Genomic DNA, 57,671 nt, shown 5'->3' with positions numbered 1-57,671 from the left:
ACCGAATCAAATCGCTAAGATGTTGTTCCAAAAAATAAACGATTTGTATTTTGCCAATAAAATTTCTGGTGATCAATTGATTGTTTTAAATAATGAAATTCAGTCTTTTACCGATATTTGTGGCGCTTGTGAACGAATAAAAAACACCCCAATCCCCTATTCGTACAGTACTTTTATAAAAAAAATAATCTTCATTTTTATTTTAACATTGCCTTTTCCTCATGCTTTTACATTAGGATATTATGTAATTCCCGTAGTATCTTTTGTTTTTTATGTATTGGCGAGTATTGAATTAATTTCAGAAGAAATTGAAGAGCCTTTTGGTTACGATGATAACGACTTACCTACTACAAAAATAGCCGAAAACATTAAAAAGCACATTGAGGAACTTTTATAAAAAGAGTATCAAAAATTGTTACAATTGAATTGATTTTTGCAGCTCACTAACTTTGACCCTCACGAAACATTGATTATATTTGCACCCGAGACCGTAGGCCGAACGGACGAAGTAATCTTAAAAAAACGAAACATGAATCGCTATGATTCCAAAATATAAATTGGAATTTTGAATGTGATACCATTTTCTAATTAAAAACATATAATAATTTCGCATGAAAATATCTTACAACTGGTTAAAACAATTTATAAAAATTGATTGGAAATCGGATGAAACAGCTGCATTACTTACTGATTTAGGACTTGAAGTTGAAATCGTTGAGAAATACCAATCGGTAAAAGGCGGATTAGAAGGAATAGTTGTAGGACATGTTCTTACTTGTGTGCCTCATCCTGATGCTGATCGCTTAAAAATCACGACTGTTGATTTGGGTGATGGTGTTCCTTTGCAAATTGTCTGTGGTGCCAGTAATGTAGATGCAGGTCAAAAAGTCCCAGTAGCTACTATTGGAACCGTTTTATTTGATAAAGAAGGAAATTCTTTTACCATTAAAAAGGGAAAAATCAGAGGGCAGGAAAGTCATGGAATGATTTGTGCAGAGGATGAATTGGGTCTTGGCGAAAGTCATGACGGAATCATGATACTTGATGATTCTATTCCAGCAGGAACATTGGCGTCAAAAGTTTTTAAAATAGAAAATGACGAAGTTTATGAGATTGGCTTAACGCCAAATCGTGCCGATGCGATGAGTCACTTAGGTACTGCACGTGACTTAAGAGCAGGATTGATTCAAACGGGAATTAATGTAGAATTAATCACACCATCAGTAAGTAATTTTAGAGTTGATAAAAGAACTTTAAAAATTGATGTTGATGTTAAGGATATTCATCTTGCACCAAGATATTGTGGTGTTACTATTTCTGGTATCTCAGTAAAAGAATCTCCGGAATGGTTAAAAAACAGATTGAAAGCTATTGGAATCAATCCAAAAAATAATATTGTGGATGTTACCAATTATGTATTGCATGATTTGGGACAACCCTTGCATGCTTTTGATGCTGCGAAAATTAAAGGAAAGATTGTTGTTCAAACACTTCCCGCTGGTACAAAATTCGTTACTCTGGACGATGTTGAAAGAACTTTGCATGAAGAAGATTTAATGATTTGTGACGAAAAAGGACCGTTGTGCATTGCTGGAGTTTTTGGAGGAAAGAAATCAGGAGTGACTGAAACAACCAATTCTATTTTCTTAGAAAGTGCTTATTTTAATCCAGTTAGTATCCGTAAATCTGCCAAAAGGCATCAATTGAATACCGATGCTTCTTTTAGATTTGAAAGAGGAATTGATCCAACAATTACAGAATATGCTTTGAAAAGAGCAGCTTTATTGATACAAGAAGTGGCAGGTGGAGAAATTACCTCTGACATTGTAGATATTTATCAAAAGAAAATTGAAGACTTTACAGTATTTCTAAATTTCAAAAATGTTGCACGCATTATTGGGCAAGAATTACCAAAAGATAATATTAAACAAATTTTAGCTTCTTTGGAAATTAAAATAAACAGTGTTTCGGATGCTGGTTTGGGATTGGTTATTCCTGCTTATCGTGTGGATGTACAAAGAGAAATTGATGTGATCGAGGAAATTTTAAGGGTTTATGGTTACAACAATATTGTATTCTCTAAAAAATTAAATGCAACAGTTTCGAATTCTCCAAGAAATGAGGATTACAAAGTGCAAAATACAGTAGCAAATCAATTGAATTCCCAAGGTTTTCATGAAATGATGGCCAATTCATTGACTACAGCTTCTTATATACAACTTTCAGAAATGCTTAAAGAGGAACACAATGTTACGATGTTAAATCCGTTAAGCAGTGATTTGGCAACAATGCGTCAGTCTTTATTATTTTCAGGATTGGAAGCTATATCGTACAACATTAACCGTAAAAATTCCGATTTAAAATTATTTGAATTTGGAAAATCATACCATAAATTTTTATCGGGTTACGAAGAAATTAAGCATTTAACTTTATTTCAAACAGGCAATAGAAACCAAGAAAATTGGACAAATGCTCCAAAAGTTTCAGATTTCTTTTTATTCAAAGGATATGTTGAAGCTATACTTTCAAGATTAGGAATTGCTAACGCAAAAAGTGTTGCAGTTACCTCGGATGTATTTTCAGAAGGAATTGCTTTAGGTTTGGGAAATGATGTTTTGGTTGAATTCGGTGTAGTTAAGAAATCAGTTTTGAAACATTTTGGAATCAAACAAGAAGTTTTCTATGCTGACTTCAATTGGGCTAACGTTTTAAAAGTAATGTCGAGCAAAATAAAATATACTGAAATTCCAAAATATCCGGAAGTCCGTCGAGATTTGGCCCTATTGGTTGATCAAAATGTCACTTATGACGCTATTTATGCTATTGCCAGACAAACAGAAAAATCATTATTGAAAAATGTCAATTTGTTTGATGTATATGAAGGACAAAATTTACCTGAAGGTAAAAAATCGTATGCATTGAGTTTTACAATTCAAGATACTGCCAAAACACTTGAAGATGCTCAAATAGATAAAATCATGAATAAACTGATAAAGAATTTTGAAACAGAGCTTGGAGCAAGTTTGAGATAAATCCTTTATAATAAATGTAAAATCCCAATACTAATTTTTATAGTATTGGGATTTTTTTTAAGTTCTGATAATCAGTCAGAACTCAGCAATAAACTAATTAACATCAAACAAATAATTATTGTTTAGGTAAAACAACTGTGTCGATTACATGAATTACTCCGTTAGATTGATTTACGTCGGCAATTGTCACTTTAGCTTTAGTTCCATTTTCATCGGTAATATATAAATCTTTTCCTTGCATCCAGGCCGTTAATGTTCCGCCACTCACTGTTTTCAACATTGCCTTACCATTTCCTTCTTTAATTGCATTTGCTATATCAGCAGCATTCATTCTTCCAGCAACTACATGGTAAGTTAAAATGGTTTGCAATGTTTTTAAACTTTCTGGTTTAAGCAAGTTCTCAACAGTTCCTTTTGGCAATTTGTCAAACGCGGCATTTGTTGGGGCAAAAACGGTGAATGGTCCAGTACTTTGTAAAGTTTCAACTAGGCCAGCTGCTTTTACAGCGGCAACTAATGTGGTGTGATCTTTTGAGTTTACTGCATTTTCAATAATATTTTTGGTAGGATACATGGCGGCTCCTCCAACCATAACACTTTTTTGCGCATAAGAGGTTACTCCTAACATTAATCCAAAAAATGCAATCGATAAAAATTTTCTAGTTTTCATAAAAATCTATTTTTAAAAGTTATATAAAGACATTTACGCAAACAGATTGTTTTTGGTTTTATAAAAATGATTTTTTTTTAAATTTTATTTCTTAAGAATATGAAAAAACGTTCTTTTTTGTTGATTTTTAATCCATTATGCTAATTTTAATAGAATAAAAAAAGGCAATAGATTTTAAAAACCAATTGCCTTTTTTTTAATGACACAGACCTGTGCAAGTATTTATTACAAGTTTTTTATAACAAACTCACTTCTTCTGTTTAATTCGTGTTGTTCTTCATCACAAGAATTATCAGGAATACATTTTACAATCGGAACTGATTCTCCATAACCTTTGGAAAGAATTCTATTTTTAGGAATTCCTTGTTCCAAAATATAATCTCGTGTTGCATCGGCTCTTTTTTGTGAAAGATCAGCATTGAATTTTGCATTTCCGCGATTGTCGGTGTGTGAACCAATTTCAATAACCATATCTGGATATTTGTTCATCAATTCAACAACACGATTCAATATTCTTTTTGATTCTTTTCGAATATACCACATGTTATAATCAAAATAGATTGGATCTGTCTTGATAATTAATCGGTCTTTATCCTTTACAACATCTTTTTCGGCAGCAACAATAGCAGCCGCTTTTTCTTTTTTCTTGGCGGCAGCGATTTCTTTATTTTTTTTGTCAGCAGCTATTTTTTCTTTTTTCAATTGTTGAGCGGCTTCCAAGTCTGCCAATCTTTTGGATTCAAGAGCAATTGCTTCGTCTTTTTTCTTTTGTTTGAGTGCATTGACATCGGCGATTTTCTTTTCTTTAAGAGCACTAGCTTCAGCGATTTTCTTTTCCTGAAGAGCAATTGCATCAGCTTTCTTTTTTTGTTCAAGTGCAACTAATTCAGCAGCTTTTAGTTGCTGAGCCACAATTAAATCGGCCGCTATTTTTTTCTCCAAAGCTACTTGTTCTTCCTTTTTGATAATTTCGATAGATCGAATTTCCATAGAACCATCATTCGATTTATTTCTTTCCTCCGAAATATGGAACGATTTAGAATTCTCTGTATAATTTTCTTTGGTAGCCAATAATGAATAATTAGTGTCACATGCAATTGTAAAACTAAATTTACCATCTGATCCAGTTGTCGCTTTTTCAAGCTCTTGATTGGCAGAGTTTTTTAAGATTACAAAAGCATTTTCCAATACAAGATGCGAATCGACATCAGTTATTACACCGGCAATATATTGTTTGCAATCTTCGATGAGCAATTCTGTGGTTTCTTTTAAAGAATAAATATCATCTTTCCCTTTTCCTCCTGGTCTATCAGAAGAAAAATAACCCTCCTTTGTGTCAGAATCTATATAATAGGCAAAATCATCATAACCCGAGTTCACAGGAAGCCCCACATTCAAAGCTTTAGAATAGGAATTATCTTGAATGTCTGAAACAAAAATATCCAAAGCACCATAGCCTTCATGGCCATTTGAAGAAAAATATAATTTATTGTCTTTGGAAACAAATGGGAATTGCTCTCTTTTGGGAGTGTTTATTTTTTCTCCCAAATTCATTGGTTTGCCATAAATAGAGCCCGCTATTGAAACACTAAAAATATCAAAAGAGCCTAATGTTCCCGGCATGTCAGATGCAAAATAGAGTGTCTTTTCATCCACACTCAAAGCGGGATGCTCTACCGAATAATCAGGGCCATTGAATGGCAATGACACAATATTAGTCCATTTATCTTTCACAAACTCAGCTCTGAAAATTTGAATGTTCGATATTTTGTCCGTATTCTTTCCTCTCCTGCCGTTGTTTGAATTGTTTCGGGTAAAATACATGAATTTGCCATCCTTTGTAAAAACAGCATTCGATTCGTGCATTGGCGATTTCAAATCTTTTGAAAAATAAGCCACAATGGAATCATTTGCATTTACATTTTTTAATGGAATGCTAACTAAATTGAGATAGGATTCATTATTCCATTTATAGGTTTTATCGAATAAATTAGGTTTCTTTTTTACAGCTGCAAAAACTAAGTTATCTCCAAAAATTACAGCGCCAAACTCTGAATTCACAGTATTTATTGCTAAATTTTGAATATCAAATCGTTGTCCAATAGCGCTGACATTTTTCAGGGTTTTGATATCCTTTTCCAATTTTTCGATGGCTACATTATTATTTGAAGCTAAATAAAACTTTCGCATGATGTCATTTGCTTCATTATATTTTCCTTTGGCTTTCAATGTTTGGACATAACGAAAATAATAGTCTTCATTAAGTTCTTTGCCTTTACTTTTGAGTAATAGAGAATATAGTTCTTGGGCTTTATCATAATTATTGGTAAAATAATAACAATCCCCTAAATTCTGGATTACTTCTTCAGTTTGGATTTTGTCGCTAATTTTTTCATACAAAGGAATTGCGGCACTATAGTAGGTTTTAGTAAACAAAAGGTTTGCTCGTTGCAAATCCTGTTGTTGAGCTTGTATGAATTGGATTGAAAATACGATGAGGATTATATATATTCTTTTCATGTTTACTTTTTTAGAAAAATCTTGGTGATTTGTCATACCCTTTGCCTAATAAATCCAAGTTATACAATAGTACAATTTCATGTGAACCTGAACTGAATTGGCTTAGATTTGAAGTCACATAGTCATAGGAATAACCAACTCTTAGATTTGGAGTGACATTGATATTCATCAATAAACTTGCGGAATCCCCAAATCGATAAGCAGCTCCAAGTTCGAATTTTTCATTATACAATACATTAGCCGTTAAATCCACAGAAACCGGGGCACCTTTTACAAATATTGCCATAACAGCAGGTTTGAATTTAAAAGCCTCATTAATATCAAAAACATATCCTCCGGTTAAATAAGTATGAATTTCTCGAGGACCAAAGGAATTAATATCAGGTCTGGATTTTATGTGTTCTGCCGAAAGTAAGTTTGGTGCAGAAAGTCCAATATAATAATTGTCCGTAAAATAATAGGCTCCTACTCCAATATTAGGTACAGTTTCATTTATATTTTCAGCAAATGCTTTGTCTGTGGAGATATCACCGCTATTTAATTGAAATCCATTAAAGTTGGTACTTATTGATGAAAAACCAGCTTTTACACCAAATGAAAGTTTTTGCTTTTCATTCAATTGAAGAACATAGGCAAAATCAGCAAAGAAATTTGTTTCCTTTTTGGCTCCATCACCAATATTGTCTGAAACCAAAGAGAAACCACCTTCTATCTTTTCATTTATAGGTGTGTGGGCAAATAAGGTTAGGGTTTTTGGCGCTCCTTCGATTCCAGCCCATTGGTAACGATACAAACTTCCTAAATTTAAGATTGCTGGAGTTGCCGTTGCATAAGCAGGATTTACAACACTCATATTGTTCATGTATTGCGTGAAATGAGGATCTTGCTGAGCGGTTGCCTTTAGTATAGAAAGGAAAAAAAACACAAAAAGTATTATTTTTTTCATTAGAATAAATTTAATAGGTAAGAAATGAATTATCGGTTCAAATAAAGTTGGCCTTGTTTTGGAGGCAAATTGTCTTTATTATAATGGATAATATAAAAGTAGACTCCTGCAGGTGCGTCACCATCTATAAAGCTTGAATTAGAATTTTTTCCGTTCCAATCCGGTTTGTTTATGTCGCCTTTGAATAACACATTTCCGTATCTATTAAAAATTTCTAACGTATAATTCGGAAAAGAAAATTCGATATCTACAATTTGAAAAGTATCATTTACGCCATCACCATTTGGTGAAAATCCATCAGGGATCTTCAATTTGTCAGGAGTTAAAGAGCATTTAGTTAATGAAACGGTTACCGACAATGCACTAGAATAACATTGAGTTGTTGCATCGTAATCAAAACCATAATAAGTTGCTCCTTCTGAAAGCAAATCAGTATTAGGAATTATTGTTCCATTTGTTATAGCGTCATACCAAGCTAAATTTGTTGATGCAATGGTATTATTTGATAAATTTTGGATACTAGGTTTGTCAATTCCGCAAAATTCTTCTCCATTAGCCTTTAAATCGGGTCTTTGAACAGTATTTATCAGCACACTTATTGGGGTTGATATTGATTCACAACCCGTGCTTGCATTCATTTCTTTAACGTAATAATTTCCTGTTACCAAAAGTTTATTTGATGCTAAAGGAGTTGTACTTGTTGGAGTATCATACCATTTGTATTGGTTTCCGTTAGGAGCTAAATTTGCTACTGTTGCTAAATTAGTTTCGCAAAATTTTTGATTGCTTGCGGTTGGGCTATCTGGGATAGCATTAATGGCAAAACTTTTGGAAACAGTATTGATTGTTATTGAACAGCCATTTCCAGTATTGGTTAAATCGGTTATGACCAAAGTATTGTTTCCTGTGTTTAAAAGAGTACCGGCAGGAATTAAAAAAAGTGTTTTTCCTTCGCTTACCGCTAGAGGAATTGTTTGCGAACCTATTGCATTTGCTCCAGATACAGCATAACTCAAAGTGATATTCGATAAGGTTCCCAATCCCGTTATATCAACATTTACGGCTTGACCTAAACAACCGTCTTTTACGGTTACAACCATATTTGCAATATCAGGTAATCCGTTTACAATAAATACTTTTGATAAGGTTGATGTGTTCGTACAATTGGTTAATACATTGGTAATATTAGTTATTACTATAGTTGTATTTCCTGAATTCGGAATTAAATTGGAGGCTATACTAAAAGTGGCTAACCCAGAATTAATACTTAAAGTTGCGGGAATTGCAGTTGCTATATTACTTCCTGATAAGTTATAAAGAATATTGTAATTTCCATCTGTAAGATTGGAATTTCCAGAGAAATTTACATTTGCTGAATAACCTTGGCAAATTGGAGCAATTGTTAATGTTGCACTATTTATTTGCGGAGTTGTATTAATTTGTACAATAATAGATTTTATGCTTGATTCGCAACCAGTCAACACATTTACCTCTTTTACAAAATAATTCCCGGAGACTAAAGGTTTGGAACTAATTAAAGGTACGGAGCTTGTTGCTGAATCAAACCATTGATATTGGCTTCCTTGCGGAATTAAATTAGCAACTGTTGCATTATCTGAAGTACAAAAAATCTGGTCATTTGCAACAGGGATTGCTGGAATCGAATTTACTGTAAAATCCGTTTTATTATTTATTGCCAAAGTACAACCAGTTACGGCATTGGTTAAATTAGTTATGGTGAAAGAGGTCAGTCCAACATTTGGTATGTCAGTTGTGGGAATGACAAAATTGGTTTCACCGGCTACAACTGTCAAAGTAATACTTTGAGAACTACTAATATTCACTCCAGAAAGATTGTAATTAATAGAAATTGAAGTCAAAGTTCCTAAACCCGATAATTTGACGTTTGTCGCTTGACCTTGACATATGTCTTTAATTGTTGCTGTCAGATTTGTTGCATCAGGCAATGGATTTACAGTAAAGGATTTGTTAAGTGTAGATGTATTGGTACAGCCAGTAATAGAATTGGTAATTTTGGTAATGGTAATTGTACTTGTACCTGCATTTGGAATCAAAGCTTTTGGAATGGTAAAAGTGCCTAATCCTCCAGTAATATTGATAACAGTACTTATTGCAGTTGCAGTATTATTGCCGCTTATATTGTAAACAATGTCATAATTTCCATCGGTAAGATTTGATGTTCCCGAAAAATCAACTAATGCGTCAAAGGCTGGACAAACCGGAACAATAGTAAGTGTAACGTTATTGATTTGAGGTGTTGTATTAATGATTACATCAATAGATTTTAAGCTAGATTCACATCCTGTTGTTAAATTCACTTCTTTTACAAAATAATCGTCAGTAATCAAAGGTGTTGTAGTAGTCAAAGGAACTGTACTTACAGCTGAATCAAACCATTGGTATTGGTTTCCTTGGGGATTTAAATTTACTACTGTTGCATTATCAGCAGTACAAAATGATTGAATATCATTTGTTACAGGTATAGCAGGAATCGAATTTACTGTAAAATCAGTTTTATTATTAATCGACAAAGTACAACCAGTTACTGTATTGGTTAAATTTGTTATGGTAAAAGAGGTTAAACCAATATTTGGAATATCAGTTGCAGGAATTACAAAACTAGTTTCCCCGGCAACAACTGTTAATGGAATATTTTTGGTACCTACTGAATTTACTCCAAAAAGATTGTAATTTATTGTTATATCAGTCAAAGTTCCTAAACCTGATAATTTTATGCTTGCATCTTGTCCTTGACATAAATTTTTAATAGTTGCAACTAAATTACTAGCATTAGGTAACGGATTTATTGTAAACGATTTGTTTAATGTGGATGTATTAGTACAACCAGTAGTAGTATTCGTAATTTTCGTAATTGTAATTGTATTTGTACCTGCATTTGGAATTAAAGCTTTTGGAATGATAAAAGTAGATAATCCTCCTACTACATTAAGACTGGCAGGTATTCCGTTGAGAGAATTACTACCACTCAAATTGTAAATAATATCATAATTTCCATCAGTAAGATTTGATGTCCCTGAAAAATTAACTGAAGCATCAAAGGTTTGACAAACTGGAACAATAGTAAGTGTAGCATTATTGATTTTAGGAATTGGATGTATATGTAAAACGTCTTCAATTGTACCAATAATATTGTTGCAAATACCCAGACTAGTTGCATCTTTTATATTAATAATGTTAACGGTATAATTATTAACTTGTTGAAAATATGCTGACAGAATTGGAAAAGTCAATACACCGCCTGAAAAATTTTGTGTAGTTTGTATTGGTGTAGCTACTCCCGAAATAGTATAGGTAACGACATAAGAACCATTTGTGATAGCTTGAGCTCCTTGGGTTAAAACTGCACTATAGGACGCAGTTGGTATTTCATTTTCACATATGTCAGGGTTTACCACTAACGTTGCCCCAGTAAAATCAAGTTGCTTTTCTATAGTTATATCTACAAATGATGATTTATCAGAACAAACCAAATAATTTGATAGTACAGTATAAGTAAATCTATAAACACCAGGTCCTCTAGTATTGTAAATATTTTGAATATTAATATTAGAATCTGTAGCACTAGTTATTTCTCCTAGTCCAGCATCTGTCCATACTCCACCTATATCTTCCCCGGATAATTGTCCAAATAAGTCAAAATTCGTGTAGGTGCCTAATACATCAGAACATAATTGCAAATTTGTTGGAGTTCCTGATTCTGGGCCTCTGAATATTGAAACATTTACGGTAGACGAAACAGATGAATTACAAGTCGATCCTAATGGAGATGAAACTGTATAAGTATAAGGATATGTATTTCCTGAAGGAGGAGCAGCAGTATTAAGTGTATTGCCTGACAAACCACCTGAACCAGAGTCATCATTCCAAGTACCATTTGTTTGTGGTGAAGGTGTTGGGACACCTTTAAAAAGCATAAATAAATTCAAACTTTGATTGTTGCAAACAGAAAAATCAGGTCCAGCAATTCCAGAATATCCTCCAATAGTCACAGTTATAACAGCTGAATCTGTACAGCCTAACCCGTCTGAAACAGTATAGGTATAATTATAAATACCACTTTTCTTGATTTGCTGTGCATTTAAAATACCAGTTGTTGTATTTAATCCTAAAGATTTATCATCATCAGACCAAGTTCCTCCAAGTGTATGTGGACCTAATTGAGCATTTAAATCTACAGAAATACTTGATGAATTTGCAATGTCGCAAACATTTAAAGTATTATTATCACTTCCTGCGATTCCTGCACATTGAGCATTAACATCAATAGAACAGAAAAAGAGAATCAAAAATGTAAAAAAAGAATAAAATGTAAAACAAGTAGGTAAACGTAGTTTTGGAACCATAAAAATTATTTGATTTTACCAAAAATAAGCATTTTCATATAACTTAACATACTTTTAACTTTTTATTTAATATAAACGATCAAAATAGTTTTGATTTTTAATAATTATAAGTTTGAATGGTTTTTAAAATAAAAGAAGCCCCCGTAATTAAGGGGCTTTTTATTATTAAATATCAAGAAATTATTTTTCCTCTGATTTTCTCAAAACTTAGTTTTTTATAAATTTAATGCTAGAACTGCCTTTGTCTGATTTTATTTTTAAAAAATAATTACCCGTTCTTAAATTTGAAACATCAATTTTTGAGGAATCTTTTATATTAGGAAGTGCAATCACCAATTGTCCTAAAATATCATAAACTGCAATAGATTGTACTTCAATCTCCTTTGTTTCCAAAATATTTAAAACTTCACTAGCAGGATTTGGATACACTTTGAAATAATTAGAAAACTCAAAATCTTGAGTTCCCAAAGATGTTCCAAATTTAGATGTCGCTTTATTGGTCAATACAGGAAAGTTATAATCAAAGTAGATGTTTGCTTCATTATCAAATGAATCTCCTACTACCAAAGTTGGCTTCGTTTTGATTTTAAAAGCAATATAGCCATCATTATTGGCGTCGTCAAAAGGGAGGTTAACATTTTCGAAAATAAACTCCACTTTATTGCCCTCAGAAATTTTAGTAATATAGGAATGGCTGGCATCTGTCGGAACCAATGTCGAGATATCAAACTTTGTCAAGTCAATCATATCTTTTACAACAATATTCTGTACAGCATAATTTCCAGTATTTTCAAAACGAATTAAATAATGTACATATTCACCAATCAAACCTGAAGTAATAACATCACCTTCTAAACACGTTTTGTCATTTGGATCTAAAGAACCTACAACTGTATGATTCAAAACAAACATATTGTCAATTGGGTATTCATCAGAATCAACTGAGTTTACTGTTGCTGTATAATGCAAAACAGTGCCACTATTTACTGCTGGAGTTTCCATCGGACTATTTACATTTAACGTAAAGGTAATTTCACGAGTTTCAAATGGCTTTAAATCGGAGAAATTCCAAGATAAACTATTTGTGTTTTGACTAGAAACTATAGGATTCGAAACCACTACATCCAAAACAGCATCATCAAAAGCCAAATTTACAGTTCCTGATTGAGCTACATTTCCTTTGTTTTTGTAAACTAGTTTATACTTTGAATCAAAACCAGGTCTAGCCACTTCCATTGGAATTAAAGTAATTTCTAAATCTTTATGTGAAGCACTTGGTGTTAAACAAAATTCTTGAATAAAAGGACTTGCATCAGTTGGGAAATTAACATTTACTGAGGTTGGCGAAATTGTAAAATAGTCAGCATTTTCTAAAATTGGAGTAACGGTATAAGTTCCTTCCTTAACTTTAATAGAATAATTACCAGATTCATTAGTAATTACTGTTCCTGTTTCCGTTCCATCTGAAATAGTAAACTTTATATGTGAGGCTGGCAAATCTGAAGCATCACATCCATTTTTATTGCTATCCATTCTATTGTTTCCTTGAATAGTATAATTTGCGCCTCCTTCATCAAAAGAACAATATCCTCCGACAATACAGTTCTCGTAATTATAGCTGGTAATTTTTTGAGAAATTGATTCTAATTCCTCTTCATCTCCACAAATGTATTTTAGTTTTGGACAATTGGAAAAATTACTGCAATCTGCTTTATAATAGTCTTGTAGTTCAGTTTCTAAATATTCTAAATCTTCTCTACTGCCATTTTTCAGGTTTATAGATTCTAAATTCGGACAACTAGACACATTAATCCCTTTGAGTTTATTAGAATTGCTTAAGTCAAGAGTATTTATTGAAGTAAAACCTAGCCATAAAACCTCAAGATTTGGCAATTGAGAAAGATCAATTGCTTCAATTGGATTTTTCCCACCATCAATATCGGTCAATTTAGGGGAGCTTGAAAAATCTATTGTAGCAATGTTATTTTCAAAAAAACTGATAATTTCAAGATCGAATAGTCCTGTTAGGTCAATTGTAGTTATTTTATTTTGAAATAAAATTAAAAACCAGAGTTGTGACAAACTATTTAAATCTAGACTTGTCAATAAGTTATTAGAACAATCTAATTCTCTTAAATATAGATTTTCTTTTACATCTAAACTAGTTAATTTGTTATTATTACATTCAATTATTGATAAGCCATTTAATCCAGAAATATTGAGACTTGAAAGAGTATTTTGACTACAAAATAAACCACTAAGTTGGGATAATCCAACTAAATCTAAGTTTGAAATACTATTTTTACTACAATCTAATGATTCGAGTTGATTTTGTCCAAGGACATTTAATTCGGTTAGTATATTATTGCTACAATTTATATCAGTCAGGTTATTAAGTCCTATTAAATTTAAACTAGGTAATTGATTAAAAGAACAGTTTAAGGTTTGAAGGAAGTTTAAACCTGTTAAGTTCAAACTGGTTAATTGGTTATTCCCACAATCTAAAATCTTAAGATTTAAAAAAGGGTTAATATTTAAAGTAGTAATTTGATTATTTTCACACCCTAAATATTGAAGGTTCGTAGAAGTATTAAAATCTATTGAAGCAAGTTTATTATTACCACAATAAAAATGGGTGAGCATATTTAGGTTAGTAATATTTAACGAGGTAAGTTGATTATTCCTGCAAAATAGATTTTGAATAGTATTTACATTACTTACATCTAATGTTGTAAGTTGATTGTCATCACAAAACAAATAAATAAGATTCTTTAAACCTTTCAAATCTAAAAAAGTAAGCTTGTTGCCTGGGCAATATAAATGATACAGGTTGCTAAAATTTAAGATTCCTGTTAGATCATCAATACTTGAAGATTCAATACTTAAAAAATAAACAGATAGCGCTTCAGTAACTTCTATTTCATTATTATTATTAATATCAATTTTTATGCTATTTCCATTTATATCCTTTGCAATCGTATTGCTATAATCCGATTCCAATAACTTTGCCTTGAAAATAGCATCAGGAAAGTTTATAATTTGGGCATTCAAACTATTAAGAAACCAAAAAGCCAATAACAAAAAGTAGATTTTTTTCATAAGTAAATATTTAGAAAAGCAAATATATGCTTTTGAATTTGTTTGGTGCTTTTTCTTATTAAAATAATCAAAAAAAGAGCAAAAAAAAGCCCCGCAATTTGCGGGGCTTCCTATTATTCTAAAAATCTAAGAATTATTTTTTCTCTGATTTTTCCATTTTAGCTTTTAATGCAGCTAATACATCATTGTTATCTCCTAAAGTTGCAGCTGGTGCGTTTGTAGTAGATGCAGATGAAGTGTTTTCAGTTGCAGCTTTCACGTTTTTCTCTTCTTCTTCACGGAAGATAGCAGTGTGAGATGCAACTACTCTTTTGAATTCTTTGTTGAATTCAATTACTTTGAAATCAGCAGTATCACCTTTTTTCAATTTCTTACCGTCTTCTTTTTCAAGGTGACGAGTAGGAATGAAAGCAACGATATCATCTCCAAATTCTACAGTAGCTCCTTTGTCAACGATTTCAGAAATTTCACCTGTGTGGATAGTTCCAACTGCGAAAGAATCTTCGTATTGATCCCAAGGATTAGCAGTAGTTTGTTTGTGACCTAAAGATAATTTACGTCCGTCAACATCTAATTCTAATACTACTACATCTAATTTTTCACCAACATTTACAAATTCAGATGGGTGTTTGATTTTCTTAGTCCAAGATAAGTCAGAGATGTAAATTAATCCATCAATTCCTTCTTCCAATTCTACGAAAATTCCAAAGTTTGTAAAGTTTCTAACGATACCTGTATGTTTAGAACCTACTGGGTATTTAGAAGTAATGTCAGTCCAAGGATCTTGAGTTAATTGTTTGATACCTAATGACATTTTACGGTCATCTCTATCTAATGTTAAGATAACAGCCTCAACAACATCTCCAACTTTTACGAAATCTTGAGCAGAACGTAAATGAGTTGACCATGACATTTCAGAAACGTGGATTAAACCTTCAACACCTTCTGCAACTTCGATAAATGCACCGTAATCAGCGATTACAACTACTTTACCGTTTACTTTGTCACCAATTTTCAAATCAGCATTCAAAGCATCCCATGGGTGAGCGTTTAATTGTTTCAAACCTAATTGAATTCTTGTTTTCTCATCATCGAAATCAAGGATTACAACGTTTAATTTTTGGTCTAATTCAAGAACTTCACTTGGGTGGTTGATTCTACTCCAAGAAAGGTCAGTAATGTGAATTAATCCATCAACACCACCTAAGTCAATGAAGACACCATAAGAAGTAATGTTTTTAACAACACCTTCTAATACTTGTCCTTTTTGTAATTGACCGATGATTTCTTTTTTCTGTACTTCAATATCCGCTTCAATAAGCGCTTTGTGAGAAACAACAACATTTTTGAATTCGTGGTTGATTTTTACCACTTTGAATTCCATCATTTTGTTTACATATACATCGTAGTCTCTAATTGGTTTAACGTCAATTTGAGATCCTGGTAAGAAAGCTTCAATTCCGAAAACGTCAACGATCATACCTCCTTTAGTTCTGCATTTTACAAAACCATTAACGATTTCTCCTGTTTCGTTAGCTGAAATAACTCTATCCCAAGATTTGATAGTACGTGCTTTTCTGTGAGACAATACCAATTGACCTGTTTTATCCTCACGGATGTCAATTAATACTTCTACTTTGTCACCTACTTTTAAAGCTGGGTTGTAACGGAATTCGTTTAATGAAATAACACCTTCCGATTTTGCGTTGATATCAACGATAACGTCTCTATCTGTGATTCTTACAACTACTCCTTCAACAACTTCTTCTTGGTCAGTTGCAATAAAAGTTTTTGATACTAGTTCTTCGAATTCCAATAAGTTTTTCTCATCTACTGCATCGATACCTTCTTCGAAGTTATGCCAGTTAAAATTTGCTAAAAACTCTTCTTGTGATTTTAATTGTTCAGACATGCTGATAAAAAATTTGTATTCTGTTTTTCTTGAGTTTCTCAAAGCGATAGAAAAAACAGAAGTTGTTTTACTTAAATTGTTGATACCTAAAGGAAACTCCTATCCACCAAAAGGTGTGCAAAAGTAATTCATTTATTTAATATGGCAAAATATTTAAAGCGAGATATTTAGAACTAAACCAAAAAGAAGTATAAAAAGGCCTAGGAGCGAATAATTGGGCATTTTTAAAGGCATGGTTCCCGCTATTCGTTACAATCTCCTGTGCCGAACCCCTGTACAGGAGGATTTTCACTGCTATCGGGGCTAGTTGGGTCACATTGTGATTTGTCAGGAACAAAAAATCCCAACAGGTTTCAAAAACGAGTTAGGATTGATCTTGTGTTTTTCAATAAATCTACTAATGATTCACGTTCTCCACTTCATTAGGATTATGCTCATGTTTGAACAAAATAGCAAATGCAATGGCGATAACCAGCGAATAAATAGCAAAAGCCAACCAAATGCTGTGCCAATCCTTCATCATAATTACATTTTGTAATAAGCCATCAGTAGTAATAGAATTCCCTTGGTTTTTTACAAAATCCAACATCTTTGGATTCGCAATATCGGTTTGCAAAAAAGAAGCTAATTCTGTTGTGTTATTAAACGATTTTGTGAAAAAACGATCAATAGCCCAACCCGAAGTAAAACTACCTAATATTGCTCCTACTCCATTAGTCATCATCATAAACATTCCTTGAGCCGAAGAACGGTTTTTGGCATCGGTATGTGTTTCCACAAATAAAGATCCAGAAATATTAAAGAAATCAAAAGCCATACCATAAACAATACAGGATAAAATAATCATCCATAATCCTTGGATAGGGTCTCCAAATGCAAATAAACCAAAACGCAATACCCATGCAAACATACTAATAAGCATAACTTGTTTTATGCCAAATCGTTTTAAGAAAAATGGAATGGCCAATATAAACAAAGTCTCTGAAATTTGAGAAATCGACATAATAATAGTAGAATATTTCACCACAAACGAATCCGCATATTTTGGAAAATGTTTGAATTCATCCAAAAAAACATCTCCATAAGCATTAGTCAGCTGTAAAGCGCCTCCCAAAAACATAGAGAAAATAAAAAACAAAGCCATTTTATAATTAGCAAATAATTTGAAGGACTCCAATCCTAAAATCTCCATCAATGAAGCATTTTCTTTTGTTAATCGTTGAGGCTTACATTTAGGCAAAGTAAATGAATAGATACCTAATGCAATAGCAGCAATTCCAGCAATATAAAATTGATAAGCAGTTGCTTTATTTCCTGTTAAATTGGTAATCCACATGGCTACTATAAATCCAATAGTACCAAAAACACGAATTGGTGGAAAGCTCTTAACCACATCCAAACCATTTATTTTTAAAGCATTATACGAAATAGAGTTACTCAAAGCAATAGTTGGCATATAGAAACACATTGCCAAAAGCATGATGTAAATAAAAGTCGTTGGAGTAGTAACTTCGGGCAAGTAAAATAAAACAAAGCCATATAAAATATGAAGTCCTCCGTATAATTTTTCAGCATTAATCCATCTATCGGCAATAATACCTGCAAGTGTTGGCATAAAAAGCGAAGCAATTCCCATTGTTCCAAAGACCAAACCAAATTGTGTTCCTTCCCAGTTTTTGGTACCAAACCAATAATTTGCTATTGTAATTAACCACGCTCCCCAAACAAAAAATTGAAGAAAGCTCATTAATATCAATCTATTTTTAATTCCCATAAGATGAAGTATGTTTTAATGTTTGTTAGAATTTTGAGGCGCGTAAATCTACTATTAAAATTGAGATTACCAAAAAAATTATAAAGTATTAATTACCTCATTAGCCAATTCCAAAACAACATCAAATTGTTCCTTACGATTCAAATAAGAATTATCCACTTCAATTGCATCATCAGCCATTACTAAAGGAGAATCATCTCTGTGAGTATCAACATAATCACGGTCTACCACATTTTTCAAAACCTCTTCGTAGGAAACTGAATCTCCTTTGGCTTGTAATTCATCAAAACGTCTTTGTGCACGGGTATCTGCTCCAGCTGTCATGAATATTTTAAGTTCAGCATTTGGAAAAACAACTGTTCCTATATCTCTACCGTCCATTACAACTCCTTTTTCTTTGCCCATTTCCTGTTGTTGTTCAACCAATTTAGAACGTACTTCCGAAATAGCGGCTATTGTGCTGACAAAATTGGAAACTTCCAAAGTTCGGATCTCCGTCTCAACATTGACATCGTTCAAGTACATTTCGGCAAAACCCAATTCAGGGTTAAATTTAAAACTCAATTTTATAGAAGGTAAGCTTTTTACCAATTTCTCTTTATCCAAAAAATCAGCTCCGATATAATTGTTTTGCATAGCAAATAAAGTCACAGCACGATACATAGCTCCTGTATCTACATAAACATATCCCAAATGTTTGGCAAGTTGTTTGGCCAAAGTACTTTTTCCAGTGGATGAAAATCCGTCTATTGCTATGGTAATTTTTTTCAATTTTCTAAAATTAATTATTTGTGTTGTTTTATATCATTTTATAAAACAAACATTATTCTTAGTAGTTACTCTTTTAATAGTAAATGCTAAGAATAATGTTTGTTTTAGAATTGTCTATTATTTTTTCTATTCTACTAAAATAAGTTTCATTAACCATTGGACAGCCATAACTTGTGCATATACGTTTATCTTGTTCTTCATAAGGAACTGCCCAAAATTTGTGCAAAACTATATTTCTGCGAAAAGCATTACTGTTTGTTTCATCTAATCCATATAATTTATATGCTTTGCCAAATTGCCCATTGTAATGCTTTCCTATCGAATATTTCCCCAATGATGTACTAAGAGAATTAGCTACATTGCTAAATTTTAGTTTTCCTGGAATTCCAGTTTCTGACCCTGAACCATGGGCAACTAATCCTTCATCAATAATTTTATTATTTTTCAAATCATAAATAAAAAAACGATTTTTACCTGATTGTATTTCCATATCAATAAAAAAAGCAACTTCTTTATTGAATTTAGGATTATCATTAATGATTTTTCTTACTTCTTCTACTTGAGTATTGAGTTTTTCTTCAGTTGAATTGTCATCAGAATTTATACTAAAGCTTGAAAGAAATAGCGGAATAAAAATTAAAAGTATTTTTCTCATCACTTTAACTTATTTATAAATTAGACTTTTTACCATTACTATCAGCATCAATGTCTATGCCATTTGTTTATAAATCACTCACTAAAATTAACTGTCAGCCCAAACAAACTTGTATTTCCCGCCAGAGTATATTTCGAATAAGAATAATTGAATTTTAATTTATTTAGTTTTAATCCAAATCCCAAGGAAAGACCAGAAAAATTCCGCTGGTCTTGGATTTGCAATTCAGTGGATCTTCGGAAATTATATCCTAATCTAAGGTTAAAAGCCTTTTTAGGAAAAAGTTCAACTCCCAAAATCATATGCCGCAACGCATTGTTGAAAAAAGATATGTTTTCTTCTGTGATGCTGCCATCAATTGAAGTTTCTGAGCGAACAGGATTTGAAAAAGCCAAATTCCATTGTTGCAAATTTTCGAGTGTAAAGTGCCAGCGTATGGGAACATGTTCCAATTCCTGCGAAACTCCAGCGATTATTTCAAAGGGTAATTTTTCTCTGGTACCATCATAAGTAGTAAATTGGGTTCCAAAATTCATTAAGGTCAATGCCCAATTCACATCATTTTTTTCGTCGATATATACCATTCCTAAATCTACGGCAGCTCCAAAGGAATTGTAGCTTTCTAACGTAGATTCAATAAGTTTGGCATTGGCTCCCAAATGAATATCAGTATAAGGAATATTATAGGCATATCCCAGAGAAAGAGCAATTTCATTTCCCGTAAATTCTGACGTAGGCAAACCGCTTTCGTCATAACCTTCAAATTTTCCGTAATTGATATAATTTATACCGGCTTGAAATGTTTGCAAATGCTGGTCGTAGGTATACGCATATGAAGCCGTACCATAAGTAACTTCTTTATAGTAATTACCATAATTCACTGCCAAATGATTGTTCATTTCTTCATTTATTGTTGCAGGATTAAACAAGGCTTCATTAACATCTTCATCATAAATTGTAATTGTCTTTCCTCCCAGAGCAGCTTGCCTTGGAGATGTAACCAAGGTTAAAAACTCATAAGTATACTTCCCTCCTATTTGACCGTATGATACCATAGATATAGAAAATAAATAGAATAACAAAAGTTTTTGGGACATACTTTAAAAGCTGTTTCTAATATTTAAAACGCAGTTGCGAAGATAAAATTATAAAACTATAAAATACTTAATTAAGCTTTAAAAATAAATTCCAAATTCCAATTGCATGAATTGGAGTTTGGAATTTTATGGACCATCAAAAATGATTCCTTTCAGAATTGAAATTTTATTTTTTGTTATTTTAATTCTTTTGCATTTTTGACTTTCTCTTTAGTAATTGCAATATCTAGAACTTCACTCATCTCTTTCACGTAATGAAATGTAAGACCTTCTAAATATTCAGCTTTGATTTCATCAATATCACTTTTGTTTTCGTGACATAAGATGATTTCCTTAATATTAGCTCTTTTGGCTGCCAATATTTTTTCTTTTATACCACCAACAGGCAATACTTTTCCTCTCAAAGTGATTTCTCCTGTCATTGCTAAGTTTTTCTTCACTCGTTTTTGGGTAAGTAACGAAACTAACGATGTCAGCATAGCAATACCTGCACTTGGGCCATCTTTTGGAGTGGCTCCTTCTGGGACGTGTAAATGAATGTTATATTTAGAAAGTATTTCTGGGTTCAATCCCATTAATTCGGCATTCGCTTTAATGTATTCTAAAGCAATAGTAGCCGATTCTTTCATTACAGTACCTAAGTTACCAGTAATAGTCATTGTTCCTTTTCCTGGAGAAAGTAATGATTCTATAAAAAGAATGTCGCCACCAACACTTGTCCAAGCTAAACCTGTAACGACACCGGCTACTTCATTATTTTCATATTTATCTCTTTCCAACCTTGGAACGCCCAAAACTTTTACAATATCTTCGTCAGTGATTTTTTTGTTGTACTCCTCCTCCATCGCAACCGATTTGGCTGCGTTACGAACGATTTGCGCAATTTTGTTTTCCAATCCACGAACACCCGACTCGCGAGTGTAGCCTTCTACAATTTTTTCTAATTGCTTTTTGCCAATGCTCAAATCTTTGGTTTTTAGTCCGTGAGCTGCCAATTGTTTTGGAAATAAATGTTTTTTTGCTATTTCCACTTTTTCTTCGGTAGTGTAACCTGACATTTTTATGATTTCCATTCTATCCACCAAAGCAGGTTGAATAGCGGCCATATTATTGGAAGTAGCAATAAACATTACTTTTGATAAATCATACCCCATTTCAAGGAAATTATCATAGAATGAACTGTTTTGTTCTGGATCCAAAACCTCTAATAATGCCGAAGAAGGATCTCCGTTATGACTAGAAGACAGTTTGTCGATTTCGTCCAAAACAAATACAGGATTAGATGTTCCGGCTTTCTTTAAACTTTGGATGATTCTTCCAGGCATTGCACCAATGTAAGTTTTTCTATGTCCACGAATTTCTGCCTCGTCTCGCAATCCTCCTAATGATATACGTACATATTCCCTGCCCAATGCCTCAGCAACAGATCTACCGATTGATGTTTTACCAACTCCTGGAGGTCCAGCCAAACATATTATCGGGGACTTCATATCGTTTCTTAATTTAAGGACTGCCAAATGTTCAATCATTCTTTTTTTGACATCTTCCAATCCAAAATGGTCTTTGTCTAATACTTTTTGGGCATGCTTCAAATCAAAATTATCTTTAGAATATTCTCCCCATGGCAATTCTAAAAATAATTCCAAATAATTTCTTTGAATTCCAAAATCAGGAGCCTGCGGATTCATTCTGCGCATTTTTGACAATTCTTTTTCGAAATGTTTTTGAGTTTTTTCGTCCCATTTTTTGGTTTTGGCTTTCAGACTCATTTCGTCCATTTCTTCCTCTTGTGAAACACCTCCCAGTTCTTCTTGGATAGTTTTCATTTGCTGATGCAAGAAATATTCTCTTTGCTGTTGATCTAGGTCAAAACGAACTTTTGATTGAATATCGTTTTTTAATTCTAGTTTTTGCAACTCAACATTCATGAAACGAAGCGTTTCCAAGGCACGTTCTTTTAATCCGTTTATCGATAGTAAGTCTTGTTTTTCTTTTACCGATAAATTCATATTGGAGGAAACAAAATTGATCAAAAACGAAGGGCTTCCTATGTTTTTAATGGCAAATGTTGCTTCTGAAGGAATATTAGGGCTTTCATTGACAATCTTAACTGCCAATTCTTTTACCGAATCAATTATTGCATTGAACTCAGAATCTTTTTTGGTTGGCCTTTTTTCAGGAACCTCCTTGATGCCAGCTGTAAGGTAAGGCTCTTCCGAAATTACTTTTGTAATTTCAAAACGCTTTTTTCCTTGAAGGATGACTGTAACGTTTCCGTCAGGCATCTTTAATACCCTTAAAATTCGGGCTACAGTTCCTATTTTATGAATATCCGCAAAGGTTGGGTCTTCATCTTCTTCATTGATTTGTGCTACTACACCTATTACTTTTCCGGCGGCATTGGCATCATTTATCAATTTGATTGATTTATCTCTTCCAGCTGAAATAGGAATAACTACTCCAGGAAATAAAACCGTATTGCGTAAAGGTAAAATGGGTAAAGAATCGGGTAATTCTTCGTTGTTCATTTCTTCCTCATCTTCTGGAGTCAATAATGGAATTAATTCGGCTTCAGAATCAAATTCTTGAAGTGACAGATTGTCAATAGTAAGTATTTTATGATTTGACATAGTAGTATTTAAGTCTTTTTGTCATTAATTTTTTAAATCGGAACGCAAATATAAGGTATCGCAACAATATTTTAGGCCAATAGTGATGAATAAATACAGTATAATATTGCGGTGTAAAGTAAGGCAATCATTATGCCAAAATTAAATTGACTTTGAATTTTTATCCGTTTATGTAGTCAATTTTTCATTGAAGCCTTTTTTCCCTTCAAGATAAAAATGGAAAAAAAATGAACTATTTTTATAAAACTGTAACAAACCAAAAAAAATCATGTCTTTACTACAAATCATAACTATTTAATTGAATCTGAACAATCAAAATATCGAGGAATTAATTTCGCTTTGCAAAGAGAACAATCAGAAAGCACAATTCGAGATTTATAATCGCTATTGCAAGGCGATGTATAATGTGGCCTATCGAATTGTGAAAGACGAGCACTTTGCCGAAGATGTCATGCAAGAAGGTTTTTTGAAAGCATTTACCAAAATAAATGATTTCAAACAAGAAGTAGCCTTTGGAGCTTGGCTGAAGCGGATAATAGTGAATTATAGCATTGATTTTTACAAAAAGAATAATCCATTTAAAACAGAAGATTTTGAAAAAACACTTTACAAACTAGAAGAACCAGAAAATGATTGGGAGGAAAAATTAGATTTTAATGATTTAAAAGTTAAACAGGTTTTGGACACCATTCAGTCCTTGAAATACAATTACAGCATGATTCTTACCTTATTTTATATTGAAGGTTATGATCAAGAAGAGATAAGCGAAATTCTTAAAATTAGTTATGCCAATTGTCGAACTACATTAAGCAGAGCTAAAGAAAGTTTAAGAAAAAAATTAAATGAGATATGAAAATGAAAAATGAAAATGAAAAATTAGATCAATTATTTGAAACTCTAGAAAATCAATGGGATGTTCATGAAATGGATAGCCAACATGAAAAGCGATTTTCTGAAAAATTGGCTCTTAAAAAACGAAAAAAGAATTTTGGACTTATCTATGCGATAGCTGCGTCTGTGGTTGTTATGCTTGGGATTACATTGTTTTATACTAATAGCAATGGAAGTCCAAGAGAACTGAAATTTGCCTCTAAAGAAACCAAACAAACAGATTCAATTTTTACCGTTTTGATTGAACATCAATTAGAACAAATTAAAGCTAAAAAATCACCTGAGAATGAAAAAATCGTGAATGATGCATTGCAACAAATGAAATCGCTGGATAGCGATTATGAAAAAATCAAGCATGAATTGGAAGTTAACGGTGAAAGTAAACCTATTATTTATGCGATGATCAGTAATCTGCAAACCCGAATTTCATTTTTACAAAATGTTTTGCAACACATTGAAGAAACTGAAAAAATTAAAAAATTAAACGATGAAAAAACAATTTAACATACTACTATTACCTCTTTTATTAATCCCTTTTTTAGGATTTTCTAATGATGATTTTAATTATACAAAACAAAAAGTCATCAATAAAGCCTATATCGTGAACAGCGATGCCGGAATAAATATTGAGAATTCCTATGGAAGTATTTTTGTTACCACCTGGAATGAGGATAAAATTGAAATTGAAGTTCTTATTAAAGTCAGTGGTGATAATGAAAAATGGGTAAACGAAAAATTAGCCGGAATTGATGTTGATTTTGTAGCGTTAAAAAGTATGGTTAGTGCCAAAACTGTTTTTGGAAACATGAGCAAAAAAACCAATGGAAGAAATAATAATTTTGAAATCAACTACACTATAAAGATTCCTAAAAACGGGACTGTAAAATTGAATAACAAATACGGAAATATCGGTACTTCAGATCTTTTTTCTATAACTGACATAAATTGTAAATACGGAAAAATTAATTTGGGAAAATTAAACGGTAACAGTAATACGATAGAAATTGGTTATTGTTCAAATTCTACTATAGAATATCTAAAAATTGGTGCGATAACCTCTAAATATTCTGGGTTGAAAATGAATGAAGTAGCCAAACTTGATTTACTTTCAGATTATTCTGATATTGAGATTAATGAAGGAAATGATATAAAATACATCAGTAAATACGGAAGTGTAAAAATTAAAAAAATCAATTCATTGGACGGGAATGGAAATTATCTGACGATTGACCTTGGTTCTGTATCAAATCAATTGAAGTTAAACACAAAATATAGTAATATCTCGATTGATGCTATTCAGCCCAAAGCTAATAATATAAACATTGTGGCTGGTTATACAGGTGTTGATGTTGGTTTCCATCCTAATTATGTTTTTGATTTCGATGTATCGGTAAGATATGGCGATTTTAAATATGACAATGAATTGAGTGTTAATTCAAGAGAAGAAACTAATTACACTAAAAGAGTCAGCGGATTTTATAAGAAAAAAGGTGAAAATAAGATTTTAATTACTTCCGATTATGGTAATGTAAAATTGTATAAAAGAGAAGTTCAGTAAAAGTTTCAATCATACATCAAGTTCAAAATCATGTTTAATTATAATTTTTAATCTATGAAAAAATCGGTTTTATTAGTTGTTTTTAGTGCGCTGTTTTTTACAACAATTGCGAATGCACAGTGGTCAAAAATTAAAGGAAATGGAAAAGTAGTTACTGAGAAAAGAACTACTTCAGGGTATGATGAAATAATTCTTTCCGGCTCTTTTGATGTGATTTTGGTTTCGGGAACCGAAGGTACAATAACCATTGAAGGGGAGGAAAATATAATTCCTCACATCAAAGTTGAAGTTGTCGCAAATGTCTTGAAAATTTCCAACGAGAAAAATATTCAAATTGACACAAAGAAAAAGCTGGTAGTGACGGTGCCATTTGAACAAATAAATTCTGTCGCTCTTTCAGGGTCTGGCGATGTTATAGCCAAAAACACTATAGTAAGCCCTACTTTTAAAGCTAAACTATCTGGTTCTGGTAATTTGACTTTAGATGTTAAAACAACTGATTTTGAATCTAATTTAAGTGGTTCTGGAGATGTTGTTGTAACGGGTATTTCAGATAATTTTGTTTCCAAAACTTCGGGTTCAGGTGATGTTGACGCTATTAATTTGACAACAAAAAATGCGAACGTTACAATTTCAGGTTCCGGAGATATGAAAGTAAATTGTAGCGAGAGTTTAATTGCCAGAGTTTCGGGCTCAGGTGATATTGAATACAAAGGAGATCCTAAAACAAAAGACACCAAAGTGAGTGGCTCTGGTGATATTTCAAAAGTATAATAACAGCTTATAAAAAATACCGCAGATTCATAGATTTTATATAATCTATGAATCTGCGGTATTTTTATGTTTTTTGTCCAAAAGGCTTTTGAAAACCAAATTCGTTTCGGAAATTATTTGATCTCTTTCTTTGGAACCCTATTCAAAAGTAAAACACCAATTATAAAAAACACTGCCAAAAATACAATTGCAAGTCTTGGACTTCCGGTAATTTGATCAATTGCACCATACACGCACATCCCGATTACAATCCCAATTTTTTCGGTAACATCATAAAAACTAAAAAAGGAAGCAGTATCCTCTGTTTCTGGCAAAAGTTTAGAATAAGTTGAACGGGATAATGCCTGAATTCCTCCCATCACAAGCCCTACCAAAGCTGCCATGATATAAAACTGATTGGGAGTTACTATAAAATAAGCTGCAGAACAAAGTATGACCCAAAAACAGTTAATCACAATAAGGGTTGGTATATTTCCAAATTTAGCAGATGCTTTTGAGGTCATAATAGCACCAATTACGGCAATAATCTGTATTAATAATATACATATAATTAATCCTGTTTGACTTTGGCTTGCTGATTCCCAAGCAATTTCTTGAGAACCAAAATAGGTAGCAATAAGCATTACGGTTTGAACAGCCATGCTGTAAACAAAAAAGCTGAGTAAATATCTTTTTAACGGCATGTTGGCTTCCAATAATCCCCAGACTTTCTTAAGTTCTTTGAATCCATTAAAAACAACCGCTTTGGTCACTTTTCGGTCTGCATTTTTATTTCCTTTTGGCAAAAAATAATAGGAATATTGGCTGAATAGAATCCACCAAACGCCAACCATTACAAAGGAATATTTCATTGCTTTCATTGCGGCTTCGCCTTTAGTAGCTCCAGTTATTCCAAAAGTATCGGGCATCATTACCATAGCAAGATTTAATACTAATAAAATAACACTCCCAATGTATCCAAGAGAATATCCTTTGGCACTAACAGCATCTTGTTGTTCAGTGAAAGCGATATCTGGTAAATAAGAATTATAAAATACTAAGCTTCCCCAGAAACCAATTAATCCAAAAAAGTAAAAAAACAGTCCAAGATAAATATTATCTAGGCTAAACCAATTCAAACCAATACAAGAAAGAGCTCCGGTATAGCAGAAGAACTTCATGAAAGATTTTTTATTCCCGACATAATCGGCTATTCCTGATAATAAAGGTGAAAATAGGGCAACCATCAAAAACGCTGCAGCAGTAACAAAACTAATCAATGCTGAGTTTTTCAAATTCATTCCGAAAACGGCTATATAATGATCTCTGTCTGAAAATAAGGATTCATAAAAGATTGGAAATATGGCCGAAGAAATTACCAATGGATATACTGAATTTGCCCAATCGTAAAATGCCCATGCATTCAATAACTTTTTGCTTCCTTTTGCTAATTCTGCCATGTTTGTTTTTTTATTTGCGAATTTATTTATTTTTCAGTCGGAATAACAATAAATAGCGCTTTTTCATATATTAAATTTTTAATAATAAATTATTACTATTATTGGGCTCAATATGATTTATAAAAAAAGCTATTCTTAAAAAGAATAGCTTAAATAGTTCTAAAAATGCAATTATTTCAAATGCCAATTATTTATAAGAAGCATTAACTTTTGCAGCTGTTGCTCTTGCTTCTGGAATCAATGCCTTTAAATTTGCAATTCTAGTAATGTCAGAAGGGTGTGTGCTTAAGAATTCTGGTGGTGCTTGACCGCCGGATTGTGTTGTCATTCTTTGCCAAAAAACAATCGCTTCATCTGGATTGTAACCGGCAATTGCCATCAAAGTAAGTCCAATTTTGTCGGCTTCACTTTCATGATTTCGACTAAATGGAAGCATTACTCCTACTTCAGAACCTAAACCATAGTATTGCTGCCACATTTTTTGTTTTTCAGCACTTTGCTGACCAGTAGCAACAGCTACCCCGACCGCACCTAATTGTTGCAATTGCGATGCACTCATTCTTTGTGCACCATGATTTGCTAATGCATGTGAAACCTCATGTCCCAAAACAGTTGCCAAACCAGCCTCATCTTTAGTTATAGGTAAAATTCCCGAATAAACGACGATTTTTCCTCCTGGCATACACCATGCGTTAACTTCTTTATTGTCAATTAATTTGTATTCCCACTGGTATCCATTCAGATATCCGGTTTGACCCAGATAGGCTAAATATTTTTCAGCAGCTGTTTTAATTCTTGATCCAACGATTTCTACTCTTTTGGCATCAGCTGTTCCTGAAATTATTTTATTTTCCTTCAAAAAAGTTCCATATTGTTGAAATGAAGAAGGAAATAATTCACTGTTGGAAACAAAATTAAGTTCATTTTTCCCTGTTATAGGATTAGTAGCACAAGAATAAAGTAAGCCTATTACAGCTACACCTATTAATAAATATTTTTTCATGATTGTATCTTTAAATATCTATGCAAAAATGCAACTTTTATTAGTTTTATATTTTATATAATTAAATCCAAAACTATCAACTTTCCTATCACTATTAAAAATTATAAATCTAGGATATTTTAAAAATCAATACACTAAGTGGAGGAAGCAATAAAGCGGTAGAATATTCTTTACCATCATAAGGATTGGTTTCAATACTTATTTTTTTTGTGTTTTTTACCCCACTTCCGCCAAAATCAGAATCATCACTGTTGAATAGTTCTGTAAGTTTTCCTTTTTTGTGTATACCTATTCGGTAATTCTCACGCACTACTTGGGTAAAATTTAGAACAACTATTAAATCGTCTTCGGGATTATTTCCTTTTCTAATAAATGACATTACCGCATTTTCATGATCTGAATAATTAATCCATTCAAAACCTTCTGGGCTAAACTGTTTTTCATACAAAGCAGGCTCTTTTTTATACAATTCGTTAAGCTTTGTAATAACTAATTTTATACCATTATGAAATGGATATTGCAACAGATGCCAATCTAAACTATTCTCAAAATTCCATTCACTGCTTTGACCAAATTCTGCTCCCATAAATAATAATTTGGTACCCGGGTGTGTAAACATGTAACCATACAGTAGACGTAAATTTGCAAATTTTTGCCATTCATCGCCAGGCATTCTTCCTAGAATAGATTTTTTTCCATAAACTACTTCGTCGTGAGACAGTGGCAGCATGAAATTCTCAGTATAGGTATATGTCATAGAAAATGTCAAATCATTTTGATGGTATTTTCTGTACACGGTTTCTTTTTGAAAATATTCTAAAGTATCATGCATCCAACCCATCATCCATTTCATTCCAAATCCTAAACCTCCAACAAATGTGGGTCTGGAAACCATCGGAAAGGAAGTACTTTCTTCGGCAATGGTTTGAACTCCTTCATAATTTCCATAAACGGCTTCATTAAAATCTTTTAAAAAGCTAATGGTATCCAAGTTTTCTCTTCCGCCATAAATATTAGGTTCCCATTCGCCATCTTTTCTTGAATAATCCAAATACAACATTGAAGCCACAGCATCTACTCTGAGTCCGTCAATGTGATAATGTTGTAACCAAAACAATGCATTACTGATTAAAAAAGAGCGAATTTCATTTCGTCCATAATTAAAGACTAAACTTTTCCAATCGGGATGATATCCTTTTCTACGATCAGGATGTTCAAATAAATTAGAACCATCAAAAAAGCCCAAACCATGCGCATCATCCGGAAAATGAGATGGAACCCAATCCAGAATTACACCAATACCTGCTTGATGCAATTTATCGACAAGAACCATAAAATCCTGAGGTTCTCCAAAACGGGAGGTTGGTGCAAAATAACCCACTAATTGATAACCCCAGGATGGATCATATGGATATTCCATTACTGGCATAAACTCTACATGCGTAAATCCTGTTTCTTTCACATATTTTACCAATTCTTCGGCAAATTCCAAATAAGTCAAGAATCGATTTTCGTCCCCATGTCTTTTCCATGAACCTAAATGAACTTCGTAAACCGAATAGGGTTTATTCAAATCATTATGCTCTTTGCGGGTCTGCATCCATTTTTTGTCTTTCCATTTGTAATCAAGCCCCCAAATAACAGATGCTGTATGTGGTGGTTTTTCGCAATAAAAAGCAAATGGATCGGCTTTTTCAGTAATTATTCCTCCATTATTGGATTGGATTTTATATTTATAAGTAGTTCCTTGTTCTATTCCAGGAATGAAACCTTCCCAAATTCCAGATGAATCCCAGCGTACTTGTAGTGCATGCTCTCCCTGAATCCAGTAATTGAAATCTCCAATAACAGAAACCGTTCTTGCCGTTGGTGCCCATACAGCAAAATAAACTCCTTTTACTCCATCAACTTCGATAAGATGCGCGCCTAATTTTTCGTAAAGTCTGTAATGTTTACCTGCCTTGAATAAATCAATGTCAAAATCTGTAAAAAGCGAATAGGTTTGTACTTTGTTCATTTTTGTGTTTTTATTTTTTTGTTGAAATTGAAATCAACTTATTTCTATTAAAAATTCATTATACTGGCAATTCCCCTCAAAGGAATTACGGACCATCGAGGTCTTGAATTTAATTCATAACCCAATTCATAGATAGCTTTTTCCAAAAGACAATAACGCAATAAAAAGTCTATTTCTTTTTGATATCCAATATTTAGATTACCGGCTTGAGCAACTTCTGTATAGGTGTTAAGAAAGACCCCTACAAAATATTTGTATAAAATTTCACTTGCCTGGAAAAGCTCATCTTGTTTGTACGGATATTTATCATTGCTGTTAAAAATAGTAGCATAAATTGCGTAGTGAAAGGAACGAAACATACCTGCAACATCTTTTAGCGGTGGTTGTTTTACTTTTCGATCCCGAATAGTGCTTTCAGGTTCTCCTTCAAAATCAAGGATATAAAAATCATCACCATTTACTAAAACTTGACCCAAATGGTAATCCCCGTGAATTCGAATGCGCTCTGATTTCATTTGGGTCCAGTCAAAGTCAAGAAAAACTTTTCGAATTTCTTTTTTATGATCCAAAAATTTATTGGCTAACTCTAATTCTAAGCCATCCAATTTATGTAAATTGTTCTCTAAAATATTCAAACGATTTTGAAACTGATATGTCAATCTGTTTTTTAACCATACGGAATAATCTCCATTATAAGTAAGTGGTGTAAATGCTGTTTCATGTATATCGCTGCCCAACGCAATGTGCATTTCGGCAGTTCTGGTAGCCAAAGTCTGAATTTTTAGAAAAACACTTAATCCGGCCCAATCAATAATTTCGTGGGGAACGTCATTTAATTTTAATCGCTTAAATAATTCTATTTCAGGAAGTTTACCTATGGAAATTTTTTTGGTGTTTAAATTTTCAAAAATTCGATCTACTTCTTCGAGCATATATTTCCAGGCATCACCTTGATTAGGGACTAATTCTTGCATTAATCCGAGAGTAATATTTCCTTCAGATGAAACAATACTTATACTTCCTGTATAAGCCGGTGAATGTTTAAAATTCATTCTTTCGGTAAGGAAACGGCTAATTTCATAATCCGGATTCATACTGATATAAATTCTTCTGAAAATTTTCAGCACCAAATTATCATTATAAACGATCGACGTGTTACTTTGTTCCACTCCCATAAAATGAGAAGAAATATATTCTTTGGAATGCATTTTTTTTCCTTTGTGAAAGGTCACTTTTGATGCTTCATCCTTTTTGGAATGGATGATTTTTTCAAAAAGTAATTTTCTGAAATCCTCCTGATGCAAAGCATCAACAAGATAGCCTTCTTGCTCATTCATGACTACTGGCGCAATAATGGTATTGGTGTCTAAATCTTCTTCCGACATGAAAGCCAATGGCATAAAATAATGTTGATAAAAGGCTTCTTTAAAATTAACTTCTAATAAAACGCCGTAATAAGTATTGTCATTTGAAGTGATTTTAAAAGAATGTACAACTTCAATATACTTTAAGGTACTGGCTTTACCACCATACCATCTTTTATTGATAATGTAATTTTCTAAAATATCGGAGGCAAAAATTTTAATAAAACTTTCATCTTCAAAAGCATTTTCCCAATCGGTGTGAAATACGAGCGGGTTTTTATATTCGGCTTCGTTAATTTTATCAACCATTATTTCTGAATTTTAAATAAATGAAAAGGCAATTCGGGAGGAAGTTCTACATAATTCCATTCATTGTTCCAAGAATAAGAATTTCCGGTAATCAAATCGGTAATTTGAAGGTTTTGGCTTCCAATTCTGTCAATTGGTAGTTTAACCATTGCTTTACCAGTATGAAATGCGTCTAAACTTACAATCATTAGTGTTTCATTCTGTTTATCATCATCAAACTTATAATAAGCGATAACTTGATCATTATTAGTCTCACAAAAAACAATATTATTGGTTTGCTGCAACGAAATTTGTTCTTTTCGAATGGCATTGATTCTCGTAATTAAGGTCGTGAGTTTGTTTTGGATAGTCCAGTCCCATTTATAATATTGGTATTTTTCGGAATCGAGATATTCTTCTTTTCCCGGAGCCATTGGAGTACTGATCATATATTCAAAAACTGGACCGTAAATTCCAACATTTGAACTTAATGTTGCTGCCAAAAAGTATTTTTGCAAATGCACGGATTCATTTCCATTTTGCAGAGCAAAAGGATTAATGTCTGGTGTATTGGGCCAAAAATTAGGTCTGTAAAACTCTTTTTGTTCGGTTTGAGTTAATTCTTCTACATATTCAGTCAATTCTTTTTTGGAATTTCTCCATGTAAAATAAGTGTAGGATTGGCTGAAACCTTGTTTTGCCAATTCGTTCATGATTTTCGGACGTGTAAAAGCTTCCGCTAAAAACAAAACATCGGGATGCTTCTTTTTGATCTCGGCAATTAACCAACCCCAGAAATAAAAGGGCTTTGTGTGAGGATTATCTACTCTATAGATTTTGATATTACATTCTTCAATCCAAAATAATGCAACATCTAAAAGTTCTTTCCAAAGATTTTTCCAGTCGGAGCTTTCAAAATAAATAGGTTGAATATCTTGGTATTTTTTTGGAGGATTTTCTGCGTATTGAACCGTTCCGTCTGGTCTCCATTTGAACCATTGCGGAAAATCTTTTACATAAGGATGATCGGGAGCAGCTTGCAAGGCATAATCCATGGCTACTTCGATTCCTAACTCTTGAGCTTTTTTTACTAATTCTTTAAAATCTTCAATCGTTCCTAATTCTGGATGGGTAGATTTGTGCCCACCGTGATGAGAACCAATTCCCCAAGGGGATCCAACATCCCCATCTTGGGCATTTGTTGCATTGTTTTTGCCTTTTCTATTCACTTCGCCAATGGGATGAATTGGTGGGAAATAAAGTGTGTCAAATCCCATTTCGGCAACTCTGGGGAGCAATTTTTCGCAATCTTTAAATGTACCATGTTTTCCTTCTTCTGATGATGCCGAACGTGGGAAGAATTCATACCAAGTACTGAATAGTGCTTTTTTGCGATCTACATATACTTGTAAATCCATTGATTTGTTTTCTAAAAAACGAACTGGATATTTTTTTAAAATCTTAGTTAGCTCTTCCGATTTTGTTTCTCGTACAGCATTATCATATTCTGATTCTGTTGTGAAATAATGAATTAATCGATTGAGATATTCATTTTCGGAAGCATCAACATTATTAATAATGGCTCGCACATATTCTGCACCTTCCAGTAATTCAGATTTTACATATTGATTGTCATTAATTTTTCGCTCTGTACCGTGTTGCCAATTCAATGCGTAATCCACCCATCCTTCAACAAAATAAGTGTACTTTCCTTGCTTTTCAACATGGAATTCAGCAAACCATTCGTCATTTTGTCCCGGTGTCATACGAACTTCCTGCCAATTTTTTTCAGATTCGTGTTTGAATTTTACACAAGACTGAATAACATCATGTCCATCTGAAAAAACATCAGCGCTGACAACTATTTTTTGACCAACAATTCTTTTTATTGCAAAGCTGCCACAGTTCAGTTGTGGTAAAATATTTTCTATAATTATACGAGTTTGATTTTGCATGGTTTTAGTTAAATTGAACATGTAATTTAGTAAATATTGAATATTTATCGAAACTAATTTTAAAAAATGCAGATATTCTATTAATTAGATTTCTTAAACTTTGTTTATTGTGAATAATAAATCAAATTGCATTAATTAGTAGTTTTCTTTTAGATTAAAATTGAATTAAAAAACAGTATTACTTGTAATTACTAATTACACCAAATCGAAAGTGCAATAAATTGTACTGACTATTTGGTGTATTGAGTTACTTGTAATAAATATTTAAGAAGAATTTTCTAAGCTGAAATTATTTTACCGTAAAATTATTTGGAATTATCGCACCTTTTCTAATCACGACGATCCCTTCTTTTACACAATACAAATCATTTGTGGTATCAGCCAAGTGTTTGCCTCCTTTTACATATACATCGTTTCCAATCCTACAATTTTTATCCACAATAGCATTGTCGATAAAGCATCTTTCCCCAATCCCAATTAATGGTATTCCGTTTTTGTTATCTTCATTAATATCATCGATGTTTTGGTACAAATCATTACCCATAACATAACAGTGTTGAATCACGGTTCCCTCTCCTATTCGTGATCTGTTCCCAATAACAGATTTGGTAATTGCTTTGGCGTGAATAATACAGCCCTCAGAAATTAATGATCGTTCCACCATTGTCTTATGGAACTTGGAAGGTGATAATAAACGAGGCCTGGTATAAATTTTATTATCGTTATCAAATAAATTGAATTGGGGAACATCATCCGTTAAACCAATATTGGCTTCAAAAAAAGAGTCAATATTACCAATATCAGTCCAATAACCTTCATACTGATAACTCAATAATTTTTTATTCCCAACGGCTTGTGGTATGATTTCTTTCCCAAAATCTTTTGTGTCGGGATTAGCCATTAATTCGATTAATAGCTTTCTGTTGAAAATATAGATACCCATTGAGGCCAAATAGTGCTTTCCTTGGCTTTTCATTTCGTCACTTACCTCTGATTGCCAATCGGGTAATAATTCCTTGGCGGGCTTTTCAATAAAGCAATCAATACAACTTTCTGAATTTGTTTTCAATATTCCAAATTCAGGAGCATCTTTGTCATTTACGGGCAAAGTAGCAATAGTAATATCTGCCTGAGCATCGATATGAGCCTCAAGCATTGCATTAAAATCCATTTGATACAACTGATCCCCCGAAAGAATTAAAGCATAATCAAACTCATGGTTTAAAAAGTGTGGCATACATTGTCTTACGGCATCAGCAGTTCCTTGAAACCAAGTCGGGTTATCTGGTGTTTGCTCTGCAGCCAAAATATCCACAAATGACTGACTGAAAATACTAAAATTATAAGTGTTCTTAATATGGGCATTCAAAGAAGCTGAATTGAATTGTGTTAATACAAACATTTTATAAATATCAGAATTCATACAATTTGAAATTGGGATGTCAACCAATCTATATTTTCCTCCAATCGGAACTGCCGGTTTAGATCTCTTGGCTGTTAATGGGAATAGTCTTGAGCCTTGACCACCTCCTAAAATAATAGCGATAACTTTTTTTCTTTTAGCTTTCATATGTCTTTGCAATAATTAAATTATATAATTCTATATATTCTTGGCTTACATTCTTCCAAGAATGGTCAATAGTCATTCCTTTTATTCTTATTTGGTTTATATTTTCTTTATTTTTATACAAATCCAATGCTCTTTTCATGGAATCGCAAACATCTTCTACCGAAGCTTGATCATGGCAAATTCCATTTCCGTTATCTTCAAAATCAACAATGGTGTCTTTTAAACCTCCAGTTCTTCTTACTATCGGTATTGTGCCATATCGCAACGCATACATCTGATTTAATCCGCATGGTTCTACTCGTGATGGTATTAAAATAAAATCGGAACTGGCATAAGTTTTGTGTGCCAACTCTTCATTATAACCAATGTAGGCATTGTAGTTTCCACTATAAATAGAAAGCAATTGCTTAAGTTGATTTTCTATTTCAACGTCTCCATACCCTAAAATTAAAATATTGATTTCTTCTTTAAAAATTGTCAACGCTGTTGATACAATCTTCGGCAGTAAATCGGCTCCTTTTTCATTATATAATCTACCAATAAAACTGAAAAGCGGTTTTGCCGGATTCATATTGAAAACCGTACACAACTGTTCTTTATTTTTTAGCTTTCCGTCATCAATTGTTTCTGCTGAATAATTTATTTCGAGCATTGGATCTTTTTCGGGATCCCAAACATCGGTGTCAATTCCATTTAGAATACCTTTTGACTTATGTCGAACCCTTTGAAATAATGTTTCAAGACCATTATCCGAATGATTGATTTCATTGAGATAACTTGGTGAAACAGTTGTGACTTGATCCGCACATTTTATTGCTGTTGCCAAAGAATTGATACAATTTCCCCATTCTAATTCTTTTATGTTAATCAAATCAAATTCAGGTAAATAATATAATTTGTTAAATGTAAATATTCCTTGATACAATCCATTGTGGATTGTAATGAGTGTTGGTATATTTTTTAGTTTATCATATTTTGGGCAATATTTTTTCATAAAAGGGATTAACCCCGTATGATGATCGTGACAATGGATAATATCCGGAATAGAACTCCTTCCTGTAATCCAGTCTAATGCTGCGATTTGAAATGATAAAAAACGTTCAATATCATCTCTGTAATTATAAATATTGGGGCGGTCAAAAAGCTCTGGTATTTCTATTAAATAGAGTTCAAAACCTAATTTATTTGACGTTTCTTTCAATACGCTAAAAGGAAAATTAAAGTTACCTAATTTTAATTTCCCCCAATGAACACATTCGAAATCATTTTCTGATCGAAATGTTGTTTGATAACATGGAATAACTACACGAACCTTATTTTCTTCACTGTTTTGATATTTGGGCAGTGATCCAATTACATCGGCTAAACCACCCACTTTTGCTACCGGGTAACATTCTGCTCCAATGTGAAATATTTCCATGAATTACCTTTTATTTTTGTTTAATGATGATGTATCCAGCTATCTTAATTCCTTACAAAATTTAAAAATTTAATACTTTTATAGTATGAAATTAAATTATATTAACATTAAATTTATAGTAATTTTATGTTTTTTAAATTTAGTTAAAAAAAATTAATTTTTATAGATATTTTACAATTTTATCAAAATGACAAAAAACACGACAAATCATACTAAGCCTTTGAAAATTCCAAAAATTATAATTCTATCGAGTAAATTTATTGCTTTTTTGTCTACTAAGTGGGTTACGATTTATGCATCTAAATTGTTTACGACTCCAATAAAACATAAAGTTCCAAAACGAGAAATTGAAATGGATCAAAAGAGCGTCCAGCAAATGATTATCGTTCCTTCCATAAATAGAAAAGTAAATGTCTATGAGTATGGAAAAAGCAATAAAAAAGTGCTATTAGTTCATGGATGGTCTGGTAGAGGAACCCAATTATGTAAAATTGCTGATGAAATGATCAGATTAGGATATTCGACTGTTAGTTTTGATGCGCCTGCACATGGCAAATCTCCTGGTAATTCTACTATCATGGTTGATTTTATTGCTTCAGTTATCGAAATAGACAAACAATTCGGACCTTTTGAAATCGCTATTGGTCATTCTTTGGGCGGAATGACAGTTATGAATGCCATAAAAGAAGGACTTAATGTGAAAAAAGCCGTAATTATTGGTAGTGGAGATATTGTACAGGATATCACAGATGATTTTATTGCCAAATTAGGATTGAAACCTGAAATAAGCAAGTTATTGTGTAAGCGTTTTGAAAACAAATACGGTGGAATCATGGACGATTACAGTGCCTACAAAGCAGCTGAAAAAACTTTAATTCCGACACTAGTAATTCACGATGAAAATGATCCTGAAGTACCTGTAAAGGCAGGAATTCATATACATCAGCATCTCAAAAACGGAGAATTAATGTTGACCAAGAGGTTAGGCCACAGAAAGATACTTGCGGATCATCAAGTAATCGAAAAAATAACTAATTTTATTGAAAAATAAGCGCCATGAAAACGCCATTAACAACAAGTTTGCATAAGTAAACGCCAATAAATAAAAGGCGACCCGAGCGGTAGCAAACTGGCGAAGCACAAGATATATCACAACTAAAAAATAAATTTCACATATATGAATTATCCTTTTGTAAAATCAGAAAAAGAATGGGAAGAAGAATTAGGCAGTGAGCGTTATAGAATTCTTCGCCAAAAAGGAACAGAATATCCACATACAGGCAAATACAATTTGCATTTTGAAAATGGAGTTTATTGCTGTGGAGGCTGTGGGACTCCCCTATTTGAAAGCAATTCTAAGTTTGACGCGCATTGTGGCTGGCCATCATTTGATGAATCAATTCCTGGAAAAGTAGAATATATTGTCGATAATACGCACGGTATGAAGCGAACTGAAATTGTTTGCGCCAATTGTGGTGGACATCTTGGCCATGTTTTTGAAGATGGTCCAACAAAAACTGGTCAGCGATATTGTGTTAATTCGTTATCTGTAGATTTTAAAGAAAAATAAACGTTTTGTTTTTTTAAATGCAATCAAACAAAAAATGCTTTACAGAATTGTAAAGCATTTTTTGTTTAATCTAGAATGTTTTAAAAAGCTACATTCCATCTTGGCAATTTACCATTTTCATCTAGGAAGTTTTGCAAAACTTGTCCTTCAACACTAGTTGGAATCGATTTTGCCGTATCATTATAAGTTTCAAACCAAAAAACTTCTAATGTATCGATATTTTCTTTTTTCATTTGAGCAGGCCAAGAATACTTTCTTCCTGTTTTTGCAAATTGATGACCATTTACAATCTTATCGTGTAAACCACCATTTTTGCTTTTCAATGTTCCGTCATTCTGAACTGTTCCTGTAGAACCAACCATAATTAATTCTTTGTCAGCATAAACAACAAAAACACCGCTTCCTGCTTCTGAAGCGTTACAAACAGCTTCTAAATTATCTTCCTGTGTAAACGTAAAATTCCCTTTTACTGTAAACTTTTCTAATTCTTTGTACATATTTTTATTTTTTTAAGTAACTAAGATTCTAAGAATCTGAGTTGCTAAGTTTTTATTTATATTCCAGACATTTTAAAAATGTAAAAAAGTCTCAACAAAATATTGAGACTTTTATGGAATTTATTATTTAAATAATTGGAGATTATCCAAGTACTTCTTTTACTTTCTTTCCGATTTCGGCTGGAGAGTCAACAACGTGAATTCCGTTTTCTCTCATAATCTGTTTTTTAGCTTCAGCTGTATCGTCAGAACCACCAACAATTGCACCTGCATGTCCCATGGTACGTCCTGCTGGAGCTGTAACTCCTGCGATGAAACCTACAACTGGTTTACGGTTACCGTCAGCTTTAATCCATTTAGCAGCATCAGCTTCTAATTGACCACCAATTTCACCAATCATTACGATACATTCTGTTTCTGGATCGTTCATCAATAATTCTACAGCTTCTTTAGTGGTTGTTCCAATAATTGGATCTCCACCAATACCGATAGCAGTGGTAATTCCTAATCCTTGCTTTACAACTTGGTCAGCAGCTTCATAAGTTAAAGTTCCTGATTTTGATACAATACCAACAGTTCCCTTTTTGAAAACAAAACCTGGCATAATACCAACTTTAGCTTCTCCTGGAGTAATAACACCTGGACAGTTTGGACCAATTAATCTTGCATTTCTTTCTTTAACATAGCTATTTGCTTTAATCATATCTGCAACTGGAATTCCTTCAGTAATAGCGATGATTACTTTTATTCCAGCATCCGCAGCTTCCATAATTGCATCTGCTGCAAAAGCAGGTGGTACAAAAATAATAGTTGTATCGGCTCCCGCTTGCTCAACAGCATCTTTTACTGTGTTAAAAACCGGAAGGTCCAAATGTGTAGTTCCCCCTTTTCCAGGTGTAACACCACCAACAACATTTGTACCGTATTCAATCATTTGAGAAGCATGGAATGTTCCTTCGCTGCCCGTAAATCCCTGAACAATTATTTTTGAATCTTTATTAACTAAAACACTCATGATATATTTTTTATGTAGTTTTTAAAATTGTGACGCAAAAGTAAGTCTTTTGTAATTATTTTATACTTTTTTTAAAATAAAAATAATTACATCACTTGACTCATTTGATATCCTCTGTATAATTTATTGTCTTTTATTTCCCATATAACCATCATATGAGCCAAAAACATTTCTTCCCTTGGGTTTTCTATTGTTTTTGCATAATGATCAAAGCGAACAGAAACCATATTGCCTTCTTCGACAATATGACTAATTCTAGCTTTGGTACGAACATAAGCCCTACTTATTTCATTAGTCATGCTTAATATTTCTTCATAATTCCTTTGAATAAATCCTTTGCTGCTATTCCAATCCAAAATACAGTCGGGATGCAAATACTCTTTCATTATCTCGGGGCTAATGAAGGCATCTGATTTATAAAAACTTTTTACAATTTCTTTAGCAGACATATTATTTTAGTTTTTTTAAAATTTCGGGTATTTTTTTAATATTTGCTAATTGCTTCAATTTTTCTCTTGATTCTTCAATTGGAGTACCAAAATAACTTTTACCTCCATCTACTGATTTTGTAACACCTGTTTGTCCAAGTATTACTGCATTTGCTCCAATAGTGATGCCACTTGTTGTTCCCACCTGCCCCCAAATGGTAACTTCATCTTCTATAATTACACAACCTGCAATACCTGTTTGGGAAGCGATTAAACATTTTTTTCCAATTACGGTATCGTGACCAACGTGCACCTGATTGTCAATTTTGGTACCTTCTCCAATAGTGGTATCACCGGTTACTCCTTTGTCAATCGTACAAAGTGCCCCAATGCCAACATTGTCTTTTACTACAACTCTGCCTCCCGAAATTAATTGGTCAAAGCCATCGGGTCTTTTTTTATAATAAAAAGCATCGGCTCCTAGAACAGTACCGGAATGGATAATAACATTATTCCCAATTATTGTATGGTCATAAATGGCAACATTAGCATGTATCAAACAATTTTCTCCAATAACGACGTTATTTCCAATGAAAGAATTTGGCTGAATCATAGTTCCTTTTCCGATTTTTGCGGAAGCGGAAATAGAAACATTTGCCTGTACAAAAGGCATAAAGTGTTTTGTAAGTACATTAAAATCTCTAAAAGGATCATCTGAAATCAACAAAGCTTTTCCTTCTGGGCAATCCACTTTTTTGTTGATTAAAACAATTGTAGCTGCTGATTGTAAAGCTTTATCGTAATATTTTGGGTGATCTACAAAAACGATATCCCCAGATTCTACAACGTGAATTTCATTCATGCCATAAACTGGAAACAAAGCATCGCCGACAAATTCGCATTGAAGTAAATTTGCAATATCTTGTAGAGAATAAACTTTTGGAAATTTCATATTTTATAATTAGGAAATTTGTCAATTAGTGAATTTGTCAATTTAGAAAATGTGTCAATTGGAAATACTATTTCAATTATCTAATTGACACATTGACAGATTATCTAATTAAAAATTACTCTTTTACACGTTCCATATAAGAACCAGAAGTAGTATCAATTTTAATTTTGTCACCTTCATTAATGAATAAAGGAACGTTTACGGTTGCACCAGTTTCAACAGTAGCAGATTTTGTCGCATTTGTAGCTGTATTTCCTTTAACGCCCGGTTCTGCGTAAGTAACTTCAAGAACAACAGATGCCGGCATATCAACAGAAAGAGGTAAATCAGTTTCAGTATTGATACTTACCATTACACTTTCTCCTTCTTTCAATAAATCTGGTGAATCCAAGATGTTTTTATTTAATGAAATTTGTTCGAACGTTTCAACATTCATAAAATGAAACAAATCCCCTTCTGGGTATAAAAACTGAAATTTGTGGTTTTCAACTCTTACTTCATCTATTTTATGTCCAGCAGAGAAAGTATTATCCAATACTTTTCCATTGGTTAAACTTCTTAATTTTGTTCTTACAAATGCAGGTCCTTTTCCTGGTTTCACATGTAAAAATTCAATGATTTTATAAATATCATTGTTGTATTTGATGCACAATCCGTTTTTAATATCTGATGTAGATGCCATTGTTGTTTTGTTTTATTTATTATTTTGTTTAACCGCTCAATCCTTATATTTGCTTTTCATCTAAACGATTAAACAAATAAACGATTGAACTTTCATTTAGTAATTCCCTGAATATCCTTTCATTACACCTCTTGATGAGTTTCGAATAAAGTCAATGACTTCATCGCGCTCAGGTGTAGCTTCCATTTCTCCTTCTATTATGTCCAGAGCTTGTGTTACATTATAGTTTTTTTGGTATAAAATTCTGTAAATTTCCTGAATTTCTCTGATTTTTTCGGATGTAAACCCACGTCTTCTTAATCCCACGGAATTTATTCCCACATAGGATAGAGGCTCTTTTGCCGCTTTAGTATATGGCGGAACATCTTTTCTTAGTAAAGAACCTCCTGATACCATGGCATGGTCACCAACACTGATAAACTGATGTACAGCAGATAGTCCACCAATAACAGCATAATTTCCAATCGTTACGTGTCCTCCTAAAAGAACCCCATTTACAATAATAGCGTTGTTTCCAACATGGCAATCGTGAGCAATATGGGCTGTTGCCATGATTAGGCAATTATTCCCAATTACAGTTTGACCTGAAGCTATAGTTCCCCTATTGATAGTTACACATTCTCTTATTGTACAATTATCTCCAATAATTGCGAGAGAATCTTCTCCTCCAAATTTTAAATCCTGAGGGACTGCAGCAATTACTGCTCCTGGAAAAATATTGCAATTTTTACCAATTCTTGCTCCCTCCATTATTGTAACATTAGAACCTATCCAAGTTCCATCACCAATAACAACATTGTTATGGATGGTTGTAAAAGGCTCGATTACAACATTTTTGGCGATTTTTGCACCTGGATGAACGTATGCTAACGGTTGATTCATATGTTTTGTTTAATCGTTAAACTGTTTAATCGATTAATTGCGTCTGCAATTAACCAAATCAACAAAAAATTATTGTTTTCTTGCAATTTGTGCCATTAGCTCCGCTTGGGCAACCAATCGCCCATTTGAATATGCATTGGCTTGCATGTGACAAATTCCTCTTCGTATTGGGGTAATCAAATCACATTTGAATATAAGTGTATCTCCCGGCAAAACTTTTTGCTTGAATTTTACATTGTCAATTTTCATGAAAAATGTCAAATAATTTTCAGGATCCGGAACAGTGCTTAAAACTAATATTCCTCCTGTTTGTGCCATTGCTTCAACAATCAAAACTCCAGGCATTACAGGTGCATTAGGAAAATGTCCAACGAAGAAACTTTCGTTCATTGTAACATTTTTCATTCCCACAACATGACTATCCGACATTTCAATGATTCTGTCAATCAATAAAAATGGAGGTCTATGAGGCAACATAGCCATAATTTTATGGATATCCATTAATGGCTCTTGGTTTAAGTCATAGGTCGGAACATAATTTCTTTGTTCGCTTTTGATGATTTTTGCCATTTTTTTTGCAAACTGAGTATTTACATAATGCCCAGGTTTGTTTGCAATGATTTTTCCTTGAATTTTGGTTCCTATTAGGGCTAAATCACCAATTACGTCAAGTAATTTGTGTCTTGCTGCCTCATTTGGATAATGTAAAGTCAGATTGTCCAAAATTCCGTTCGGCTTTACCGTAATTTCATCTTTACCAAAGGCTTTCTTCAGGCTTTCCATTGTAGATTCAGAAATATCTTTGTCTACATATACGATCGCATTGTTTAAATCTCCTCCTTTAATCAAGCCATTTTCTAATAGGGCTTCCAATTCATGTAAGAAGCTAAAAGTTCTTGCATTGGAAATTTCCGTTTTGAAATCACCTATAGTTTTTAGAGTGGCATTTTGAGTGCCTAATATTTTTGTTCCAAAATCAACCATTGTAGTAACACTATAATGATCACTTGGCATAACCATGATTTCACTTCCAGAAGCTTCGTCAGTAAAAGAGATCACTTCTTTTACAACATAAACGTTTCGGTTTAATTCTTGCTCAATAATTCCAGCTTCCTCAATAGCTTCCATGAAAAATTTAGAAGAACCATCCATAATTGGCAGTTCAGATGCATCCAACTCAATAATAACGTTATCCAAGTCACAACCCATTAAAGCTGCCAAAACATGTTCTGGAGTTTGAATTTTGACACCTAATTTTTCTAAATTAGTACCACGTTGCGTATTGACTACATAATTTGCATCAGCTTCAATAACAGGGTGACCTTCAAGATCGACACGAACAAATGTAAAGCCATTATTTACTGGAGCAGGTTTAAAAGTCATTTTAACTTCTTTTCCAGTATGTAATCCAACTCCCGTTAGCGAAATTTCTGTTTTGATGGTCTTCTGTTTAACCATTGTTTCCATTTTTTTGGTTTAATATTTGTTTTTTTAACTCTTCTATTTCTTTTACCAATTTTGGTAAATTCTTAAAATGTACATATGATTTACTGTAATCAGAATATCCAAAAGTTGGGCTTCCCTGAAGTATTTCATTATCTTTTATATTTCGTCCTACTCCCGATTGAGCCTGAATACGAACATTATTTCCAACAGTCAAATGGCCCACAATACCTACTTGTCCCCCTATCATGCAGTTCTCCCCTATTTTGGTAGAACCTGCAATTCCAGATTGGGCTGCAATAACCGTATTACGTCCAATTTCAACGTTGTGCGCAATTTGAATCTGATTGTCCAATTTTACACCTGCTCTGATAATAGTTGATCCTAATGTGGCTCTGTCAATAGTCGAATTGGCACCAATATCCACATGGTCTTCTATAATTACATTTCCAATTTGAGGTATTTTATTGTATGTACCATCCTCATTTGGTGCATAACCAAAACCATCTGCACCAATAATTGTACCGGAATGAATCGTACAATTATTTCCAATTACTGTTTCGGAATAAATTTTAGCCCCAGCAAAAATAACCACATTATTTCCAATAGTTACATTATCACCGATAAAACTTCCTGGGTATATTTTGACGTTATCACCTATTATAACATTGTCACCTATATAGCTAAAACTTCCTAAATATAAATTTTCCCCATACTTTGCGCTATCTGAAATAAAAGAAGGAGTTTCAATACCGTTTTTATTCAGCTTCACCTGATTGTAAAATTCCAATAATTTGGAAAATGATTTGTAGGCATCAGCAACTTTTATAAGAGTTGTGGTTATAGGGAATTCAGGAACAAAAGATTCGTTGACAATTGTTATGGACGCTTTTGTGGTGTATATGTAATTGTTGTATTTTGGGTTGGATAGAAAAGTAAGCGACCCTTCAACCCCTTCCTCAATTTTAGATAAACGGGAAACCTCAATGTTGGGATCCCCAACAATTTCTCCCTCCAAAATACCCGCTATTTGTTCAGCTTTAAATTTCATCTTATTGAATTGTATTTTTAAAAAAATATAAGATGGAACGTGCTAATGTAAGTTCTCACAATATTTAATAAAAATAGATTGGCTAGTTTTTGCGACAAAAATATAAAAAATAGGTTTTAAATGTTAATTTTAAATCAGTTGTTTTGGAAAACAAATGTAATACTTAGTGACTAACTTAGATAACGATTTCAAATTCAGCTGGTCTGAAGCTTCTACAACATCCTCAATTGTCTTGTCTTTGTTTAGAATTCGGATGGGTTCGGCAATTTTACTGTAGGCCTGGCTTTTTATTTTTCCTTTGAAAATGAAATAATTGGATTCGGCCAACGAAATTTTGTTTTGAATGGAAAATCGTTCCTTTTGTAACTGTAATTCTTCCAGTGGAACCTTGTCATTGGTTAACTTGATTTTGAAAAGATCCCTATTGATAATCATTTTACTCAATGAAGACAGTATAAAATCATCTTGGTTTTCCCAGGCTTTTAAAGCACTGATGATGTCAAAATCATCCAGCTTGGTAAATAATTTCACTGTTTTTGGATCAAAAGTCTCCATTTTCACTTTTTTTTGCATAAAAAACAACAATGGTTCGCTGCAAGGCAAAACAATACCTCTTTCGGTCAATTCTTTGGCACGTTTTAAGACTTTGGTCAAAGTTAATTCGGCTGCCAAACTTGTTTTATGCAAATATACCTGCCAATACATCAATCGTCTTGACATTAGGAATTTTTCGACCGAGTAGATTCCTTTTTCTTCAATAACCAAAACATCATCCACCACATTCATCATTTGTATCAATCGTTCAGAATTGACATTTCCTTCCGAAACTCCCGAATAAAAGCTGTCTCGTTTTAAATAATCCATTCGATCCATATCCAGCTGGCTTGAAATTAGCTGCAACATAAACTTACGATGGTATTCTCCCTTAAAAACTTTAATGGCAAGATTCAATTGACCTTGAAATTCAATATTGAGTTCATTCATTAACAGTAATGAGATTTCCTCATGATGTACATCTTCCACTATACTACTTTCCATTGCGTGCGAAAAAGGACCATGCCCAACATCGTGTAATAATATGGCAATATATAATGCATTTTCTTCTTCAGGGCTAATGTTTACCTCTTTGAAACGCAATACGTCGACTACTTTTTGCATTAAATGCATACATCCTAAAGCGTGATGAAAGCGGGTATGATTGGCACCTGGATATACCAAATAGGACAAACCCATTTGCGAAATACGTCTCAGTCTTTGAAAATAAGGGTGCTGAACTAAATCGTAGATTAAGGCATTAGGGATAGTAATAAACCCATAAATGGGATCATTGAATATTTTTAATTTATTTATTTGAGACACTATCGGTTCGTTTTAGGATAGCAAATATACTTAAAATAGTATTTGTATCTAAATTGCTGAATTCTGTCCCAAAAACTTCCCAATTTCTTGAAAAGTTTTGTGGTTCATGTGACGCTGTTTACGAACAATTTTACACAAGATTTGAAGAAGGCAACACTAAAATTTTAATGCTTTAAAAAGAGCATCAGGTTCTAAAGATAACAATTTAACTATCTGAAAAAACAAAAATTCAATTCTAAAGAAAGAGGCAATCATTTAGGTTGCCTCTTTTATTTTTAAGTTTCTTTATAGTGACAATGGAGGAATTTGAACCAGTAAATTAATATTAAATGCTTATTTATTTTTTAAAATCATCTGGAATAAGTTTCGAAAATTGTCCTGTTAAAGCTACTGGAATTAAGCCATTTTCGTTTAAAATGTTTCGTGTATTTACGCCCTTAAGCTTTTAAAAGATCAGCTATCCCGTCCTATTTTATAGTTTCTAAATTATCCAAGTCCGATAACCTATAAAATTTCAGGTTATTCAGTTTCATGTATTTGCATAAAAACTCTAAAGTTTCAATTCTTGTCTGATAATTGCCGGTCAATTTTTTAACTGGTTTATGACTGCATAAAATCAATATTTTATTCTTTTTCTTGGCATCATCCAATAATTCCAAAAGATAAGGAATGCTAAAATGAATATGACTATCGTCAATATCAAAAGCATAAAGAAATTTAGAATTTCTAAAATAACAACCCTCCTTTTCAGGAACATCTTGGCAAAAAGCTCTTCCTCGGATCACTTTATATTTGGGTGTCAATGCTTTATCAATCGCATCAGATCGTTCACCATAGGGATAGGCAAACGACGTAACATTAAAAGAAAATCTTTTCATGGAAGCCATCATAGGGTCTATTTCCTGCTTCACATACTCGTTAATCCCATGTGCCGCTACAAATTTTACGGCATTGTAATGGTGGTATCCGTGGCCTGCAATTTCGTGACCTTCCTTTTGTAATTCAAGTAGTTTTTTGATTTGAGGTGCACCAATAGAATCAATTCTGCAGACACAAAAAGTAGCTTTCCAATTGTATTTTTTCAAGACTTTATCGGCATAAAACCATTCATCTACATAAGCATCATCAAAAGAAATAACCACTCCCGCTTGATAAGGCTTTAGTTTTTCTGCTTTCTTTTCGCAAGAAATGAATGCTAAAAAGAAGAAAACTAATAAAATTTTAAATAAAGATAATTTCATTGATTACTTTGTTTAATTAAAGAGTAGAATCGACATTCAAATTTAATCTTTTTTACTTCTTTATTTTTACGTATTCACTTCTAATGGCCTGCTTAGTCATTTTATAAAATTAAAAGTCTAATCGAGGATATTTATCATAATCTATTCCCTTGGACTTGTTTCGAGCGAAAACTACTTTGTAAAAAAGAATATTTTTAGTAATTTTAGTTGTTTAATGTTTTGATTTTCAAGCAATAATTGGGTTTTTATTTTTCAAAACTTCATTTTTTCTTCATTTACTCAGGTTACTTTTGAACACAATCAGTATCAATCAAATTATTATAAAATGATAGCTTCTACCCTATTGATTTTCAATACTAGATTGGCAAAAAAAAAGTTTTTGCCCTTCAATAAAGAAAATAGAAAGCTATGTGTTCAATTTATAATTGGTGCTTTCTTTATTGGACTGGGAATTTGGTTTATAAAGCACGAAACGCCAGAAATAATTCAAATAAAAAATGCCGTAAGCAATGCTACTTTGCTTTGGGTTGTTGTGGGTCTATTTATAACGATAGTATATTTTGTTTTACAAGGATTGCTGTATGTTGCTTCATTTGCTGCAATAAATGCCAAAATAGAACTAAAAGACGCAGTTATACTTTTCTTAAAACGAAATTTCATTAGTGTTTTTCTGCCTGCCGGAGGATTTTCGTCTTTGCTTTTTTTCAATAATGCCATCAAAAAAAAAGGAAACTCAGAGCTTCAAATTCATTTGGCATCAGGCCTTTATGCTTTTATTGGCATACTTTCTGTAGTTCTCGTTGCAATTCCTGTTTTTATTTATACTTTTTTAAAAGCAACTATTGGTGCAAGTGATTGGTATGCGTTACTATCAATTATTGTGTTTATAATAGTATTGATTTCAATATATCGTTCTCTGATTGCAAAAGGATATATGTATACATTATTGACCAAATGGCTTCCCAAAACCGAAATCTTTTTAAATGATATAGAGAATCAAATAATTGACAAAAGGAAATTTTTTATAGCGGTTCTTTATTCAGTATCAATTGAGATTGTTGGGATTGCCCATTTGTATGTAGCCATGATAGCGTTGCATTTTGAACCTTCACTTCTAATCGCTTCTATCGGTTATATTATTTCAATGATCTTTTTAATTATATCTCCTTTTATGCGCGGTCTCGGTGCTGTTGAAGCCTCCATGAGTTATATTTTAATCCGTTATGGTTTTGGTAATGTGGACGCCATAGCAATCGCTTTTCTGTATCGAATTTTCGAGTTCTGGACACCTTTGTTTGCAGGGATACTGATTTTTGCATCCAAAATAAACAAGGTATTAATGCGCATCATTCCGGCATTCCTTTTATTGGGTTTGGGTATCATCAACATAATTTCGGTTTTAACTCCGGCAATAAACAATCGTTTAGTATATCTGAAAAATTATTTGCCACTGGAAGCCATTCACGCTTCGAATTATCTGGTTTTTACATCGGGGTTATTTTTGTTGGTCACGGCCTCTTTTATGCTCAAGGGATTGCGTATGGCCTGGTGGTTTGCATTGGCATTGTCTATAGTTTCTTTCGTTGGGAATTTAACCAAAGCGATCGATTATGAAGAGGCTATTATTGCCTTTGTGGTAATCCTAATTTTGATCGCAACCCGAAAAGAATATTACGTTAAGACCAATCCAAAACTTAGTTTATTGGGATTAGAAACTTCCATTCTAAGCATAATTGCTGTACTGGTTTATGGAACTATTGGATTTTATTTTTTAGATAAAAAACACTTCGACATTAATTTTAGCCTATTGCAATCCATCAGATACACATTACAGAATTATTTTTTGGTAGGCAGTTCCAATCTGGTTCCGTTAGATAGTTTTGCCAATCATTTTCTAATGTCTATAAAAATCAGCGGTTTTTTGTCCCTTGGGTTTTTAATCTACACATTGACAAACCCATACGTTATAAAAAATGCAATTACTGATGAAGAAAAAAAATTGGCAAATGAATTAATTAAAAAGTATGGAAATTCTAGTCTGGATTATTTTAAAACTTATTTTGATAAGCTACTTTTTATTTCCCAAAACAAAAATGCTTTTATATCGTACAGATTAGCCGGAAATTATGCTGTTGTACTCGAAAATCCTGTGGCAAAAAACGAGCAGGAAATGAAAAGTTGTATTGTTGAATTTGACCATTTTTGTTACGAATGCGGATTAAAAAGTATCTATTACAGAATATCAGAGAAAGACTTAAGCCTGTATCAAGCATTGCATAAAAAACACTTTTTTCTTGGTCAGGAAGGGATAGTGAATTTATCCGAATTCAGCCTGGAAGGGAACAGTAAAAAATCGTTGCGAAATGCTATGAATAAAATTGTAGAAAACGGATTTAAAACAATGATATATCAACCACCCATAAAAGATGGGATTTTACAAAAACTGGAAGCAGTCAGTGATGAATGGCTAAAAGAAACAAAGAGAACCGAAATTATTTTCTCTCAAGGCTTATTTAATATTGAAGAATTAAAACACCAAACCATAATAACGGTTGAAAACAAGGAAGAAAAAATAATTGCCTTTCTGAATATTATTCCAGACAGCGTGAACGGAGAGGCAACGTATGATCTTATTCGTAAAACAGCCGATGCACCAAATGGTGTAATGGATTTCATTTTGATAGCCCTCTTTAATTATTTGAAATCTCAAAATTACAGCACAATTAATTTAGGATTGGTTCCAATGAGTGGTATTGATAATCCAAAAACCATTCAGGATAAATCAATGAAATATGCTTATGAAAAAGTAAAATCGTTTTCGCATTACAAAGGATTGCGAAATTTTAAAGAGAAATTTTCACCCGCTTGGCACAATCAATACGTGATTTTTTCAGACGATTACGATTTGATACAAGTGCCTAGAATTTTGTCTAAAGTTATTAAACCATAATGCGTTGGTATTTGCAATTAGTTTTAAAAACACACCAAATGAAAAATCTTATTATAGCCCTTATAATCGCATTTGCTCTAAATACTAAAGCATTGGCAAATGATGTTGTCAATTATGGCTCATTTGGAAATGTAGCGATATACAAACCAACGGGCACACCAAAAGCATTTGTACTTTTTATTTCGGGTGATGGTGGCTGGAATCAAGGGGTTGTTGACATAGCAAAAAATATTGCAAATCAAGGTGCAATGGTTGCGGGTGTAAACATCCTTTCTTACTATAGAAACACCAAAAAACTGAACGTAAAATGTTATTATCCAGCAAGTGATTTTGAAAACTTGAGTTTAGAAATCCAAAAAAGATATCATTTTCCTAATTATTTCAAACCTATTTTGGTTGGCTATTCTTCTGGAGCAACATTAGTTTATGGTGCATTGGCACAAGCGCCCGCCAACACTTTCAAAGGAGCGGTTGTAATGGGTTTTTGTCCTGATATTAAATTAGACAAAACCTTATGCAACGGAACGGCATTAACAACAAAAGTTTTAAAACCCGGGAAGTCTTTTTATCTGAATCCCAGCGAAAAACTAACAGCACCATTTATTGTTCTTCAAGGGCTTAAAGACCTCGATTGCCCCTTTGCGGATGCGATAAAATATGGGAAAGAAGTGAATGCAGAACAATTAATTGGGCTGCCCAAAGTCGGTCACGGTTTTTCGGTAACAAAAAATTGGTTGCCACAATTTAGTACAGCTTATACAAAAATTCAAAATACCCCCACTTATGCAGAAAGGAAAACAATAGAAAATAAAGGAAATCAACCAAAAAATTTTCAAACTTATCAAACAGACTTGCCGCTGACAATAATCCATTCAGATACAAAAGAAAGTTTGCCGCTTGCTTTTATGATTTCTGGTGATGGTGGATGGACCAGTTTTGACCAAGAACTAGGAGAGCAATTTTCAAAAAACGGAATTCCGGTAATTGGGTTAGATGCACAAAGTTATTTTTGGAATGCTAAAACACCGCAAAAAAGCGCTTTGGATATTTCAAATGCAATCAATCATTATATGAAGCAATGGAATAAGAAGTCATTTATTTTGGTGGGTTATTCCTTTGGGGCTTCAGTAATTCCATTCATAGCCAATAATTTTCCAGACGAATTAAAAGAAAAAATAAAAGGAGTGTATAGTTTATCCCCCGACGAAACTGCTGATTTTGAAATTCATCTTTTGGATATGATAAGTGTGCATTCCATTGAAAAATATAATGTTATCGCTGAAATCAGTAGAATTAAATCGCTGAATCCCGTTTGTTTTTTTGGAAATGAGGAAAGTGAAACTGTTCGTAAAAAGTTTGAAGCAGCAGAATCAAAAGTAATAGTATTGCCAGGGAACCATCATTTTGACAATGGTTTTGGTGCTATTGTTGAGAATGTATTAAGAGTATATAATTCAATTAAGTAGCTCCTATTATTTCATTATGGCAGGAAATAGAAAGAAAATGCCATGTTATACAAAGTCGGGGGACTTTATGGGGCGTGGTGCTAAGACACAGAATAAACCAGTAGAAAATAATTCCGTTAGCTTTTTTATAAAATTGAAATTACTACTCTTTGTGGGCAAAGAATGCACCCGAGTCCCGACAATTATCGGGACAAACTGACGAAATAATTCTGCGCTATCGGGTAATTTATTTATTAGCCCCGCGTTGGAAACGCTTTGTTTCTTTTGCACAAGTAAGTAGGTACTCGTTGCAAACGAGCACCAGAGGGTGTGTTATTACTGTGTTCCCCATCCGCATTTTAATAGTTAGTCTGGTGTGAATTATATAACTTTTTGCTAAAATTACATACATCTTAGTCTAGTCTCCTTTGTACCTTTAGTATTGGATTAAAACTATTTTATAATCAAAAAAAATAAAGTCATGGCAGAAATTAAAATTGAGAAAAAAAAACCGGTATGGCCGTGGATTGCTGCAGGGCTGATAATCGCAGCACTTTTATACTTCATCCTTTTGAGTAATACCGAAACTCAAAGTGAAAGTAACGTAGAAATCGAAAACAGTACAAGTGTACGTTAGAAAGTGACAGCTAAACAGCAGGATAATTGTGTTATTTCACCTATTAAGGAAATACAATCTATATTTTCCCGCAGCTGTACGCAGCAGAAAATGAATATATAATAGTAAAAAAGAAATTATGGAAAATAAAGACAGAAATTTATACAAATTGGATGAGCTTTCGGATTATAAGATTGCTTCAAATTATTCTGATGTAAGAGGATGGAAAATAGTGGACGCTGATAACCGGACTATAGGCAAAATTGATAATCTGTGGGTTAATAAAGACATGCAGCGCGTTGTCTATCTGGATGTAAATGTAGATAAAGCATTGATAGAGGACAGCAGTAATGAGGTGCATGATGCTATAGCGAACGACAATGGAAAGGAGTTCATCTATAAAGACGGAAACAGCCATATTATCATACCCATCGGATCTGTTAGCATAAATAAAGACACGAAGATTGTCATGGCTAACAGTATAGGATATCATACTTTTAAAAACACGAACCGATTTAACAGTCAGCAGAATTTTGATAGAAATTATGAGCGAAGTGTAATGAAATCCTACTACCCCGAAAATGATTCCAGTCATAATGAGGACAGTGATGATGACAGCTTTTACAAACGCAGAGAGTTTGACAATCACTAGTGTCACTCATAATAGAGATCTCATAGAATAAGATATCGTTTAGATATGTAAAAAAAAGTTTCTTAGTAAGATAACAGATTTGTACACGAACGAAGTGAACTTAATCTATAATCTTTACCAAGCAATATGCTATAAAGTTAACACACAAAAAAAAGCTGCAAGAAAATAATTCCTGTAGCTTTTTTTATGAAATTGAAATGACTAGTCTTTGTGGGCACGGATTACTTCGTCAGTTCACTTCGTTCGTGTGTAAATCCGCTGTCGTGTGCTATCAGGTTTTATTTCTTTCCTTTTTCTAATAAATCATTAGGATTGATAACGGGCAGGATAAAATCACTTAAAACAGTTCCTTGGAAGCGCGTCATTAAAATCCCTCTCGATGTTGAATAGGTTATAGAAGCCAATGCATTCCCTAAAGCTGGGTGAACAGTAATGATTTCGTCTTTTTCGACAGTAGTGAGTTCTTCTATATTATCCACATAAAAAACATAAACAAAACTGAAATTGCCAACTGCTTCTTCAATAGTATCTCCATTGCTCTTAGTCTCGACATTGACTGAAAAATCAGCTCTTGCCAATTTGTCTTCAAGATTAAATCCCAATTCGAAATCAACATTGAAAATATGGCCTTCTACTTTTTTATTTTCAAAATCAAAAGGGCTGTTGATTTGCCCTTTAATGATTTTGAAATCTACAATTTCTATTTTTTCCGGATGTAAAATATTAGCTGACATTGGCTAATGGTGTTTTTGATTTGGTCTTAGATTTTTTCCACACATGGGTAAAGGATACATCTTTGGTGGTAACATGTGCATTCTTGTAAACAGTAATATGTCTTTTACCCCCTATCGAAGAAGACACAGGCTTTCTATGCGGTACAGTAATAATGGTATCACCCAATTCTGCTTCTAATTTTGCAAGTGAACGCAAAGTGAAATTGTGTTCGCCTACTAACCATTTATTCACTTCTGAAGGTCTTTTTTCCAATTTTTCAGCCAGATCCTTTTGGCTAAATCCTTTTTCTTTTAATAGCTGATTTACGCGTACCACAATGTCAGCGTATAACTTAGCGAAGATTTTTGTTTCTTCGGGTGTTTCTGCTAAAATTCTTTGGGCTACTTTGCTTCTCATAATTTTGGATTTTTAGAGGATGATTTCATCTGAACCATCATAATTAGTAAGTTTTCTATTTTTTTTATCTACGATAATTGTACCGTCACGAATAGCTTCGAGAATTCGTTTAGCAAATTCGCATGCATCTCTCCAAATTAAGTGTAGTGAACTTTTTTGATTTGTTTTGTCATCTTTGATACCTCCGTTAAAAAGTATAACGATATTGTTTGTAATTTTTAAGGCGTATAATCGTAACGGAAAATTTGGATAGTGATAGGTAATTTCATCGAGTACCACTTTACCTTGAACAGGCAATCCTTTTACTTCGTTTTCATTTCTGTTAAACAATTCATTAATTGCACCATGATCCTCTCCGATTGCGTATACTACAAATGATAATAATTCCTGATTGGCTTGTTTGTATTCTGGTAAAGCATCATACTTCTCAAAAAACAAATCAGTCTCATTGGTTTGAAGATCATCGTATCTCACGGTGTAAAAAGTACACTTTGCACCTTCATCATCCCATATTTCTAGAGCAAATATATTCACTTTACTAGTTGTTTGCAAACAAAAATACACTTTTAAGTGTATTTTATGACTATTTATATACTTTTTTTGTTTTCTCAAATATAGGAATATAATTCATTTCCTATCAATTTTTTTTGTTTTTTGATTACGAAATGCCTGTTGGTCACTGCTCCACATACTAGAAAAAGTAATCACCCACTCTGAAAGGCTTTCTATCACTACTGGAATCAATAAAGAATATATTAAAAACCAACCTTTACGGTTTTCCGTAACATACCTGAATTAAAAGAAGTTAGTTTTGAAAAATAAATATAATACTAATATTTTTTATCAGTGTTTTCGGTATTAATTTATATATTTGGAAAAACAACAGATGCTACAAAATAGTGATAATCTACCCCATTATGGTTGTATAATCGCTACTTTACAGCGATTATATACTAGTTAGCAGTAATGCACCCGCAGAATCAAAGAAACATCAAAAATATTCAGAATGAGCAAATCAAAAATGAAAATTTATTTGGATGAAACAGTTAAAGACTCAGAACTTTTTAAATCTAAATTAGAATTTGAGATTTGCAAACCTGAAATTTTTAAATATGGAATTATGGTTGAAGAAATTCCACCACATATTATTGATTCAGATTTTGATTACCTACAGTCTAAAATTCCTGCTTACGAACTATTGCATTCTGATTTCATAAATGTAGAAGCAAATAAAATCGAGAATTTATCAGTTGATGATAGGAAGAAAAAAACAATCTCTGAAATTATAGGAGTCGCTTTTGGAATAAAATATACTGTAGAACTATTAAATACAAATCCAAATAAATTTAAAAAAATAGGAATTCCTACTAATGGAAAATATTTGGACTATTCTTTAATTGTTGATAATTTAGAATACGAATTAGAAACTAAGGGAACTGTAAGTGCATACTACAATAGTTTTAAAAAAGATATTATAGAAAAGAAAAATAGTGCATCATTAAAAGATGTTTATTTACGTTTTGGTACAATTGCAATGATTAACAATCCAGGAGACCTTAAAAATTCGCAATGCGTAGTAGTTGATGATCCACCTGATGATAACAATAAATCTGGCGAGGATAGTTCTTATGAAACACAATTATTAAATTATGCAATGTTTCTTAGCTACATCTTGGACTCAAAATATTATAATAAGTTTATCAAACCATTAAAAAATAAAAGATTCAGACGAGTAAAAATAAATCAAAATAAGTTTTTTACAAGATTCGAATTTAATGGAAAAGTCTATCTTGGTGAATGTTTTGATTATAGGTTGATTAGAGAAGATTTAGACACTTTAAGACTAAATAATTTAGATGATGTCTTGTCCTGAAATAGCTATACACAATTCACGAGTGTATGGAATACAAGGAACAGGACGTTTATGCTGTCCGCGATCGTAAGCAAAGTCATTATGACCAAAGGTTGATTTTAAAAGTGGTAAAGG

At 32.8% G+C, this 57,671-nt stretch carries 44 protein-coding genes (1 of these 44 running past the window's edge); 13 read left to right on the top strand and 31 right to left on the bottom strand.

All coding sequences use genetic code 11. The annotated features are described in order from the left end of the window. Both DOS84_RS14305 and pheT read left to right on the top strand, forming a co-directional pair. Nucleotides 1-397, top strand: partial view of a bestrophin family protein gene (locus DOS84_RS14305; RefSeq protein ID WP_111410803.1) — the end only. Its footprint begins 467 nt before the window's first position; only the last 397 of its 864 coding nucleotides appear in the window; its start codon lies beyond the left edge, outside the window; it ends in the stop codon at nt 395-397. Nucleotides 398-611: 214 nt separating this feature from the next. Continuing rightward, the gene (pheT, locus tag DOS84_RS14300; protein ID WP_111410802.1) at nt 612-3,032 is read left to right on the top strand and encodes a phenylalanine--tRNA ligase subunit beta; all 2,421 of its coding nucleotides are present in this window, start codon (nt 612-614) and stop codon (nt 3,030-3,032) included. A gap of 115 nt (nt 3,033-3,147) precedes the next feature. Here the strand turns inward: pheT and DOS84_RS14295 are convergent, their stop codons facing one another. The 11 genes from DOS84_RS14295 to lon all read right to left on the bottom strand — a co-directional run bounded on the left by DOS84_RS14295 (nt 3,148) and on the right by lon (nt 23,491). Beyond that, nucleotides 3,148-3,702 carry a fasciclin domain-containing protein gene (locus DOS84_RS14295; protein WP_111410801.1) on the bottom strand — a complete coding sequence of 185 codons (555 nt, stop codon included), beginning with the start codon at nt 3,700-3,702 and terminating at the stop codon, nt 3,148-3,150. 225 nt (nt 3,703-3,927) lie between these two features. Next, on the bottom strand, nt 3,928-6,222 hold the full coding sequence (locus DOS84_RS14290) for an OmpA family protein (protein WP_243636379.1): 2,295 nt from the start codon (nt 6,220-6,222) through the stop codon (nt 3,928-3,930). Between the two features lie 10 nt (nt 6,223-6,232). Continuing rightward, nucleotides 6,233-7,168, bottom strand: a complete 936-nt coding sequence (locus tag DOS84_RS14285; protein ID WP_111410799.1) for a PorP/SprF family type IX secretion system membrane protein — start codon at nt 7,166-7,168, stop codon at nt 6,233-6,235. Nucleotides 7,169-7,197: 29 nt separating this feature from the next. Then, nucleotides 7,198-11,553: a T9SS type B sorting domain-containing protein gene (locus tag DOS84_RS14280; protein WP_111410798.1), complete on the bottom strand. Its 4,356-nt coding sequence runs from the start codon at nt 11,551-11,553 to the stop codon at nt 7,198-7,200. A 207-nt stretch (nt 11,554-11,760) separates the two neighbouring features. Beyond that, nucleotides 11,761-14,652, bottom strand: a complete 2,892-nt coding sequence (locus DOS84_RS14275) for a DUF7619 domain-containing protein (RefSeq protein WP_111410797.1) — start codon at nt 14,650-14,652, stop codon at nt 11,761-11,763. A gap of 133 nt (nt 14,653-14,785) precedes the next feature. After that, entirely contained in the window at nt 14,786-16,564 is a 1,779-nt protein-coding gene (rpsA, locus tag DOS84_RS14270) for a 30S ribosomal protein S1 (protein WP_111410796.1), read from the bottom strand. A gap of 397 nt (nt 16,565-16,961) precedes the next feature. Continuing rightward, nucleotides 16,962-18,338, bottom strand: a complete 1,377-nt coding sequence (locus tag DOS84_RS14265; RefSeq protein ID WP_111410795.1) for a nucleoside permease — start codon at nt 18,336-18,338, stop codon at nt 16,962-16,964. A 78-nt stretch (nt 18,339-18,416) separates the two neighbouring features. After that, the gene (gene cmk, locus DOS84_RS14260) at nt 18,417-19,109 is read right to left on the bottom strand and encodes a (d)CMP kinase (RefSeq protein WP_111410794.1); all 693 of its coding nucleotides are present in this window, start codon (nt 19,107-19,109) and stop codon (nt 18,417-18,419) included. Nucleotides 19,110-19,182: 73 nt separating this feature from the next. Further along, nucleotides 19,183-19,764, bottom strand: coding sequence for a murein L,D-transpeptidase catalytic domain-containing protein (locus DOS84_RS14255; RefSeq protein ID WP_111410793.1), 582 nt, complete (start codon nt 19,762-19,764; stop codon nt 19,183-19,185). Between the two features lie 74 nt (nt 19,765-19,838). After that, the gene (porQ, locus tag DOS84_RS14250) at nt 19,839-20,861 is read right to left on the bottom strand and encodes a type IX secretion system protein PorQ (RefSeq protein ID WP_111410792.1); all 1,023 of its coding nucleotides are present in this window, start codon (nt 20,859-20,861) and stop codon (nt 19,839-19,841) included. Between the two features lie 176 nt (nt 20,862-21,037). After that, nucleotides 21,038-23,491, bottom strand: coding sequence for an endopeptidase La (gene lon, locus DOS84_RS14245; protein ID WP_111410791.1), 2,454 nt, complete (start codon nt 23,489-23,491; stop codon nt 21,038-21,040). 298 nt (nt 23,492-23,789) lie between these two features. On the opposite strand from lon, the gene DOS84_RS14240 reads away from it, so the two are divergent. The 4 genes from DOS84_RS14240 to DOS84_RS14225 are packed head-to-tail and all read left to right on the top strand — an operon-like array spanning nt 23,790 to nt 26,714. Continuing rightward, a complete protein-coding gene (locus tag DOS84_RS14240) occupies nt 23,790-24,344 on the top strand; it encodes an RNA polymerase sigma factor (protein ID WP_111410790.1) in 555 nt (184 codons plus the stop codon). Continuing rightward, on the top strand, nt 24,341-24,886 hold the full coding sequence (locus DOS84_RS14235) for an anti-sigma factor (RefSeq protein WP_243636378.1): 546 nt from the start codon (nt 24,341-24,343) through the stop codon (nt 24,884-24,886). Before DOS84_RS14240 ends, DOS84_RS14235 begins: the two co-directional genes overlap by 4 nt. Then, complete coding sequence (locus DOS84_RS14230) at nt 24,870-25,940, top strand: DUF4097 family beta strand repeat-containing protein (protein ID WP_111410789.1); 1,071 nt, start codon at nt 24,870-24,872, stop codon at nt 25,938-25,940. The genes DOS84_RS14235 and DOS84_RS14230 overlap by 17 nt, the downstream gene beginning before the upstream one ends. A gap of 54 nt (nt 25,941-25,994) precedes the next feature. Continuing rightward, complete coding sequence (locus DOS84_RS14225) at nt 25,995-26,714, top strand: head GIN domain-containing protein (RefSeq protein WP_111410788.1); 720 nt, start codon at nt 25,995-25,997, stop codon at nt 26,712-26,714. Nucleotides 26,715-26,827: 113 nt separating this feature from the next. Here DOS84_RS14225 and DOS84_RS14220 read toward each other — a convergent pair whose 3' ends face one another. The 7 genes from DOS84_RS14220 to DOS84_RS14190 all read right to left on the bottom strand — a co-directional run bounded on the left by DOS84_RS14220 (nt 26,828) and on the right by DOS84_RS14190 (nt 37,770). Then, nucleotides 26,828-28,153, bottom strand: coding sequence for an MFS transporter (locus DOS84_RS14220; RefSeq protein ID WP_111410787.1), 1,326 nt, complete (start codon nt 28,151-28,153; stop codon nt 26,828-26,830). Between the two features lie 187 nt (nt 28,154-28,340). Further along, entirely contained in the window at nt 28,341-29,156 is an 816-nt protein-coding gene (locus DOS84_RS14215) for a M48 family metallopeptidase (RefSeq protein ID WP_111410786.1), read from the bottom strand. 109 nt (nt 29,157-29,265) lie between these two features. Next, nucleotides 29,266-31,173 carry a 1,4-alpha-glucan branching protein GlgB gene (gene glgB / locus DOS84_RS14210; RefSeq protein ID WP_111410785.1) on the bottom strand — a complete coding sequence of 636 codons (1,908 nt, stop codon included), beginning with the start codon at nt 31,171-31,173 and terminating at the stop codon, nt 29,266-29,268. Nucleotides 31,174-31,220: 47 nt separating this feature from the next. Continuing rightward, nucleotides 31,221-32,846 carry a maltokinase N-terminal cap-like domain-containing protein gene (locus DOS84_RS14205; RefSeq protein WP_111410784.1) on the bottom strand — a complete coding sequence of 542 codons (1,626 nt, stop codon included), beginning with the start codon at nt 32,844-32,846 and terminating at the stop codon, nt 31,221-31,223. Next, nucleotides 32,846-34,780, bottom strand: coding sequence for an alpha-1,4-glucan--maltose-1-phosphate maltosyltransferase (locus DOS84_RS14200; RefSeq protein ID WP_111410909.1), 1,935 nt, complete (start codon nt 34,778-34,780; stop codon nt 32,846-32,848). The genes DOS84_RS14205 and DOS84_RS14200 overlap by 1 nt, the downstream gene beginning before the upstream one ends. 289 nt (nt 34,781-35,069) lie before the next feature. Further along, entirely contained in the window at nt 35,070-36,350 is a 1,281-nt protein-coding gene (locus DOS84_RS14195) for a glucose-1-phosphate adenylyltransferase (RefSeq protein WP_111410783.1), read from the bottom strand. After that, a complete protein-coding gene (locus tag DOS84_RS14190) occupies nt 36,340-37,770 on the bottom strand; it encodes a glycogen synthase (RefSeq protein ID WP_111410782.1) in 1,431 nt (476 codons plus the stop codon). The genes DOS84_RS14195 and DOS84_RS14190 overlap by 11 nt, the downstream gene beginning before the upstream one ends. 187 nt (nt 37,771-37,957) lie before the next feature. On the opposite strand from DOS84_RS14190, the gene DOS84_RS14185 reads away from it, so the two are divergent. Together DOS84_RS14185 and msrB are read left to right on the top strand one after the other, a co-directional pair. Continuing rightward, a complete protein-coding gene (locus DOS84_RS14185) occupies nt 37,958-38,821 on the top strand; it encodes an alpha/beta fold hydrolase (protein ID WP_111410781.1) in 864 nt (287 codons plus the stop codon). Between the two features lie 126 nt (nt 38,822-38,947). Further along, nucleotides 38,948-39,340, top strand: a complete 393-nt coding sequence (gene msrB, locus DOS84_RS14180) for a peptide-methionine (R)-S-oxide reductase MsrB (protein WP_111410780.1) — start codon at nt 38,948-38,950, stop codon at nt 39,338-39,340. A gap of 80 nt (nt 39,341-39,420) precedes the next feature. Here the strand turns inward: msrB and DOS84_RS14175 are convergent, their stop codons facing one another. The 10 genes from DOS84_RS14175 to DOS84_RS14130 all read right to left on the bottom strand — a co-directional run bounded on the left by DOS84_RS14175 (nt 39,421) and on the right by DOS84_RS14130 (nt 48,890). Next, nucleotides 39,421-39,837, bottom strand: coding sequence for a hypothetical protein (locus DOS84_RS14175; RefSeq protein ID WP_111410779.1), 417 nt, complete (start codon nt 39,835-39,837; stop codon nt 39,421-39,423). A 142-nt stretch (nt 39,838-39,979) separates the two neighbouring features. Further along, entirely contained in the window at nt 39,980-40,852 is an 873-nt protein-coding gene (gene sucD / locus DOS84_RS14170; protein WP_077376539.1) for a succinate--CoA ligase subunit alpha, read from the bottom strand. Between the two features lie 86 nt (nt 40,853-40,938). After that, a complete protein-coding gene (locus tag DOS84_RS14165; RefSeq protein WP_111410778.1) occupies nt 40,939-41,301 on the bottom strand; it encodes a nuclear transport factor 2 family protein in 363 nt (120 codons plus the stop codon). Between the two features lies 1 nt (nt 41,302). Continuing rightward, the gene (locus tag DOS84_RS14160) at nt 41,303-42,232 is read right to left on the bottom strand and encodes a UDP-3-O-(3-hydroxymyristoyl)glucosamine N-acyltransferase (protein WP_111410777.1); all 930 of its coding nucleotides are present in this window, start codon (nt 42,230-42,232) and stop codon (nt 41,303-41,305) included. Nucleotides 42,233-42,347: 115 nt separating this feature from the next. Then, the gene (gene efp, locus DOS84_RS14155) at nt 42,348-42,914 is read right to left on the bottom strand and encodes an elongation factor P (RefSeq protein ID WP_111410776.1); all 567 of its coding nucleotides are present in this window, start codon (nt 42,912-42,914) and stop codon (nt 42,348-42,350) included. A 96-nt stretch (nt 42,915-43,010) separates the two neighbouring features. After that, nucleotides 43,011-43,796 (bottom strand): acyl-ACP--UDP-N-acetylglucosamine O-acyltransferase, encoded by a 786-nt coding sequence (gene lpxA, locus DOS84_RS14150; protein ID WP_111410775.1) that lies wholly within the window; start codon nt 43,794-43,796, stop codon nt 43,011-43,013. A gap of 69 nt (nt 43,797-43,865) precedes the next feature. Beyond that, nucleotides 43,866-45,254, bottom strand: a complete 1,389-nt coding sequence (locus DOS84_RS14145; protein WP_111410908.1) for a bifunctional UDP-3-O-[3-hydroxymyristoyl] N-acetylglucosamine deacetylase/3-hydroxyacyl-ACP dehydratase — start codon at nt 45,252-45,254, stop codon at nt 43,866-43,868. Next, nucleotides 45,247-46,290, bottom strand: a complete 1,044-nt coding sequence (gene lpxD / locus DOS84_RS14140; RefSeq protein ID WP_111410774.1) for a UDP-3-O-(3-hydroxymyristoyl)glucosamine N-acyltransferase — start codon at nt 46,288-46,290, stop codon at nt 45,247-45,249. Before lpxD ends, DOS84_RS14145 begins: the two co-directional genes overlap by 8 nt. A gap of 129 nt (nt 46,291-46,419) precedes the next feature. Further along, entirely contained in the window at nt 46,420-47,649 is a 1,230-nt protein-coding gene (locus DOS84_RS14135) for an HD domain-containing protein (protein WP_111410773.1), read from the bottom strand. 467 nt (nt 47,650-48,116) lie between these two features. After that, complete coding sequence (locus DOS84_RS14130; RefSeq protein WP_111410772.1) at nt 48,117-48,890, bottom strand: polysaccharide deacetylase family protein; 774 nt, start codon at nt 48,888-48,890, stop codon at nt 48,117-48,119. Between the two features lie 325 nt (nt 48,891-49,215). On the opposite strand from DOS84_RS14130, the gene DOS84_RS14125 reads away from it, so the two are divergent. The 4 genes from DOS84_RS14125 to DOS84_RS14115 all read left to right on the top strand — a co-directional run bounded on the left by DOS84_RS14125 (nt 49,216) and on the right by DOS84_RS14115 (nt 54,553). Next, a complete protein-coding gene (locus DOS84_RS14125; protein WP_111410771.1) occupies nt 49,216-51,840 on the top strand; it encodes a phosphatidylglycerol lysyltransferase domain-containing protein in 2,625 nt (874 codons plus the stop codon). Nucleotides 51,841-51,878: 38 nt separating this feature from the next. Further along, entirely contained in the window at nt 51,879-53,306 is a 1,428-nt protein-coding gene (locus tag DOS84_RS14120; protein WP_111410907.1) for an AcvB/VirJ family lysyl-phosphatidylglycerol hydrolase, read from the top strand. A gap of 460 nt (nt 53,307-53,766) precedes the next feature. Beyond that, nucleotides 53,767-53,922: a hypothetical protein gene (locus DOS84_RS19125; RefSeq protein WP_165830446.1), complete on the top strand. Its 156-nt coding sequence runs from the start codon at nt 53,767-53,769 to the stop codon at nt 53,920-53,922. 118 nt (nt 53,923-54,040) lie between these two features. Continuing rightward, on the top strand, nt 54,041-54,553 hold the full coding sequence (locus tag DOS84_RS14115) for a PRC-barrel domain-containing protein (RefSeq protein WP_111410770.1): 513 nt from the start codon (nt 54,041-54,043) through the stop codon (nt 54,551-54,553). 278 nt (nt 54,554-54,831) lie between these two features. On the opposite strand, the gene DOS84_RS14110 is transcribed toward DOS84_RS14115, so the two are convergent. From DOS84_RS14110 to DOS84_RS14100, 3 genes are read right to left on the bottom strand one after another with little or no spacing between them, the layout of a single operon-like run. Next, complete coding sequence (locus tag DOS84_RS14110) at nt 54,832-55,287, bottom strand: hypothetical protein (protein ID WP_111410769.1); 456 nt, start codon at nt 55,285-55,287, stop codon at nt 54,832-54,834. Further along, a complete protein-coding gene (locus tag DOS84_RS14105) occupies nt 55,277-55,684 on the bottom strand; it encodes a helix-turn-helix domain-containing protein (RefSeq protein WP_111410768.1) in 408 nt (135 codons plus the stop codon). The genes DOS84_RS14110 and DOS84_RS14105 overlap by 11 nt, the downstream gene beginning before the upstream one ends. Before the next feature lie 12 nt (nt 55,685-55,696). Continuing rightward, on the bottom strand, nt 55,697-56,236 hold the full coding sequence (locus DOS84_RS14100) for a hypothetical protein (protein WP_124020649.1): 540 nt from the start codon (nt 56,234-56,236) through the stop codon (nt 55,697-55,699). Nucleotides 56,237-56,690: 454 nt separating this feature from the next. Here DOS84_RS14100 and DOS84_RS19240 point away from each other — a divergent pair, with 454 nt between their 5' ends. Next, nucleotides 56,691-57,557 carry a hypothetical protein gene (locus DOS84_RS19240; protein WP_207802065.1) on the top strand — a complete coding sequence of 289 codons (867 nt, stop codon included), beginning with the start codon at nt 56,691-56,693 and terminating at the stop codon, nt 57,555-57,557. The last annotated feature ends 114 nt before the right edge of the window (nt 57,558-57,671 follow it).

This window comes from Flavobacterium aquariorum, assembly GCF_003254745.1.
GTDB lineage: Bacteria > Bacteroidota > Bacteroidia > Flavobacteriales > Flavobacteriaceae > Flavobacterium > Flavobacterium aquariorum.
Note: the sequence above shows the minus strand (reverse complement) of the source record. Positions and strands in the feature narration are given on the sequence as shown.

Bases quoted from the DNA above. Each gene is read 5' to 3' on its own strand.
- DOS84_RS14130 (WP_111410772.1), bottom strand. From the start codon at position 48,890: ATGAAATTATCTTTATTTAAAATTTTATTAGTTTTCTTCTTTTTAGCA.
- DOS84_RS14230 (WP_111410789.1), top strand. From the start codon at position 24,870: ATGAAAAAACAATTTAACATACTACTATTACCTCTTTTATTAATCCCT.
- msrB (WP_111410780.1), top strand. From the start codon at position 38,948: ATGAATTATCCTTTTGTAAAATCAGAAAAAGAATGGGAAGAAGAATTA.
- DOS84_RS14190 (WP_111410782.1), bottom strand. From the start codon at position 37,770: ATGGAAATATTTCACATTGGAGCAGAATGTTACCCGGTAGCAAAAGTG.
- DOS84_RS14120 (WP_111410907.1), top strand. From the start codon at position 51,879: ATGAAAAATCTTATTATAGCCCTTATAATCGCATTTGCTCTAAATACT.
- DOS84_RS14290 (WP_243636379.1), bottom strand. From the start codon at position 6,222: ATGAAAAGAATATATATAATCCTCATCGTATTTTCAATCCAATTCATA.
- DOS84_RS14215 (WP_111410786.1), bottom strand. From the start codon at position 29,156: ATGAAAAAATATTTATTAATAGGTGTAGCTGTAATAGGCTTACTTTAT.
- DOS84_RS14115 (WP_111410770.1), top strand. From the start codon at position 54,041: ATGGAAAATAAAGACAGAAATTTATACAAATTGGATGAGCTTTCGGAT.
- glgB (WP_111410785.1), bottom strand. From the start codon at position 31,173: ATGAACAAAGTACAAACCTATTCGCTTTTTACAGATTTTGACATTGAT.
- lpxD (WP_111410774.1), bottom strand. From the start codon at position 46,290: ATGAAATTTAAAGCTGAACAAATAGCGGGTATTTTGGAGGGAGAAATT.
- sucD (WP_077376539.1), bottom strand. From the start codon at position 40,852: ATGAGTGTTTTAGTTAATAAAGATTCAAAAATAATTGTTCAGGGATTT.
- pheT (WP_111410802.1), top strand. From the start codon at position 612: ATGAAAATATCTTACAACTGGTTAAAACAATTTATAAAAATTGATTGG.
- DOS84_RS14110 (WP_111410769.1), bottom strand. From the start codon at position 55,287: ATGTCAGCTAATATTTTACATCCGGAAAAAATAGAAATTGTAGATTTC.
- DOS84_RS14235 (WP_243636378.1), top strand. From the start codon at position 24,341: ATGAAAATGAAAAATGAAAATGAAAAATTAGATCAATTATTTGAAACT.
- rpsA (WP_111410796.1), bottom strand. From the start codon at position 16,564: ATGTCTGAACAATTAAAATCACAAGAAGAGTTTTTAGCAAATTTTAAC.
- DOS84_RS14225 (WP_111410788.1), top strand. From the start codon at position 25,995: ATGAAAAAATCGGTTTTATTAGTTGTTTTTAGTGCGCTGTTTTTTACA.
- DOS84_RS14125 (WP_111410771.1), top strand. From the start codon at position 49,216: ATGATAGCTTCTACCCTATTGATTTTCAATACTAGATTGGCAAAAAAA.
- porQ (WP_111410792.1), bottom strand. From the start codon at position 20,861: ATGTCCCAAAAACTTTTGTTATTCTATTTATTTTCTATATCTATGGTA.
- DOS84_RS14160 (WP_111410777.1), bottom strand. From the start codon at position 42,232: ATGAAATTTCCAAAAGTTTATTCTCTACAAGATATTGCAAATTTACTT.
- DOS84_RS14200 (WP_111410909.1), bottom strand. From the start codon at position 34,780: ATGCAAAATCAAACTCGTATAATTATAGAAAATATTTTACCACAACTG.
- DOS84_RS14255 (WP_111410793.1), bottom strand. From the start codon at position 19,764: ATGAGAAAAATACTTTTAATTTTTATTCCGCTATTTCTTTCAAGCTTT.
- DOS84_RS14205 (WP_111410784.1), bottom strand. From the start codon at position 32,846: ATGGTTGATAAAATTAACGAAGCCGAATATAAAAACCCGCTCGTATTT.
- DOS84_RS14295 (WP_111410801.1), bottom strand. From the start codon at position 3,702: ATGAAAACTAGAAAATTTTTATCGATTGCATTTTTTGGATTAATGTTA.
- DOS84_RS14275 (WP_111410797.1), bottom strand. From the start codon at position 14,652: ATGAAAAAAATCTACTTTTTGTTATTGGCTTTTTGGTTTCTTAATAGT.
- DOS84_RS14280 (WP_111410798.1), bottom strand. From the start codon at position 11,553: ATGGTTCCAAAACTACGTTTACCTACTTGTTTTACATTTTATTCTTTT.
- DOS84_RS14105 (WP_111410768.1), bottom strand. From the start codon at position 55,684: ATGAGAAGCAAAGTAGCCCAAAGAATTTTAGCAGAAACACCCGAAGAA.
- lpxA (WP_111410775.1), bottom strand. From the start codon at position 43,796: ATGAATCAACCGTTAGCATACGTTCATCCAGGTGCAAAAATCGCCAAA.
- DOS84_RS14185 (WP_111410781.1), top strand. From the start codon at position 37,958: ATGACAAAAAACACGACAAATCATACTAAGCCTTTGAAAATTCCAAAA.
- efp (WP_111410776.1), bottom strand. From the start codon at position 42,914: ATGGCATCTACATCAGATATTAAAAACGGATTGTGCATCAAATACAAC.
- DOS84_RS19240 (WP_207802065.1), top strand. From the start codon at position 56,691: ATGAGCAAATCAAAAATGAAAATTTATTTGGATGAAACAGTTAAAGAC.
- DOS84_RS14220 (WP_111410787.1), bottom strand. From the start codon at position 28,153: ATGGCAGAATTAGCAAAAGGAAGCAAAAAGTTATTGAATGCATGGGCA.
- DOS84_RS14195 (WP_111410783.1), bottom strand. From the start codon at position 36,350: ATGAAAGCTAAAAGAAAAAAAGTTATCGCTATTATTTTAGGAGGTGGT.
- DOS84_RS19125 (WP_165830446.1), top strand. From the start codon at position 53,767: ATGGCAGAAATTAAAATTGAGAAAAAAAAACCGGTATGGCCGTGGATT.
- DOS84_RS14285 (WP_111410799.1), bottom strand. From the start codon at position 7,168: ATGAAAAAAATAATACTTTTTGTGTTTTTTTTCCTTTCTATACTAAAG.
- DOS84_RS14175 (WP_111410779.1), bottom strand. From the start codon at position 39,837: ATGTACAAAGAATTAGAAAAGTTTACAGTAAAAGGGAATTTTACGTTT.
- DOS84_RS14145 (WP_111410908.1), bottom strand. From the start codon at position 45,254: ATGGTTAAACAGAAGACCATCAAAACAGAAATTTCGCTAACGGGAGTT.
- DOS84_RS14265 (WP_111410795.1), bottom strand. From the start codon at position 18,338: ATGGGAATTAAAAATAGATTGATATTAATGAGCTTTCTTCAATTTTTT.
- lon (WP_111410791.1), bottom strand. From the start codon at position 23,491: ATGTCAAATCATAAAATACTTACTATTGACAATCTGTCACTTCAAGAA.
- DOS84_RS14165 (WP_111410778.1), bottom strand. From the start codon at position 41,301: ATGTCTGCTAAAGAAATTGTAAAAAGTTTTTATAAATCAGATGCCTTC.